This is a genomic window from Actinoplanes sp. NPDC026670, from assembly GCF_040638175.1.
Taxonomy (GTDB): domain Bacteria; phylum Actinomycetota; class Actinomycetes; order Mycobacteriales; family Micromonosporaceae; genus Actinoplanes.
The window spans coordinates 200,602-258,272 of record NZ_JBEZXU010000001.1; the positions used below are offsets into that span (position 1 = coordinate 200,602).

The following is a 57,671-nucleotide window of genomic DNA, read 5'->3' on the forward strand; positions in this document are numbered from 1 at the left end:
TTTTGGGGGTGCTTTTTCCGCGCTGAGCGACGGCTGGCGGGTTGTGGGTGTGCGCTGGGTGCTGCCTGGTGGGTGGGTGTCCGGTCCGGAGACCGCCAGCCGTCGCTGGCGGCGGTTTTCGGGGTGTCATTCCCGCGCTGAGCGACGGCTGGCGGTGTTTTCGGGCGTCTTGGACTGGTGGCGGGCTCGGGCCTCGGCGGCGGTGATCGCTTCGGCACGGCGGCCTCGGGCCTCGGCGGCGGTGATCGCTTCGGCGAGGCGGCGGCGGGAGCGGCGGCGGGCGAGCGCCCCTGCCGCTGTCAGGGCGGCGGCCAGGGTCAGGAGGGCCAGCTGTGACCAGGGGATCAGCCATACGGTCTGGCCGGCGGTGGCCGGCAGCGGGGCCGGGTCGATCGGGCGGCCGTCGGCGGTGGCTGGGGTGACGGTGGCGGTCAGCCTCTCGCGGAACAGGGGTGGCACGTCGGTGAGCTGGACCGCGGTTCGCACCGAACCGCCGGGGAGGATCTCGGGGACTGCGGTGGTGGTGGCGGTTCGGGCGCCGAGGCCGAACAGGCCACTGGCCCGGGCTGAGGACTGGGCGGACAGGCGCACGTTTCCGGTGTTGGCGACGGTGAAGGTCGCGGTCAGGCGGGGGAGCCGGAACGGGTTCCACGACGTGGACGCGGTGACGTGCATGTCGGTGACGGTCAACTCGGGGCGGAGCGGGCCGGTGACGCGCAGGTGGACCCGGCTGCCGACCCGGTGGTCGACGGTGACCTGGCGTCCGGTGGCGTCCTCGGCCAGGGACGCGACGACGCCCGCCGCGTGGTCACCCGGGGTCGCGTCGGCCGGCACGGTCAGGGTGAACGGGACGATCGTCCGGGACGTGGCCGGCAGGGTCACCGTGGTGCGGGCCGGGGTGATCCACGCGCCCGCGCCGGTGGGCTCGGCGGTCGCGGCGAGCAGGCCGAACCCACCGCCGGCGGTGGTCACGGCGTCCGTCGCGTACAGGCGCAGGGTCAGTGGCTGCCGCGAGTGGTTGGTGACGGCCACGTGATCGGTGAGGGTCGCGCCGGGGTCCAGTTTGTAGTCGAAGGCGGTCCGGCCGTTTGGCCCTTTCGGCCCGGAGGGCGCGACCGACCAGGTCAGAGCACCGGCGGCGGTCCCGGGCGATACGGCAGGGCCGGCGAGAAAGGCGGAAGAGGCCGGGGAGACGGGGGCGGCGGCGAAGGCGGGAGAAGCCGGGGCAACGGGGGTGGCGGCGAAGGCGGGAGAAGCCGGGGGAACGGGGGTGGCGGCGAAGGCGGGAGAAACGGGGGAGACGAGGGCGGCGGGAAAGGCGAGCAGGAAGGCGGCGGGAGGCAGCGCGCGTCCGGGCGTACACATGAAGGGTCTCCGTCTTGAGATGGACGGGCCGGGAAGCGGGACCCGCCGGGCGGCCGAGGGGCCGGACCGCCCGGCGGGGAATCAGATGGCGGTCAGGGTGAGGGTTCCGGTGTAGGTGCCGGCCGCCGTGTCGGTGGGGACGCTGAGCAGCAGCGCGGCGTCGAGCCGGGCCGTGCCGAGGCCCGCGCCGGACGGCGCCGAGGCGAGGACCGCGCTGCCGCCGAGGCCGGTGTGCGGCTGAACGGTGCCGTACGGGTATGCGACCGGCCCGGCCAGCGCGCCCTGCCGGACGCTCTGCTGGACGACGGCCGGTGTCCACCCGAGGTAGCCGCCCGCGAAGGTGTCCCCGCCGCTGGTCCGGAATCCGTCGGCGACCTGGCCGGACGCCGTCCAGCCGGGCTTGGCGGAGCGGGTGTCGGTGACGGTGACCGGCTGGAGGGCGCCGCTGCTCTCCCACCTGTCGCCGGACGCGGCCAGGACCGCGGCCGGCAGGTTCACCGTCCGGTCGCCGGGTTCGACGCTGATCACCAGGGCGCCTTCGGTCTCGCTGATGGTGGCGGTGACCGTCTTGGCGGCGCTGCCGCCTTCCGGCGGGAACGCCACCCACAGCCACACGGGTTCGGCGGCGGCCGCGACGGTGTCGCCGTCGTAGAGCTCGACCAGGTATTCGGTGCCGTTCAGGGCGCGGGTGGCGGTGAACGTGTAGGACGCCGCGGTCTCGCCCTCGATCGGCTGGTATCCGGCGTCGTCGGGGCGCTTGCTGAACCACTGGTACCTGGTCAGGGCGCCCTGCGGGGTCTGCACGGCCTGGAGGGTGACGGTGTCGCCGGCCTGGTGTTCGTCGCTCATGCCGGAGATCGACAGGCCCACCGCGGCCTGGTCGGCGCCGACGGTGAACCGGTAGTCGACGGGTCCGGTGCTGAGGGTGGTCCCGTCGGTGAGGGTGGCGTCGGCCTGGAACTTCAGGGTGTACGCGCCGGGTGCGGAGAACACCCACCCGGCGTGGGCGTGCGTGTGCACCGGCACGTCGAGCCGGTCGGGCAGGCCGTCGTTGCTGCGGAACTTGACGTTGGCCACGCCGAGCGAGCTGGTGTCGAAGAGGGTGACGTCGCCGGGCCCGTCGACGCCGACGAGGCTGATGGTGACCTTGTCGCCGGCGAACACGCCACGGCTCAGTTTCGTGGTGTTCCAGCCGGGCCAGAGCAACTCCGGGTCCTGGACCTGCGGGAGCATCCAGATCGGGGTGCCGGGTGCGCCGAGGAACGCGAAGCTCGGCAGGTCGGGGACGGTGGTCTCGGCGGCCGGCAGCACCTGGAAGGTGACGTCGGCCGGGTCGCGGACGACCGCCGGGCTGACGGTGTCGTCGTTGACCCGCAGCTGCAACCGGCCGTCGATGTGGTGCACGTCGACGGCGTCGGTGTGCCCCTTGGCGAGTGTCACCTGGTCCGCGGCGTACGCGGCGGCGGGGGTGAACAGGGTGGCCGTGGCCAGGGTCAGACCGGCCACGGTGGACGCGATCCGCACGGGATGCCTCCTGACATGAAAATGAAAACGATTGTCGTTTCGTGGCGAGACGCTAGCACGAGAGGACGTCGGATGTCGTCAGGGGAGCAGGCGCGAAGCGCGCAGCCAGGCCTCGGTCCGGGCCATCCCGTCGGCCAGGTCCACCATGGGCCGATAGCCGAGAAGCCGCTGCGCCTTCTCGATCGAATACGTTCCGGTACGCGCGAAGTAGCGCATCGAAACAGCGTTGACCTCGGTCTCCGCCCCGGTCAGCCGGATCAGCCGTCCCGCCGCCCGGGCCACCCCGACCGCCACCACGGTGGGCGCCACGAGCGGCCCACGCCGCCCCAGCATCCGGTAGTAGTGCCCGAAGAACTCCCGGCACGGCACACCCGTCCCGCCGGTGAGGGTGAAGACCTGCCCGGCCCCGACCCGGGACATGGCCGCCCGGACCAGGCCGTCGACCAGGTCGTCGACGTAGACCGGGCTGAAGATCCCGGCGCCCATGGCCGGCAACAGGAACTGGCGCCGCCTGATCAGCTGCAGGGGCAGGACCGTCCACGGACGGGACCCGGGTCCGTACACGTCACCCGGGCGCACCACGGTCACCTCGATCCGGCCCTCGGCGTGCGCCTGCAACACCACCTGCTCGCCGGCGATCTTCGTGTCGACATACGGGTTGCCGTCCGGCCGTACCGGATCGTCCTCGGTCACACCGTCCGGGAAACCCAGGTCGGAGAACGCACGGATCGACGACAACTGCACGAACCGCCGGGCGCCGGCCCGCTCCGCCGCGTCCAGGACCCGCCGGGTGCCCGCCACGTTGACCAGCCACTGGCCGTCCAGCCCGACCGCGTTCGACACCACTGCCGCCGTGTGGATCACCACATCGGCGCCGGTGATCACGTCCTGCCAGGGGCCGCTCCGGGTGATGTCACCGGCCACCACCCCGGCCTCCGGATCGGCGCGCAGATCCATCCCGTACACCTGATGGCCCAGCTCACGCAGTCGCGCGGCGGTGGCGCGGGCGATGAAACCGTTGGCGCCGGTGAGGAAGACCCGCATCCAAGGACGGTACCGCCTCTATCGAAAGGTAGAGGATCGTTCGGCTCGCGGGCGGATCCCGGCGTTGCGCCGTGATGGCAGGCTCTCAACGGCCCGGCGATCCCGGGCGCCATCTGTCGAATCGGGGGAGGCGACGTGGCGCGCAAGCGTGCCGTGAAGGAAGAGCGACAGCGATGGGACTGGCGCAGCCGGGTGCCCATGGCGTTCGGCATGCTCTACGCGGTCGTCGGGATCCTGGGCATCCTGGCCGCCGTGGGCACGGTCGGCAAACAGATCGCCGGCGACGCCTCACTGTGGACCGGCCTGCCCGCGATGACGTCGGCCGCGAGCGGCGTCCTCTACCTGATCGTGGCCCGTGGCCTGAGCCGCCGCGAGCACACCGCCTGGGTGTGGCTGGTGTCGCTGCTGACCCTGCAGGTCGTGCTGGCGGCGGCCGGCATCGTCACCGACACCGCGCACCCGATGCGGCACGGCGCCACCCTGCGCATCGGCATCAGCGCGCTGCTGCTGGCGGTGGCGGTGGCCGCCGGATCCGAGTTCACCACCGGCCGACGCCGGCCCCGCCGGTCGACGACGGTGCTGCTGGTGTCGCTGGTCGCGGTCGGCCCGCTGGCGAGCTGGCTGATGCTGACCGTGTTCAGCCCGCGCACCTCCACCGGTGGACTGCGCCGGGCGTGGTGCGGTGTCTGGTTCCTGGTGCGCTGGCTGGTCGGGATCCGGCAGCCGCACTTCGAGGCGGCGCCGCCCGCCTGGATCCCGTTCACCGTGGGCCTGGCCGGCGCGACCGCCGTCGTGCTCGCCGCGTGGCTGAGCCTGCGCCCCAGCCGCCGGGTCACCGGCGACGACGACGGCGACGCGGCGGCCCGGGTCCGGGAGTTGCTGGCGGCCCACGGCGACCAGGACTCCCTCGGCTACTTCGCGTTGCGCCCGGACAAGGCGGCGGTCTTCGCGCCCAGCGGCAAGGCGGCCGTCTGCTACCGCCTGGTCAACGGGGTGAGCCTGGCCGCCGGTGACCCGATCGGCGCCGCGTCCGAGTGGCCGGGCGCCATCGAGGCGTGGCAGGAGGAGGCGATCGCGCACGGCTGGACCCCGGCCGTCCTCGGCGCCGGGCCGGCCGGGGCACGCGCCTACGCCCGGGCCGGGCTGCGGGTGCTGGAGATCGGCGACGAGGCGATCCTGAACGCCGGCGAGTTCACCCTGGAGGGCCGGCCGATGCGGACCGTGCGGCAGGCCGTGCAGCGGGTCCGGCGGGCCGGCTACACGGTGCGTGTGCACCGGGTCGGTGACGTGGCTCCGAGCACCATGGCGGAGCTGGCCGGATATGCCGAGCGGTGGCGCGACGGCCGTACCGAACGGGGTTTCTCGATGGCCCTCGGCCGGTTCGCCCACCCCGACGACCTGGAGTACGTGGTGGTCGAGGCCCGCGACGCGCAGGACCGGCCGGTGGCGGTCCTCGGTTTCGTCCCGTGGGGCGCGGGCGGCCTCTCGCTCGACCTGATGCGCCGCGACCCGGACGGCCCGAACGGCCTGATCGAATTCATGATCGTCGAGCTGCTGGCGATGTCTGCCACCATGGGTGTGCAGCGCCTCTCGCTCAATTTCGCGATGTTCCGGTCCGTTTTCGCTCGCGGTGAGCGGCTCGGCGCCGGACCGCTTCTCCGATGGTGGTACGGCCTGCTGAAGGTGCTGTCCCGGTGGTGGCAACTGGAGTCGCTGTACCGGGCGAACCAGAAGTACCAGCCGACCTGGCAGCCCCGCTTCATCTGCTACCCGAGGGGCCGCTCGTTCCCGAAGGTGGCGGTGGCCGCCGCCGTCGCCGAGGGTTTCGTCACCGCCCCGAGCCTGCGCCGCACGATCCCGCCCGTGCCCCGCCGCCCGATGGCGAGCCTCGATCGCAAGCAGACCACCGTGGGGACGTCCCATTGAGCGGCATCGTCCTGACCAGCGGCTGGGTGATCGCCGCGCTGGCCGGCCTGACCGTGACCGCCGCCCTGGCCACCGCCGCGTTCTGGGACCGGGGCCGGTTCCGGGTCGTGCACCGGGCCGCCGGGCTGCTCCTCGTCCAGTTGCTGCTCCTGGTCAGCCTGGCCGCGGTGGTCAACAAGCAGGCCAACTTCTACGTCACGCTCGGCGAGTTGCTGGGGCAGGGCGGGGACACCTACGCCCAGACGCTCCCGGCCGACGCGCCGCGACTGTCCGCGGACGGCGGGCAGGACGAGCTCGCCGCCTGGATCGCCGGTCATCCGGCCGCTCCCGGCCGGGGCACGGTGATCCCGGCGACCCTGGCCGGCGCTGCGACCGGTTACGCGCTGCCGGCGCAGATCTACCTGCCCGCCGGGTACGCCGCGTCCACCGGTGACCTGCCGGTGGTGATGTTCCTGGCCGGCTATCCGGGCACCGTGTTCAGCTGGCTCGACAGCGTGGGGCTGGGCGCCGCCCTGGACGAGGCGATCAGCGCCGGGCGGCTGCCGCCGGTCATCGCCGTGATGGCCGAGCAGGATCCGGTCCGCGGGCGGGACAGCGAATGTGTCGACTCGGCGCTCGGCGTCAAGTCGGACACCTATCTCACCAGCGACCTCCCGGAGATCATCAACAAGCACTTCCGGGCTGCTCAGGGGCGGCAGAACTGGGCCGTCGCCGGCTACTCGACAGGTGGGTTCTGCGCGGTCAACCTGGCTCTGCGCCACCCGGACCGGTTCGCGTCGGCGGCTTCGCTGGCCGGCTACTTCCGTCCGCTGATCGACAGGTCGACGGGTGACCTATACCAGGGCGACCTCGACCTGCGCCGGGCCAACGACCCGCGCCTGACGATCGGGCAGCCACGTTCGGCGCCGCTCGACCTGTTCCTGACCGCGGGGGCCGCCGACCGCAACGCCCAGCGCGACCTGACGGCCTTCGCGCCGATGGTGCGCGCGCCGGACACCGCCCTGGTCATCGCCGACCGGCCGGGCGGCCACAACTTCACCACCTGGCGGGCGATCCTGCCCGACCTGTTCAGCTGGCTCAGCGAGCGTCTCGGCGGCAACCGCAACGCCGCCTGACCTCTCACCACGGCGTCTCCTGTCAACGACCGAGGGCGTACAGCTCGACGAGCAACTCCGACAAGGCGGCCGGATCGCAAGAGCCCAATCTGGTACGCCGTACCGACTGCCAATGATCCGACCAGAGGCTGTCCACCCAGATCTCGGTGATCCGCTGTGGACCGGCCGGGTTGAGGTAGGTCGACGTCGGCACCCCCGGATCCAGTTCGGCGAGCAGGGTCAGGTCGCCGGGCAGGCGGCGCCGCAGGTGCGTGTGTGTGCTGTCCCCGGTCTCGTAGCCGTTGCCGTGCCACCGGCCGCGCAGCATCTCCTCGATCGCGTCCGGTGACACCGGCCCGAACCCGGGCAGGCTCGTCGCCGCCCGCTGTTCCGCGGTGAGCACCACGGCCGGCCGGTTCACCTGCGGGAACGGTTGCAGGATCTCGTAGTCGGCCAGGAGCTGCGCCCACCCGGCCAGTTCCTCGCCCAGCTCGGCCGGGTGCACGATGCCGAGCGGGGTGTCGCCGTCCACCGTCACCGTCGAGTCGTGGACGTCGGCGAGACTGCCGTCCTCGGCCACCCGCAGCGCCCGGAACAGGCGGTTCCCCGGGCCGTACGCGCCCCACAGCAGCCGCCGCGCGATCGGCCCCAGAATCGGGTGCGGCAGCAGCACCCCGGCCAGGTCCCGGGCCGGGCGCAGCCGGTGCTGGTGCATCTCCCGTTCCAGCCGTGCCGTCTGGGCCGCCACGGTCGCCCGCAGATCCTTCTTGAACTGCAGGAACCACTGGTACGCGCCCGGCTCGGTGTCCTTCACGCCCGGTTTCGGCGGCCGGGCCAGGATCCGCCCGTCCGGGCCGGTCACATGCGGGGTCAGATGCTCGTCGACGACCACCGGGAACCGCCGTGACCCGTAGTCGACGACCAGCCCGGCCTCCAGCCCGTGAGTGATCGCCAGCCGGTCCGCCAGCTGGGTCGGCGACAGCCCGCGCCGGGCCGCCGCCTGCGTCAGATAGTCGAGGGCCCGGTCGTTCGTCGAACCGCCGGACATGTTCGCCTCGATCGCCAGCAGATGCCGCAACGCCACATCCGAACCCACCGTGGCCAGCACCGCGAACCCGTCGACCGCCCGCGCGTACCGGCTCTTCGCCGGCCACGACCGGACCAGCGGACCCAGCTGCTCCATCGTCGTGTCGTCACCGGTGTGCGCCTGCGCGACGAGCACCCACGCCTCCGCGGCCGGCATCCCGTCGGTCAGCCAGCCGTCCAGCAGCGCCCGCCCGAACCCGGCCAGACTCTCCTGGTCACAACCCTTCAACAACCGCGCGGCGGCCTCGTCGAGGTCGGCCACCAGCGGCTGCCGCGCCGCCGACGACTCGACCACCAGCGGCAGGCCGCCGGACCCGTCCGGATCGCCGGGCGGCGGCTCCGGCGGATCCGCCAGCCGCGACCCCATCAGCGCCCCGGCCACCGCGGCGACCTCATCCGCAGGCATCACCCCGCCATCGACCCGGCGCAACTCCGGCAGATCCTTCGGCAGACGACCTTTCTTCGGTACGCGGGGAAGCCGTCCCGCCACAGCCCCGGGGCCGCCGGTCGTCACGTCCGCAGTCGCGAACCCCGGCAGCGTCTCCGGCACGCCTGCGGGGGCCGGTGCCGGCGGGTTCGGTATCGCTGCGGAGTCCAGCCCCAGGAGGGTGACTACTGCGGCGAGGGCGCTCTGGCCGTACCCCATCGCGATCTTGTGAATTGACGCTGTGTGACCGGAAGCGGTGAGGAAGTGGAGTGCGTCCTCCGCGTTCTGTCGTGGCTTGCCGGGTCGCCCGGCGGCGGCCGGGATCAGGGCGCGCGCGGCGGCCTCGGGGTGGCGGGCCAGCCAGAGGCGCGCCCACCGGCGTGCCGAACCGAGATGCCGCAGCCAGCCGGCGGCCAGGGCAGCCGCCTCCGGGGCGCGGAACGGCAGAATCAGCAGGCCGAGGACGTCGGCGCTCTGGCTCGCCTCGCTGAGCACGAACGGCAGCGCGTCCAGTCCGAACCTGGCCACCGCCACCCGGCCCAGGTCGATCCGCTGCCGGTGGCGCAGCATCGGCGGGTCGGCCAGCAGTGCCCGGGCCGGGCCGTCCGGGCCCTTCGCGATCAGCCACGAGATCTGTGCGGGTGACAGGTCGGACATGCGGTTCGCGCTGGTCACCGCCATCGGCCAGTCGGGTTGCTCGCGGCCGTGGTCGAGTTCGGCGGCCCGGGCCGCCCACCGTTCCCGTTCGCCGTCGGCCCAGGCCAGCGCCGGTTCGTCGGTGCAGGCCGGCCCGTCGTCGTTCCTGTTTCCGCCGGCCGTCGTCATCGTCCCTCCCCGTCGATCCGCCAGACCGTATCGGAGCGGCGCCCGATCGCCCCAACCGCCAACGCATGATCACGTTGAGTGATATTCCACTTGCTATCGTCGTGAGGATGCGAAGGCGGGTTCTCGTCCTTGCGGCGCTCATCGTCCTCGGTGCGTCGGCGGCGGTCGTCCAGCGGTTCACCGTGCCTTCGTCAGCCCCGTCCTCCGCTCCCACTTCGGGTTCCGCTCCCGCTGCCGCTCCTTCTGTTTCGGCCTCCGCTACCGCTCCTTCTGTTTCGGCCTCCGCTACCGCTCCTTCTGCGTCGGCTTCCGCTTCTGCCTCCGCGCCCCGCGTGTCGGTCTCCCCTTCCTCGACCCGGCCGCCGCCGGTGTCCGCCATGGATCGTCTCGCCGGGCCCGGCGCGCCCGCCGACCTCGACGTCATGAGCTTCAATTTGCGCTACGCGAGCCTGTCCCGGCCCAACTCGTGGGCCGAACGGCGCCCGGTGACCCGCACCCTCCTCACCACCGAGCGCCCGGACCTGATCGGCACCCAGGAGGGCCTGGCCATCCAGTTACGTGACATCGAGAGCGACCTGGGCGCCGACTACGACCGCATCGGTGTCGGCCGCGACCCGGGTGGCCTCGGTGAGCACATGGAGATCTTCTACAACCGCACCAGGCTGCACCTGCTCCGCTACAGCCATTTCTGGCTCTCCGAAACCCCCGACGTGCCCGCTTCGACCAGCTGGAACTCACACCGCATCCGAATGGTCACCTGGGCGCTGTTCGAGGACCGGCAGACCGGCGGCCGTTTCTACGCGGTGAACACCCACCTGGACAACGTGAGCGAACCCGCCCGCCGCAACTCCGCCCACCTGATCATCAGCCGGCTGGCCGCCTTCACCCCGCTCCCGATCGTCCTGACCGGCGACTTCAACAGTCCCGCCACACCGTCCAGCGAGGTCTACCGCCTGCTGACGGTCTCCGCCGGCCTGCACGACACGTGGACCGCCCCGAAACGGGGCCCGGCCTGGGCGACCATCCACAACTACGACCCGCTGATCCCGGACGGCGAACGCGACGACTGGATCCTCACCACCCCCGGCATCACACCGGTGGCCACCTTGATGAACCCCTACCAGCAGTGGGGCCAGTTCCCAAGCGACCACCTCCCGATCCAGACCCGCCTGCGCCTCCCCACCTGACCGCCCGGCAGCCCCGCCCCGCCGACGTCCTGTCCGCCCCTCCCGGCGCCCGCGCTGGACATTGGTGACGACCAGCCCGGCAAGATCGACAGCAGCGCCGGCCGCCCGGGATCGAACGGTCCCTCCGAGACCGCGAGCCGTCGCTGAGCGCTGGAATGCGGGCGGTTTGACCGTGTGGAGCGACGGCTGAGACCGCCAGCCGTCGCTGAGCGCTGGAATGTGGGTGGTTTGAGCGTGTGGGGCGACGGCCGAGACCGCCAGCCGTCGCTGAGCGTTGGAATGCGGGCGGTTTGACCTGCTGGGCGACGGCCGGCAGGGGTCATCGGCCGGTTCCGCGGGCCCTGCTGCTGCCGGTTGCGGGCGGCGGCCGGCGACGTCGATCAGCGCACACATTGGCCTTGCGTGTGCGCTGGTCGTTGCCCGAGCAGAGACAGGAGCACACGCACGGCCGATCGTGAGCGTTCACCCACGCCGGGACGACTACCCGAGCACACGCAACGCCAACGTGTGCGCTCGTCACCGGCGCGGATGCCAATTGAGGAACCTGTACACCTGTAGAACGTGGTGACCGCCGATGGACAGAAGCCCTCCGGCCTCCGGGTCTTGATCGAGGTCCGGTTTCCGCTGCCGAGGCGCGGGGCCGGCGGCACGGCATGGCTGTTTCCGGCTCTCATCGACCGGCCGGCGGCACGGCATGGCTGTTTCCGGGGCCCGGCCGGGCGGCCGGCGGCACTGCACGGCTGCTTCCGCGGCGTTTTAGGGTTTCCCTCGCACCGCCGGGGCCACCTGCGCGGTGTTTTGGGGTTCCTGGCGCACCGCTGGGGTGGCGGATGTCTGGGTTCGCTGCTGCGACGCTGGTGAGGTTGCGCCGTCCGGAAGGGCTGTCCGATGCCCGGCGGCAGGGCCCGCCACGTTTCCGCAGGTAGGCGGGTTCCTCTATTGGTCAGCAGAGTCGTCACCGTTCCGGCGGCGCTCGGCAAGCCGGGAGACGAGATCCCGGCGGATGAACCGGACCCTGATCACGGAAGGTCTCCGGTTCGAGCCATCCCCGCGATCTTGTGGACTTCGGCGAGACAGGTGTGCCTGAAGTCAACAAGATCGCCGGAGAGTGGGGAGTGGGGAGTGGGGAGTGGGGAGCGGGGAGCGGGAGCGGGGAGCGGGAGCGGGGAGCGGGAGCGCGGGGTGGGAGTGCGGGGTGCGAGCGGGAGCGGAGCGCGGTGTGGGAGCGGGGGCGCGGTGCGGGAGCGGGGGCGCGGGGGTGGGTCAGGTTCGGAAGGTGAACCAGTTCAGGGCTGCGTAGTCGGCTGGCTGGGCGCTTGTGAACGTCAAGTAGACGGTGTGGGTGCCGGTGGGGGCGGAGACGTTTCCGGGTACGGAGCGCCAGGACTGCCAGCCGCCGGTGTTGTCCAGGGCGAAGTCGCCGATCGGGGTCGCCGATGGACTGTTCAGGCGGATCTGGATCAGGCCGCTGCCTCCGCCGGTCAGGCCGGATGCCACCCGGGCCACGAAGTCGATCGCCCGGGAGGTTCCGAAGTTGACGTTGTCGTAGCGGAGCCAGTCGCCGTTTCCGAGTGCGGTCACCGCCTTGCCGCCCTCGTCGCATGTCACCACTGTGCCGCCGCTTCTCGAGGTGAACGATTCGGCCTGCAGGACGGCGTAGGCGTCGAGGGTGGACTTGGCTGCCGGGGCCGGCGTGGTCGCCGTGCCGCCCGGGGTTCCGGTCCGGATCGGGGCGTCGCCGCCCTGACCCGGCGCCGGAGCAACCGCCGTGGACGAAGAACCCGGCGGATTGGCCGTGGACTGATAGCCCGGCGGGTAGCCCGTGGGCAGGTGACCCGGCGGGTAGGCCGTGGACTGATAGCCCGGGGGGAAGACCGTGGACGGGTAGCCCGGTGGGTAGGCCGAAGGTGGATAGCCCGATGGATGGTCCGAGGGCATGGCCCCGGCGTTGAGCCACGGTGACGGCATCGCGGGCGGGAACTGGGCGGCGCCGGGCCGGGACGAGTCACGGCTCAGGCCGGACCACAGGGTCAGCGCCAGCAGGACGACCAGCGCGATGATGCCGCTGAAGATGACGACCCATGGTGCCGCCGCCAGGGCCAGGCTGCCGGAGAAACGCCACGCCCGATGCCTGCTCGCCATCAATTCCCCGGAAACTTAAGAGATAACCGTCGATAACCCCGTGAACGTGCACACCCTAGACGAACCCGGCGGTCACCAGGCGACGACCCCCTGAGTGGCCGGCTGGAGGCTGCCGATCTGCAGGGATTTCATGGCGATGCCGCTCTTCTCGGCGGCCGGGAAGCCGTCCAGTTTCGCGGCCGGGCCGTTCGTCGTCTTGGTCAGGCTGTAGCGGATCGTGTTGCCGACGCCGCAGACCGGATCGCTCTTGGCGCAGACGGCCCACTTGATCCCGGCGAACGCGGTGGTGCCCGGCTTGAGGTCGATGGCCACCGCGGGGCCTGGTTCCTCGACCGTCTCCGAGGGCACGTTCGCCGGTTCGTCGGCTGCGTTCACCAGGGTGATCGACAGCCAGCCGTTCACTGTGCAGGTCTTCTTCGACGTGTTGGTGACGGCCACCAGCCCGCGCTGGGTGGTGGCGGTCCCGTTCGGCTGGAGGGTGATGGTGGCGCCGACGTCCTCGGTCTTGCACGTCGACTTCCCGCTGGTCGCGGAGCCGGTGGTGCTCTTGGTCGGTGCGGCGGCCGAGTCGGTGGCCGGCGTGGTCACGGTGGGGGAGGTGGCCGGCGGCGGCGTGGTCCCGGCAGGTGTGGGGGAGGACGACCCGCAGGCGGCCAGGGCGGTGAGCAGGGCCAGACCGGGAACGGCCGTCGTGAGGACTCGCATGTGTTTCCTGTCCGAGGAGAGGGGACTTCGATCAACAAGGGACAGCGTGCCCGATTCGGCCACCGGTTATCACGTCGCCGCCGGAGCTGGCACGAACGCGGTAGCCGTACAAAAAAATATGTTTGGCTAGGTTTTGTCAGCTTGGAGTCGGAGGCTGTGTGGTGCCGGCGGCGGGCACGCTGGGCGCGTGGATGACGAGCAGCGTGGTGGAGTGGCCCGTCGCCGGGTGCTGAGCCTGATGACGATGGCGGTGCCGGCCGCGGTCCTGACCACGGGTGTCGCGCAGCCGGCCGAGGCGGCCCGGGGATCGGGCGGGCCGGTCCCGTTCACGCCGGGCCGGGCGATGGCCGGCTCGTTCCTGCGGTTGCGCGGCCGGACCCTGACCGAGAGCCTGGCGCTGCGCCGCAAGCAGCTGGGCCGTGAGCAGCGGATCGTGCACCGCTACTACCCGTGGTCCGGGTATGCCCCGGTCAGCGAGCCGCAGGTGCCGTCGGACGCGGTGCTCATGGTGTCCTGGGACGGCACCTTCCACAAGCGCATCACCAGCGGCAAGGCGGACCGCAACATCGCCCTGATGGCGAACCGGCTGGCCGGCATGCAGCGCCCGATCATGCTGCGCTGGGGCTGGGAGATGAACGGCAACTGGTTCGACTGGGACGGCGTGCACAACGGGAAGAAGCCGGCCGGGTACATCAAGTCGTGGCAGCGGATGCACCGGATCTTCCGGGACGAGGGCGCGAGCAACGTGGCGTGGGTGTGGGCGCCGAACTGGAACTCCGGCCCGAACGTCGCCTGGAACAGGTTCCAGCACTACTACCCGGGTGACTCGTACGTCGACTGGGTCGGCGTCTCCGGCTACAACTTCTCGAAGGAGTCGCCGCGGACGCTGTTCAGCCCGATCGTCGCGGCCTACGGCAAGCGCAAGCCGATCGTGCTGGCCGAGACGGCGGCCATCGGCCACGGGCGGAACACCAAGGCGCCGTGGATCCGGAAGCTGTCCGCCTACGTGGAGGCGACCCCGTCGATCGGCGCGGTGGTCTGGTTCGACACCGACAACCAGAAGGGCACGTCCCGGAACTTCCGGCCGGACAGTGACGCCGAGGCGCTCGCCGCGTACCGGAAGATGGTCCGGAAGACCCGATTCTCCGGGTGACAGATCTTAACAATCGGAATATTTGCATGCACCGACTAAGACGGAGGGCATGCGTAAATTTCTGGTCGCCGCCGTGGCGACGAGCACGCTGCTGCTGGGAGTGCCGGCGCCCGCCTCGGCGGATCCGCCCGGGCCCGCGCCGGGCGCCCTCCCGTCCGGCTGGTCCTTCGACGAGCGAGCCCTGACCTGGACCAGCGAGAAACCGATCCCACCGGGCGATGCCGCGGTCGAGTTCTGGTCGGGTGACCGGCTGCTCGGCCGGGCCGCCGGGGCTGCCGACCTGCGGACGTTCGCGCTGCCGGCCGGGGCCACCGGCCGGCTGACCGACCTCCAGGTCCGGATCGGCGGCAAGCGGGTCGACGCCGCCGCCCCGAAGGCGGGACAGCGCCTGGCCGCCACCAAGCCGGCCACCGCCCCGGTGCTCCCGGCGAGCACCGTCGACCCCGGCGTCAAGGGCCGGTACGCGACGACGACCGGCGAATACACCCTGCCCGGCGTGCAGCTCTCGACCTACCCGTCCCGGGTCGAGATGCAGGCGGTCGTGGTGGCGCCGAAGGGTGCGCCAGGCAGACGTCCGCTCGCGGTGTTCCTGCACGGCCGGCACTGGACCTGTTTCGCCGGCGACGACCTGAACTCGATCAGTCTCGAATGGCCGTGCCCGGCCGGTTCGGCGGCGGTGCCCAGTCACCGCGGCTACCTCCAGGCGCAGCAGTTGCTCGCGTCGCAGGGCTACGTCACCGTGTCGATCTCGGCCAACGGCATCAACGCGCAGGACACCGCCGACTCCGACGGCGGCGCGCAGGCCCGTTCCGCGCTGGTCCGGATGCACCTGGCGCGCTGGGCCGACTGGTCCGGCGCCGGCCGGGCGAAGGCGCCCGCGATTGTCCGGGCGGCGCCCCGGGCCGACCTGTCCCGGGTGCTGCTGATGGGCCACTCACGCGGTGGCGAGGGGGTGAACCGGGCCGCGCTGGACAGCCTCAACCCGCCGGCGAACGACGACTACCGGGGCCGGACCCGCTGGACGATCCGCGGGATGCTGCTGGTCGGGCCGACGCTGTTCGGCCAGAACCCGCAACCCGACGTGCCGTCGGCGACGATCCTGCCCGGCTGCGACGGTGACGTCTCCGACCTGCAGGGGCAGATGTTCGTCGACGCGACCCGCGGGGTCAGCTCCGGGCGGGCGCTGCACAGCGCGCTCTACATGGTCGGCGCCAACCACAACTACTTCAACACCGAGTGGACCCCCGGGCAGGCGATCGGGCCGGCGTTCGACGACTTCCAGGGCGAGGACGACCCATTGTGTACGCCCGGCGCCGCCCCCGCCCGGCTCACCGCGCAACAGCAGCAGACGGCCGGGGCGACCTACATCGCGACCGCGGCCCGGCTCTTCGTCGGCGGGGACGACCGGGCGCGCCCGCTGCTGGACGGCACCGGGGTGCGTGCGCCGTCGGCCGGCCCGGCCCGGGTGCTGAGCCACGCGATCGGGGCGAACCGTAGCGCCGCCATCGTTCCGGACGAGACGCTGGCCGTACAGCATGCTCGCCTTTGTGACCAGGTGGCCGTCGAACCGGAAGCCGCCTGTATCGAGGGTGTCTCGCCGCATTTCGTGGGTTTTCAATGGCCTGAGCCGGGCCGGAAGGCGGTGGCGCTGGACGGCGCCCGCACCGCCACCCTGACGCCGGCCAAGGCGCTGCCGGTGGCCGGATCGCGGGCGCTGGCGCTGCGGCTGATCGTGCCGCCGAACGCGCCGGCGACCGGATTCACCGTCGCGGTCACCGACGAGCGCGGCCGCCGCACCGCACTGGGCACCGCGACCGTGGCCGGCGTGCCTGGTAGCGAGGGCACCTCGTCGTTCTGGGCGCAGGAGGTGCGGCTGCCGCTGCCGTCGCACGTCCGCACGGTGGCCGGTCTCGAGATCACCCCGCGCGGCGACGGCCCGGCCTGGCTGATCGACGCCTGGGGCTGGTCGCCCGGCACCCCCGCGCCGCGGGCGGCCGCGCTCGACCGGATCGACGTCGGCGAGATCACCGTCGACGAGGGCGACTCCGGCACGGCCGAGTACACCGTGCAGGTGCGGTCGAGCGGGCCGAAGGCGGCCCAGGTCCGGCTGTTCCTGACCGACGCGCGCACCTTCCTGACCACCAACTGGGTCGCCGACGTCAAGCCGGGGACCTCGCGGATCAAGGTGCCGGTCTCGGTTCCCGGCAACACCACCTACGGTGGTGACCGGCGGTACACGGTGTCGGCGAAGGCGATCCGCAATGCGGTGGTCGGCGACTACGACGGCGGAGTCGTGGTACGGGAGGACGAACCCGCCCCGGACATCACGATCACCCCGTCCAGCGAGGTGGCCGAGGGCTCGCCGCTGACGTGGACGGCGTCGCTGTCCGGGCCGGTCGACGAGTACACGTACCTGATCTTCCTGACCCAGCCGCCGGCGACCGGCCCGGAGCTGTCGTCGACCGACGTCGACCCGGCATGGTTCACCGAGAACAGCGGACAGGACCCGGAGCCGTCCCGGCCGCTGTCGTCGACGAACCTCCAGCCGTTCCTGGAGATCCCGCCCGGCGCCACCTCGGTGGACCTCACTGTGCCGACGGTCGCCGACGGGACGGCCGAGGGCGCCGAGCACGTCCGGTTCCAGGGGCTGTTCTTCCTGCCCGGCGCGTGGGAGCCGGTCGAGTTGCCGTTCGCCGACGGCACCCTGACCGACTGATCATGACCGACGGGTCGTGACGTGTGCCCGGGGCCGCGTGGTCCCGGGCACACCCCGTTGCCCATCGATCACCGTTCGTGATTGAGTGGGCACTCAGCGGCGCTTGGGGGTTCCTGTGACGGCTGGCATCCCGCGGCGAGACCACCCCTGGGCAGCGGGGACGTTCCTCGGCAGTCTGCGCCCCGAAGTCGCCGGGGCCCTGGTCAGGAGCAGTGTCCAGCGGACCCTCGAAGCCGGCCGTACCGTTCTGCGCGAGGGCTCCCGCGACACCCACGTGCTGCTGCTGATCGACGGATTCGTCAAGGTGACCACCTCGGTCGAGGGCGTCGAGACCCTGCTCGGCATCCGGCTGCCCGGTGAGGTGGTCGGCGAGATCGGGGCGCTCACCGGCGAGCCCCGCAACGCCACGGTGATCGCCTGCGGCCCGCTCACCGTCGGCCAGCTGAGCGGCGGCGACTTCAACGCGTTCCTGCGGCAGCGCTCGGACGCGGCCGCCCTGATCGCCGCCGCGATGACCCGGCAGCTGCGCTGGGCCAACCGCCGGCGGGTGGACTTCGCGGCGTTCCCGGCCCACGTCCGGCTGGCCCGCCTGCTCACCGAGATCGCCGAGGTCTGCGGGCGGCAGCGCCCGGACGGCAGCGTCGAACTCCTCGTGCACCTGAGCCAGACCGACCTCGCCGCGATGATCGCGATCGCGCCGGCCACCATCCAGAAAGCGTTGCAGCAACTGCGCGACCGTGGCCTGATCACCACCGGCTACCGGCGGCTGGTGATCACCGATCTCGCGAAGCTGAGGACGGCCGACTGAGTCGGAAATGCGAAACCTCCTACTTGTAGGCGGTCTCGATCCCGCGGCGACCCCACCATCGGGCGTATCGGCTCGACAGGGAGGCACGCCGTGCACGCATTGATCGGACGGGGCGACGAACTACGGCGGATCGCCATGCTCGCCGGCGCCGCCACCGTGGGCGCCCCCACCGTGCTGTTGATCGAGGGACCACCCGGCAGCGGCCGGACCCGGCTGCTGGAGGAGACCGCGCGACTGGCCCGGCGCCGAGGTGTCACGGTTCTCGCCGAGCCGGAGTGGGCCGGCGCGGCCGGGTCGCGGCGGCTCCTCGACACGGCCGGCGACGGGCCGCTGCTGTTCGCCGCCGACCATCCCGGCCGGGTCGACCCGCGCGCCTGGCCGGTGCTGGAACTGCTCGCCGAGAAGCGGGCGGTGCTGGTGGTGCTCGCCGGGGGCGGTGTGCCGTACCTGCCGACCGCTGTCGTGCACCGGATCCGGCTCGGCCCGCTCACCGCGGCGGCGCAGGCCGAGTTCGTCGCCCACCTCACCGGCGCCCGCCCCGATCCGCAGCTGACCGACCTGTGCCGGGTCGCCGCCGGACGGCCGGCGGCGCTGCGGGAGCTGCTGACCGGCCTCGGCGAGGACGGGCTGCTGCGCGTCGACGCGGGCCGGGCCACGATCCGGGTCACCCGGCTGCCCCGGCGGGCCGAGGAACACCTGCGCGGACTGGTCGCGTCGGTCTCCGTACCGGCCCGGCACCTGCTTCAGGCCGCGGCCACCATCGGGGTGTCGTTCCCGCTGGCCCGGCTGGCCCGGCTGATGGGCGTCGGCCCGATCACCCTGCTGCCCGCCATCGAGGAGGCGATCGAGTCGGGCCTGCTAGCCGGTGACGGTGAGCGGCTGGCCTTCGGGCACGAGCTGGTCCGGGCGGTGGTTGAGTCGACCTTGCCCCGGCCGGTGGCGGCCGCCCTGCGTGGTGAGCCGCCGCGACGTCCGAGCCGCCCGGTTCCGCCGCCCCGGCCGGGCCTCGCGCCGGGGCGGGTCGACTGGGCCGCGCTCAGCCCCCGCGAGCAGGAGATCGCCGACCTGGTCGGGCAGGCGCTGACCAACCGGCAGATCGCCCGCCGCACCGCGATCAGCCCGCACACCGTCAACTTCCACCTGCGGCAGATCTTCCAGAAACTGGGGCTGGTGTCGCGGGTGGAGCTGGTGGCGCTGTGGCATCAGCGGATGGCCTCCGCAGGCAGTCGAGAAGCTCCGCCGTCGTCATCGTGACCGCGCACCGGCGGGCCGTCCAGTCGAGCGCCAGCAGGTGGTCGGCCAGGCTGAAGTCGGCTGTCGCGTCGGCGATCAGGAACGCCTCGATGTCGTGGGCGAACGCGTCGGCGGCGGTCAGCAGACAGCCGATGTGCGCGAAGATCCCGCACACCACGAGCTGATCCCGGCCGGCGGCGGCCAGGCGGGACGCGAGGTCCGTACGGTGAAAGGCGCTGTATCGGTGTTTGACCACGACCTGATCGCCGTCGCCTGGGGCGAGCGCCGCCACGACGTCCCCGGCCGAGGTCCCGGCGTTCGTCATGCCCGGCCCCCACAGATCGTGCAGCAGTCCGCGCTCGGCCCGGGACACCCGGGACGGCTGGGCGCTGTAGAACACCGGCATCCCGGTCTGCCGGATCGCGGCGATGTTGGCGATCAGCTCGTTCGTGGGTGCGGCGCCGGCCGGCAGGAACCCGGTGAAGTACTCCTGCATGTCATGGATCAGCAGGGCCGCGCGACGCGGGTCGGGCCGCCACGGCGCGTGGCTAGGGGTGAGCTGCTCACGGCCCGGCATCGGGTAGGGGAGGATCGGCGGGATCGGCACGGTCGGAACCTTTCAGACATGCAGCGCAGCGCCACCGTCGACGTAGAGGTCGTGCATGGTGATGTGCCGGGCCCGGTCCGAGGCGAGGAACGCGACCGCCTCGGCCACGTCACCGGGATCGGCGATCCGGCCCAGCGGGATGCCGGTCTTGAACAGCTCCGGCCGGCCGTCGACGGTCCGCCGGGCGTCCTCCGGACCGTGCCACATGCCCCGTTGCATGGGGGTGTCGGTGGAGCCGGGGGAGACCACGTTGCAGCGCACCCCGTGCCCGGCCAGCTCCAGGCCCAGGCAGCGGGTCAGATGTGCGGACGCCGCCTTGGACGCAGCGTACGCGGCCATGCCCATCCGGGGTACCCCGGCCGCGTTGGAGGCGACCGTGATGATCGAACCGCCGCCACGCCCGGCCATCAGCGCGCCGACGCTGCGGCAGAGCCGGAACACCCCCGTGGTGTTGACCTCGAACACCTCCCGCCACTGCTCGTCGGTGGTGGTCACCAGGTCGCCCACGTGCAGCACCCCGGCCACGTTGACCAGCAGCGCGATCGGCCCGATCCGGTCCTCGACGTGCCGGACCACCCGTTCGACGGCGGTGGTGTCCCGGACGTCGAGCTCCAGCGACGACGGTTCCGCCGGCCGGACCCGGTCGGTGGCGGCCACCTGCCAGCCGTCGCGCCGCAGCACCCGCACGACAGCCGCCCCGATGCCCTGCGCGGCCCCGGTGACCAGGGCGACCCGCGCCGTCATGAGCGGGCCGCCGAGCCGTGGCCGTACAGCCAGTCGTGGCCGGGCAGTTCGGCCTTGCCGAGCTGATCGTCGCGTTCGGCCTGCTCGGGACCGTCGGCCAGGTGCAGGGTGCGTGCCCCGGCCAGGCTCGCCGCGGCGACCCGCGCACGCCGCGGCGCCCGCTGCTCCTCGTATCCGGTGAGGCCCGCCTCGGCCAGCGCCACCGCGTCCTCCAGGGCCTGGCACGCGCCCTGCGCCAGGAACGGCAGCAGCGGATGGGCGGCGTCGCCGAGCAGCACCACCCGGCCACGCCGCCAGGCCGGCCGCGACCTGTCGTACAGACCGTGCCGGTCGAACCGGTGGGCGGCGGCGAGCAGCGCCCGGACGGCCGGGTGCCATCCGGCGAACTGGCCGAGCACCTCGGCGGCCGGCACCTCCCGGGCGGCGCGGGCCGGGGTGGCGGCGGCCGCCACGGCGACCACGTTGATCGTGTGCCCGCCGTCGACCGGATAGCTCACACAGTGCCGTCCCGGGCCGAGCCGCACGATCACCCGGTCGCCGTGCCGGGGCAGCCGCCGGGCCGGGGCCAGGCCACGGTAGACGGTGTAGCCGCTGTACCGCAGCGGGTCGGCGACGACCGTCCGGCGGACCACCGAGCGCAGGCCGTCGGCGCCGATCACCAGGTCGGCGGTCAGCCGGGAACCGTCGGCGAGCAGCACGGCGGCCCGGTCACCGAGATCCTCGACGGCCGTGCAGGGGGTGTTCAGGCGTACCTCGGCGTGCCGGTGGGCCGCGCCCAGCAGCATCCGGCACAGCTCGGAGCGCCGCAGCGCGTAGTAGGGGCTGCCGTATCGCCGTTGCGCGTCCGCGCCGAGCGGAACCGTCCCCACCGGGGTGTCGTCACGCCACCGGCGCAGCTCCCGCGCGGCCGGCCGGACCGCGGACGCCAGGTCGCCGGCCAGGCCGAGCCGGTGCAGGACGGCGGCGCCGTTCGGGGCGATCTGGATGCCGCCGCCGGCCACCGCCGGAGCCGGCCCGCGTTCCAGGACCAGGCAGCGCATCCCGCGCCGGCCGAGCGCGGCGGCCACCGCCAGGCCACCGATCCCGCCGCCGACCACGACGATCCGGGTGGCCATCAGTAGTACTCCAGGGCCTTGTCCCAGTCCTCCCCGGCGTGGAACAGCCCACGGGGCTTGACCACCTCCGGCTCGGTGGTGAGCAGCCGTTCCGGGACCAGGCCGCCCGGCGGCAGCGACTCGATCCGGGCGTCCAGGCCGTACGCCCGGCCGGCCGCGTCGTGCAGCTCGCGTTCGGCGGCGTGCCGGTGGGCGGCGGCCACCTCGATCTGGATCCGCAGGCCGTCCGGCTCGGCGCGGGCTCGCCAGAACATCACCCCGTACTCCGCGGGCAGCCCGAACACCAGGTCCTCGACGTCGCCCTGGGTCAGCTCGGCGGCGCCGTCGCGTACCGTCCAGGCGCTGCGGCCCAGCACCCGCACCACCGGCAGCCCCCAGCCGCAGGCACAGTCCGGATCGGACACCTCGACGCTGTCCTCCAGGTTGTAACGCAGCAGCGGCATCGCCTCCCGCTGGAACGGGGTGACGACGAGCTGGCCCCGGCCGGTCGCCGAGCACCGGCCGGTGCCCGGGTCGTACACCTCGAACAGCGCCCGGTCGGCCCACAGATGCAGCCTCCCGGACGGGCACTCGCCGGCCAGGCTGCCGGTCTCGGTGGCGCCGTACTCCTCGACCACCGGCGCGTTCCAGATCTCGGCGATCCGTTTCTTCTTGGCCGGGCCGAGCGGGTCGCCGCCGACGAACAGCGCGCGCAGCGCCGGGAAGTCCCGCTCCGGCGCCCGCCCGGCCAGCCGGGCGGCGGCCGCCCAGAGCAGCGTGTCGGTCGCCAGCGACCAGGTCAGCGTCACGTCCAGGTCGTGCAGGATCCGGACCACCTTGGCGTACGGCATGGCCAGCGACCGGTTGTCGGCGGGCACCACGGTCGCCCCCCGGGACCGCGCGGCGGCGTGCGCCAGATGGCCGGTGATCATCAGGGCGTACGGGGTGCGGACCAGGAACATGTCGTCGGCGCGGATCCCGACGTGCTTGCGGGCGTACCGCTCGGTGAGATCCCGCCAGTCGCCGGGTGTGTAGTACGACGACGTCGGCGTCCCGCTGCTGCCACTCGACTCGTGGTAGGTGGCCAGCTCGGCCCGGTCCACCGCGAGCAGCCCGAACGGATACCCGGCCCGCAGGTCGGCCTTGGTGGTGAGCGGGTAGCCGGCGAACTCGGCCCGGCTGCCCGGCACGCCCCGCCCGGCGTAGAACGGCGACCGTTTCGCCGCCGCGAGGGCGGTCGCGAGCCGGTCGTCCTGCAGCCGGGCCAGTTCGGCCCGGCCGGCCCAGGTGACGTCCAGGGTGTCCATCAGATCTCCTCTCCCAGCACGCGGCACGCGTTCCCGCCGAGGACCGCCGAACGGCCGGCCGGATCGAGCCCGAGCGCGTCGACCTTGCAGAGCTCCACGGCCGGCGCCTGGAGCGGATACTCGGTGCCGAACAGCACCCGGCCCACCCCGAGCCGGGTCACCGCCCGGCGCGCGGTGACGGTCAGGCAGCCGGAGATCTCGGCCAGCACGTTGGGGTGGCCGGCGAGCAGGTCCAACCCGGCCAGGCCGAGCCCGTGGTGCCCGCAGTGCCCCCACACGAACGTCACCCGGGGGAACCGTCCGGCGAGGCGGCCCAGGTCGGCCGGTCCGGCGCCGGGCCGGGCCACCGTCACCAGGTAGACCGGATGCCCGGCCGCCTCGGCCACGGTGACCAGGTCGTGCACGGCCGGATCGTCGAGACGTCCGCCGTGTACCGCGGGAGAGATCTCCAGACCTTTGAAATCAACTGCATCGCTTCGGTACGAGGAGAGGTCGCGCATCGGGTCGGCGAAGAAGAACGGCAGCAGCCGCCCGCCGGAACTCCGGGCGGCCCGCCGCACCCCGTCGTTGTCCGCCGCGGCCTCGGCCCGGCCGCCCTCGTCGATCTGTGCGGCGAGCCGGTCCAGTGGGATCAGTCCGCCGGCGCTGACCGCGGCCCGGTCGATGCCGGCCGCGTCCATCACGGCCAGCAGGCGCTCCGGTTCGGCGCCGCCGGGCACGAGCCGGGCGTGGAAGTCGACGACCGTCATCGTTCATGGCACAGTTCGTCGATCGGGTAGCCGACGTGCCGCTCCCGGCCCGGCAGATGTCCGAGGACCTCGTCACCGGCGCGCAGCTCGGTGCTGTTGAGCACCGTGCCGCCCGGCCCGAGCACCCGTACGTGCCAGTCGTCCTGCACGATCAGGCTGACCGGCTCGCCGCCGGGCGCGGTGGCGTCGATCGCCAGCAGCGGCCGCGTCTCGATCTTGACCCGGCCCACGGTGACCGGCCGGGTCCGCCCGTCCGCCCCGACCGCCAGCACGGTGTCGCCCGCACCCAGCTCGCTGAGGTACCGGGTCCGGCCGCCGCCGGCCATCGTGTAGGACATGATCGCCCCGGCGTTGACCCGGAACGGCCGGGTCGGCATGTACGGCAGCGGATGGGTCTCGCTGACGCAGAGCAGCAGCGCCCGCGCCCACGAGCCGACCAGGATCCCCTCGTCCGGCCGCAGGAGGGCGCACGTGTCCACGCAGGCCCGCTCGCCGGTCCCGACGTGCCGGACCCCGGTGACGGTCATGGTGACCAGCTCCAGGCCGGCGGAGGCGGTGCGGGCCCGCCCGGCCAGCCGGGTCGCGTCCCCGGGCGCCGGACTGGTCAGCATCACCCCGTCCGGCCCGTGTTCGAGCACGCTGAGGTGCACGATCGCGTCGTCGACCCGGCCCGCGGTGGTGATGATGACGCCGGGGCTACGGTCGGCCGCGGCGAGCACGATCTCCATCGGGATGTTCGTCGGGTCCACGAAGGTCAGCACGGTCAGGCCGTCACCGCGGACCGCCTCGCAGGCCTGCTCCAGCACGTCCGGGCCGTCCACGGTGTACCAGCGCCCGAACCGTACGTCCGGATGGTCCTCGGCCAGCCGGCCCGGGTCGCCGTGCGCCGCCGGGTCGAGCAGCACCACGTCGGCTGTCCCGAAGCCGGTGGGCAGCCGGCCGCCGGCCGGGGCCAGCACCCGGGTCACGGTCGGCGGCAGCGCCGCCAGGTCCGCCGGGTCGTCCGCGACGATCGCGTCGAACCGCTGGTGGACCGCCTCCTCGCTGATCGCCCGCCGGGTGTCGCCGGCCGAGCGGACGTCGAGCCACAGTCTCGCGGTCCTGGGGCTCGCGGTCATCGGGCGCCGGCCAGGGCCCGGTGGTGCACGAGGCCGGCCAGCCGTGCGGTGACCGCGCCCGGGTCGGCGGCGGTGAACACCGTCCGCCCGGCCGCCACCCCGCCCGCTCCGGCCCGCAGCGCGGTGGCCAGCCGGGCGACCGCGGTCTCGCCGTCACCGGCCGGGCCGCCCGCGGCCAGCACCGGCACCGGGCAGCTCGCGGTGATCCGGGTGATCGCCGCCGGGTCGTCCGGCAGCATGGTCTTGACCAGGTCGGCGCCGAGCTCGGTGGCGACCGTCAGCGCGTGCGAGATCTGCGCCGGGTCGCGGTCGTCCACCAGCGGGCCGCGCAGGTACATCATGGCCAGCAGCGGCATGCCCCAGCGGTCGCACTGCCCGGCCGTGGCGGCCAGGTGCGCGACCTGCCGGTCCTCGGTGGCCGAGCCGATGTTGACGTGCACGCTCACCGCGTCGGCGCCCAGCCGTACCGCCTCGGCGACCGTGGCCACCGGGTACTTGGCGTCCGGGTCGGCGGCCAGGCCGGTGCTCGCGTTCAGGTGCAGCACCAGCGACATGGTGCGGAACCGCTCCGGGCGGATGCGGGACACCGCGCCCTTGTGCAGCACCACCGCATCCGCGCCGCCGTCGGCCAGCCGGGCGGCCAGCCCGTCGAGCGTCCCCTGGCAGGCCGGTGGACCGGCCCCGATCGCGTGGTCCAGCGGCACCACCAGCAGGCCCGGCGCGTCCGGCCGGTAGAGCCGGCCCATCCGCAGGCGCCTGGCGAAGGATCCGTTGCCGTACACCGGAGTCACCCCTGATTTCCGCCTCGTGATTTCCGTCTCGGCTGAGGCCCGATTCGATGCGCCGACGCTATGCAGCGCGGCGGTGGCCGGCCCACTGCTCGAATGGGTAGGTGCCCGGCGCTGGCGACGAAGGCGCAGGTCAGCGCGGTGACAGGCGGGTGGCCCGGGTAGACGGGTAGTTGTCCCGGGCGGCGCCGCGGGCGTGGGATCGACTGATGACATTCGACGATCTCGCGGGGTTCGGCCTGCCGCCCGGCCCGGCGTTCGCTCTGCTGTACCGGCCCGAGACGGACCCGGGCCGGGTGGACCTGCTGACCGGCGCGGCGGAGACGGTGGCGAGCCTGGCCGACGTGCCGCTGACCCGCGACGGGACCCTGATCGTGGTGCCGTACCGGCAGATCCGGGAGCGCGGGCTGGAGGCGGTCGACGACGGCACGCCGCTGATCGCGATCCGCCCGGCGGCCCGGGTCTCGCTGCCGCTCGGCGAGGTGATGCGCCGGCTGCCGCGCACACCGGACGGCTCGTTGGCAGGAGAGTGCGCCTTCGATCGGTCCGACGACGACTATGCGGCGGTCGTCCGTACCGTCCTGGAAGAGAACATCGCCCAGGGTGACGGCTCGAACTTCGTCCTGCGCCGCACTCGTCGCGGATGTCTCGCCGGCTGGTCGCCGCGGCGGGCGCTGGCGGTGTTCCGCCGGCTGCTCGCCGCCGAGCGGGGCGCGTACTGGACGTTCCTGGTGCACTGGAACGGCCGGACGCTGCTCGGCGCCACCCCGGAGAGCCAGGTGCGGGTGGCCGCCGGCACGGCCCGGATGACCCCGATCAGCGGCACCTACCGCTATCCGGCGGGCGGCCCGACCAGTGCCGGGCTGCGCGGGTTCCTGGCCGACCCCAAGGAGAACGGCGAGCTGCTCATGGTGGTGGACGAGGAGCTCAAGATGATGGCCGGGATCTGCGCCGGCGGCGGCCGGGTGCGCGACCCGAGCCTGCGGCTGATGTCCCGGCTCGCGCACACCGAGTACGTGATCGAGGGACCGACCGATCTGGACGTCCGCGACGTCCTGCGGCTCACCATGCCCGCGCCGACGGTGACCGGCAGCCCGGTGCGCAACGCCTGCCGGGTCGTCGCCGGTCACGAGGGCGCCGGGCGCGGCTACTACGGTGGGGTGCTCGCCCTGGCCGGCCCGGACGATCTGGACGCGGCCCTGCTGATCCGCACCGCGGACGTCGACGCGGACGGCCGGTTCACCATCGGCGCCGGGGCCACCCTGGTCCGCGGTTCGGATCCGGTGGCCGAGGCGATGGAGACCCGGGCCAAGACGTCGGCGCTGCTCGGCGCGCTGACCGGGGAGGGCGGCGAGAACCTGTCACCGGGTCCGGTGGTCCGGGTGCCGGTCCCCGCCGACGATCATCTGTCCGTCTTCTGGCGCCGCCCGGCCACCGCACCGCCCGCTCCGAACGGGCGACGGCTGATGATCGTGTCGGCCGAGGACGACTTCACCGGCATGCTCGCCCGGATGGCCGAATCGCTCGGCGACGACGTCCGGGTGGTGCCGTGGCAGCACGCCGCCGGCACGGACGCCGACATCGTCCTGATCGGACCCGGGCCGGGTGATCCGCGGGATCGTTCCGACCCGCGCGTCGACGCCCTCCACCGGCTCGCCCGGGACCTGCTCGCCCGCCGGAAGCCGTTGCTCGCGGTCTGCCTGGGGCACCAGGTGGTGGCGGCCCAGCTGGGTCTGGAGATCACTCGTTTGAGTGAACCTGCGCAGGGCGTACGGCGCCGGATCACCCTGGACGGCCGGCCCCGGCTGGTCGGTCTCTACCACTCGTTCACCGCCGTGAGCAGTGCCGACTCGATGACATCGGACCTGGTGGACGGTCCCGTGCAGGTGACCCGTGACCAGGTCGGCGGCGCGGTTCACGCGTTGGCCGCCCGGGGTCTGCGATCAATACAGTTCCATGCAGAGTCACTGCTGACCGAGGACGGGGCGGCCATTCTGGACTCCATGCTCGCGGCGGTGGCGAAGTCAACCATTGATCGATTGGCTTCGAAAGGTCTCATCCGGCAAGGTGCGCAGCGACACGCCCGATGCTGATCGGTCACACGGACAGAAACCATGCCGTATCGGCCGGTCGGTCGAGCCGCCCGCGAGCACTAAATTTCGGCGGACGGGGACTGTCGATGTAACAGCGATCTTGTGAGGGAGACGGGTCGCTAAGTGAACGACCACATCATCGGGCGCGCCCGCGAGCTGGCCATCATCCGTCAGGCTCTGGACGAGACCAGGGCCGGCATCGGTGGCTGCCACGTGATACTCGGCCCACCGGGCATCGGCAAGTCGCGGATCCTGCGCGCCGCCGGCGACTACGCCGACGGCCGGGACATCGCGGTGGCCGCCCGCGAGGCGTTCCGCCACGACCTCGCGGCCCCACTCGTCTCGCTGGCCGGCGCGCTGCTCCAGTGCAGCCCACCGACCGGGGAGTTCGCGTGGCTGGCCGGCTCGGCCGAGGCGGACCCCGGCAACCACGCCCGGATCCACCGGCTGCGCACGTCGCTGGAACGGTACGCGGCCGACAACCCGCTGCTGATCGTGCTCGACGACGCGCACTGGCTGGACGAGCTGAGCGCGCTCGCCGTCCGCGAGCTGGTGCCCGCCCTGGCCTCCTCGCCGGTGCGCTGGCTGCTCGCCGGCCGCCCCGGCCCGGAGGGCACGCCAGGCGCCGAGACCCTGAACTGGCTGGCCCAGTACGGCTCGTCGATCACCCTCGGCGTCTTCGGCGAGACCGAGACGAAGCAGCTGTGCGAGTCGGTGATCGGCGCGACCGTCGACAAGACCGTCGAAGCGCTTGTCCCCGGCTGCGGCGGCAACCCGCTGCTGATCGAGGAGCTGCTCTCCGCCCTGCGCGACTCCGGCCAGCTCGTCGTCGCCGACGGCATCGCCACGGTGACCGGCGAGGACCTGCCCGGCAGCTTCGTGTCGATAATCAATGGGCGGCTGGAGCGGCTGTCCCCGGACGCCCGATGGCTGCTGCGGGCCACCTCGGTGTTGGGCCGCCCGTTCGACCTGGAGGCGGCCGGCCGGTTGATGGATCGCCGGCCGACCGGGCTGTTCGACCTGGTCGACGAGGTCAACGAGGCCGGGATGCTGGTCGAGGACCAGGACGGCCTGACCTTCCGGCACGACCAGGTACGCCTGGCCGTGCAGAGCAGCCTCGGCGCGGTGAAGGCCCGCCAGCTGCACCGGGAGGCCGCCGCGATGGCCAGCGAACTGGGCCGGCCGACCGCCGAGATCGCCGCGCACCTGCTGCGCAGCGGCCCGGCCGGCACCCGCGAGGCGGTCGACCTGCTGCGGGACACCGCCGCCCGGGTCGCCCCGGACTCACCGGCCGACGCCGCCGAGCTGATGCAGCAGGCGCTGAACGCGATCGGCCGGCACGACCCGGAACGGCCGGAGATGGTCGCCGCGACCGTACGGCTGCTCGCCTCGGCCGCCAAGGTGGCCCGCGCGCAGGAACTGGGCGAGGCCGCGCTGCGGGCCGGACTGGACCCGCCGACCCGGGCCTACCTGCACCTCGGGCTGGCCGAGGCGTTCAAGCACGCCGGGCACAACGCCCGCGCCGCCGAGTACGCCGAGGACGGGCTGGCCGGCCCGGCGGCCACCCCACCGACCCGGGCCCGGCTGCACGCGATCCACGCGCACGCCACGTTCTACCTCGACGACTTCGCCGCCGCCGACCGGGCCGGAGCGGCCGCCGACGAGATAGGGCGCGAACACGAACCGGGCGCGGCGGTCTTCGGGCTGACCGCGCGCAGCCTGGTCGCGCAGGCCCAGGGCCGGCTCGCCGACTCGCTGGAACACGCGAGCGCGGCCACCGAACTGGCCGACCGGTCCGGCGGGACAGCCCTGCACCGGCATCCCCGGATCTGGCTCGCCAACGCGCTGACCTCGCTGGACCGTTTCGACGAGGCCCAGCGGGAACTGCGCGCGGCCCGCCGGGAGGCGGAACGTCTCGGCACCCGCTGGGCCCAGCCGTTGCTGCACTACTACCTGTCCGCGCTGCTGACCGCCCGCGGCCGGCTCGACGACGCGGCCGCCGAGGCCGACGCCGGCGTGACCGTGGCCGAGCAGGAGACCGCCCACCAGCTGATCGTGCCGCTGCTCGGCACCCTCATCCGGCTCGCCGTGCTGCGCCGCGACCTGGACCAGGCCCGCGCCCACATCGAGCGGGTCGCCGCCCTGATCGCCACCGGCATCAACGCGCCGCCGGAGGACGTCGAGTGGCCCCGGGCGATGCTGTTCGTCGCCGAGGGGGCGACCGGGGCGGCGGTGCACGAAGCGGCCCGGATCTACGACACGCTCCCGGCCCGCCCGACGCTGATCGTGCAGCGGCCGACCGCGGCCGGCGCCCTGGTCCGGATGGCGCTGACCGCCGGCCGGCGGGACCGGGCCGCGATCGTCGTCGACTCGGCCGCCCGCCTGGCCGCGGGCAACCCGGATTCCCGGGCGGCGGCCGGCTCGGCCGCGCACGCCGCCGGCCTGTTCGACGAGGACGCCGAACAGTTGACCTTCGCGGTGAAACAGTTCCGCGGCGCGGGCCGGTCGCTGGCGCTGGCGTCCGCGCTGGCCGACCTGGCCGTGCTCACCCGCAAGCGGGACGAGCACTACGACGAGGCGATGGAGCTGTCCGCCGAGTTCGGCGCCTACAGCATCCGGGCCCGGCTGGACGCCGGCTTCGGGACCGCGGCCGGTTCGGGGATCGCGAAGACGCCGGTCCTGCCGCTGCTGACCAGGGTGGAACGGGAGGTGGCGCTGCTGGTGGCGGACGGGCTGACCAACACCCAGGTGGCCGACCGGCTGTGGAAGTCACCGCACACGGTGGACACCCATCTGCGGAAGATTTTCAAGAAGCAGGACATCCGCAGCCGGGTGGAACTGGCCAAACTGGTCGCGGAGGAACGTGCCCGCAATCCCGGGGACACGTGATACCGGCATCGGCCCGGCTGACCCAGCATGACGGTAGGTGAGGTCCACCTGCCCCGACGCTGGAGCCGATTGTCATGCCTGATCTGCGTACCCCCGTGCTGGTGATCGGCGCCGGTCTGACCGGTTGTGTGCTGGCCCTGGAGCTGGCCCACCACGGGGTGCCGAGCATGGTGGTGGAGCGAGCCGCCCGAATACCCCAGCAACACGAGCTCAACCTGGTCAGCGGGCGCAGCATGGAGCTGCTGCGCCGGCTCGGGCTGGCCGAACGGATCCGTGAGCACGGCGTCGACCCGGACAGCCAGGCCGCGGTCGTCTGGAGCCGGTCGATCGGCCGGCCGCCGGTGCTGGTCACCGAGGTGCCGTCGGCCAACGAGCTGCGCCGCCGGTACGCGGGCACCACCGACGGCAGCACCCCGGTCGAGCCGTACACGCTGGTGACCGGCACCGGCCTGACCACCAGGCTGCGCGGGGTGGTCCGCGAGCATCCGCTGATCGACCTGCGCGAGGGCTGGACCTTCACCGACCTGCGGGTCGAGCCGCACCGGACGGTCGCGACCGTGCTCGACGGCGGCAGCCGCACCAGGCATCTGATCGAGGCCGGGTACCTGGCCGGATGTGACGGGGCGCAGAGCACCGTACGCCGATGTCTCGGGGTCGCCCTGGAGACGGCGGCCGCCCCGGCCGGCCACTGCACGATCTACTTCCGTACCGGCGCGCTCGGCCACCCGTACCCCGGGCAGTCCACGATCATCACGTCCGGGGTGGCGCTGACCAGACAGTCCGGCTCCGACCTGTGGATCGGGCAGTTCCCCCTGGACCCCGGGGACAGCACGGTCACCGACCCGGCCGCGCTGCTGCTCCAGCGGCTCGGCATCCGGCTCGACGCGTCCCAGATCCTCGGCGTCACCCAGTGGCAGGAGGCGCTCGGCATCGCGGCCGCCTACCGGCGCGGTCCCGCTTTCCTGGCCGGGCAGTCGGCCCACCCGTTCCATCCACCGAGCCATTCGGTGGACACCTGTCTGGGTGACGCCGTCGATCTGGGGTGGAAACTGGCCGCCACGATCGGCGGGTGGGCCGGGCCCGCGCTGCTGGGCAGCTACCAGACGGAACGCCGGCAACGGGCGGTCCTGGTCCGGGAGCTGCTGGCCCGGTCACTGGAGGCACGGCAGCGGTTCCGGCGGCTGGCGGCGGCCGGCGCCTCCACCGCGTATCTGGCCGGCGTGCTGCGTACCGAGCCGCCGCAGATCGACCCGTCCGGCACGCTCCCCGGCAGCGGGCCCGCCACGTCCGCGGTCGTCTGGCGCGACGCGGGCGATCCGTCGCCCGTCGCGCGGCCCGGCAGCCGGTTGCCCGCCTTGCGGACAAGCGACGGGCGGCAGCTGTACGACCTGCTCGGCCCACAATTCACACTGCTCGATCTGACCGACGGTGAGGACGGCCACACGCTCGTGGACATCGCGTGTGCACGTGGCATCCCCATGGTCCACCTGGGACTGCGTGACGCGCCGACGCTCGCCCGGGCCGGGTCCGGGCTGCTCCTGGTGCGTCCCGACCATCACGTCGCGTGGCGAGGAGCCGGTCGTCCGTCCGAATGGGACGCCGTCCTCGACGTGGTGACCGGACACCGCGCGCAGGACCCCGCGATTACGTGATGGTGCCGCCCCGGTGATCCCGCCAGGCTCGTTGGCACGCAGGCACGACCAGCGAGAAGGACTGATGGCGATGACGACGGCACCAATCGATCCGGTCACCTTCCAGGAGTTCGGCCCCACCGTCGTGGCGCGGTGGGTGGAGCGGCTCTCCAGCAAGACGTCGTCCCGCCGGAACCACTGGCAGACCAAACTGGTCTACTACCGGGCCGCGGTCCGGCTGCTCGAAACCGTCCCGGCCCCGAAACCGACCTGGCGCAACATCCTGAAGGCGGCCGACGGCCGGGGCTGCCGCAGCACGTTCTACGAGGTGGCCGGCTCACGGGCCCGGCACAGCATGGTCGACGAGCTGATCAGTGACGGCAGCACCGACTCGATCCAGATCGCGCTGCGGTACCTGCGGTCCGACCCGGTCGAGCAGCTCATCGACGAGACCAAGGTGTGGTCGTTCTGGCCGTACCGTCAAGGGCTCGCCAGGCGGCTGGCCGCCGCAACCGGCCCGGAGGCCGCCGCACAGGAACTGGCCGCCGCCCTGCTCACCTGGGCCGGCCGCAACCCGGCGCTGGCCGCGGCGGTCGGCCACGCCCCGCCGGCCTGCGCGGTCGAGGACCTCAGCCTCATCCACGGTGGACGGGTCTCCGGCACGCAGGCCGAGTACCGGCTACGGGAGCTGCTCGCCGGCGCCCTGCCGAGGCCGTGACGGCGCTGCGCCGTCCGGCGCCGGATGCGGCGCGGCGGCGCCGGTCCACAGCCAGGCCCGCCCGGTGAAGGTCTTCACGGTGAAGTCGGCCGGCTCGAAGTCGCCGCTGTCCAGGCCCGGGTATCCCTCGGCGACCACGTCCTGGTGGAGCCGGTCGGTGATGCCGGCGACCACGTCCGCTTCGGGGTGGCCGGTGACCGCCCGGCGCAGCACGTCACTGTCCAGCAGCCGGCCGATCTCGATGACGGCCCGGCCGACGAACCCGGTCGCGCCCTCGGTGAACGGCCCGGCGCCGACCGACAGCCGCAGCCGGATCCGCTCCTCCGGATGCCCGGCGTTGTCCACGGCCAGGTGCCGCCGCCAGCCGTGCAGCAGCGCCGGCAGCGCCGTATGGGACGGCACCGATGCCGGCAGCACGACCAGGATGCCGTCACCGCTCTGCTGCCGGTCGGTGTCGTGCAGTTTCAGGCCGAGGCCGGCGAGCACCTGCCCGGCCAGGCCGGAGAGGCGTCGCTGCACCTCGGTCTGGGCCGGTGACGTGCGGGCGCTGTAGTTCACCACGTCGACGTTGAAGGCGACCCGGTGCTCGACTCCCGGCGTGACGGGCCGGTGCGGAAGGACCGGGAGCTCCGGTTCGGGCCGGCCGGGGATCGCGGCGCCGATGATCAGGCGGATGCGTTCGGCCTGCTCGCGGGTGGCCTCCATCAGTTCGGTCTCGACGGCGATCTGCGCGGTCAGCCACGCGCCGAGCTCGGCGTCGGCTGGCAGCGGCCCGGGCAGCGCACGGTCCATGTTGGCCCGCGCGATCGCCACGCTCTGCGCCATCGTCCGCAGCGCGCCGACCGCGCCGACGACCTCGCTCTCGTCGGCGGCGAGCGCCCCGGACCGGCGGGCCGCCTCGGCCCGGGACCGCGGCTCGCCCAGCAGGCGGGAAATCTCCTCCCGGTGCCCGTCAGTGCGTTTGCGCAGCCGGGCGAGGCGCCCGCCGTCGCCGAGGACCCGGGCCGCGTAGCGCAGTTTCGCCGCGTGCAGCAGGTACCGGCCGAGCGGCGGCAGCGCCGTGCTGCCGTCGCCCCAGGCCAGCTCGCTGAGCTGGCGATCCTGTTCCGGCCCGGCGAGCAGAGCCAGCCGCCGGAACGCGTGGACCCCGGCCGCGGACACCTCCCACGCCGCGAACCCGCCGAGCGGGTATCCACCGGTCCACCAGGAGTCGGCGTCGTCGTCCTGCCGGGGCACCTCGGCGCGGATGTCGACCGCGCCGGCATCGGGTGTCTTGGCCAGGTAGACGACGGCGCCGCCGAGCGCGGCAGTCCCGCCCCGGAGGCCGTTCCACCAGCGGGTGTACTCGTGCCAGCCGGGCGGGGTCGCCGACGCGTACCGGGAGTGCGCCGCGGCCTCCGCCGCCGCGAAGGCGAACGACACGTTCAGCACGTCGTGCTCGCGCCGGGCGACGACCTGGTAGCGGACGGCCGGATCCTGCAACCCGGCCAGTGCGCCCTCCGGGCCGGCCGCGGGGTCGTCCGGCAGCTCGCCGGGCAGGCCGGCCTCCACGATCGGCTGGGTCATCCCGAGCTGCCCGCGGCAGTTCGCCCAGAGCTCCCAGGCACCGGCCAGCGCGGCTGCCGCCTCCGGCCCGTCCAGCGGCAGGAAGAGATGGGCGACGAGTTCCGGTTCAACGAGCCTGTCGGTCGGCACTGTCGTCCTCCGGCGTGGGCGCGGTGGGTGAGTCCGGCGTGAGCCGGTGGACCAGGGCGTTGCGCAGCTCGAGGATCGGCTGGGACACCCCGGTCACCGGCCGGGCGCCGATCAGGGTGAGCCGGACCGGGCCGGCGATCTCCAGGTCGGTGACCGCCTCGCGAAGGGCCACCGGGTCGCCGGCGGTCAGCGCCGAGTCCAGCCGGTCCAGGATGCGGGCGACGTTCGCCCAGCGTGGCGGGGCCATCTCCCACAGCGCCAGGTCGCCCAGAACGGCCATGGCGTCCCGGGCGAGCCTGTCGTCCCAGCCGTGCTGACGGTCCATATCGGTCACTTTTCCACGGTTTCCGGGGCGTCACCTCAGCCGAATCCACGATCCGTTCCGGCTGCCGGCGGCGCCCGCCATCGGAGGCGACCTTCCCGGCGCGTCACCGGCTGTGCGCCACGATGTCGCCGTAGTCGCTGGTCGCGTGGATCTCGAGCGCCGCGGCGCCGTCGTTCTTCAGGCGGTTGTCGACCCGGCCGTACGAGACGCCCGCGTTCAGCACCGCCGACACCCCAGCCGCCGCGCCGACCTCGATCGCCCCGGCCCGCACCCGCAGCACCACCGAGCCCCGCACCGCCTCGGCGATCCGGATGTCGCCCTTGCTGACGGTGATCTCCGCCGGGCCGGTGAGCCGCCCCACCGACACGTCGCCGGCGGCCACCTCGATTCGCGCGCTCGCCGCCTCCTCGACGACGACCGGGCCCTGGGCGGTGTCGAAGGCGAGCTCCCCGAGCCGTCCGGCGGCGCGGAACTCGGCGGCGGCCGCCCGGCCCTCGACCCGCGATCCGGCGGGCACGTGGACCGTCACGTCGACCGAGCCGGAGTTGCCGAAGATCTGGTTCTTCGCGGTGGCCGCCTCGATCCGCAGCACCCCGTCGGCGTACCCGACGACGGTCTGCCCGGCCGCCCGCACGTCCCGTCCCTTGGTGGGGTCGGCCGGCCGTACCTCCACCGTCGTCGTGCTGTGGTCGCCGGCGGCGACCGCGATCCGCCCGGCCGGGATGTCGAGGACGACGGTGATCGGCGCGGCGGTGTCGAACGTCTGCATCATGGTCTCCCTGTGGTGTGCCGTGTTGACCCACAGACCATGACCGCCGCCGCTGACACCGCCCTAACACCGCACTGACAGCGCCGGTCCGGCGCTGTCACCCGATGACGGTCAGCGGGCGCAGGTCAGCTGGTACGGCAGTTCGGGGATCTCGCGTTCCCACTCCTCCGGGGTGAGCCCGCGGCTGGTGATGGTGCAGCCGAGCGCGGCCGGATCAGTACGCAACGCGGTGAGGTCAGTGAGATCCCAGAGGGTGAGCCGCCCCTCCCAGCCGTAGTCGGTGCCCACGGCCAGGGTGTTGCCGTCGCCGCTGAACCGCATGTCGACCGGGCTGTGGTACTGGTCGAGCCGCATCCGGGCCAGCTGCACCGGCTTGGCCGGCTGCGACACGTCCCACAGGATCGCCCACGAGCCGTCCTCGGCGGTCGCCACGGTCTTGCCGTCCTGGCTGAACGCGACCGCGCTGACCTTGTACTCATGCCCGGTGAGCGTGGTCAGCCGGCGCGGCGCGGCCGGGTCGGTGACGTCCCAGAGCATCGCCGTGTGGTCGTAGCTGCCGGTCAGCACGGTGCCGCCGTCCGGGCTGAACCTGACCGCGAGGACGGTGTTGCCGTGCCCGTTGAGCACCGACAGCTGCCGGGGCGCGGCCCGGTCGGTGATGTCCCACAGACTGACCGTGGAGATGGCGGTGACCGCCATCGTCTTCCCGTCCGGGCTGAACGCCACGTCACCGACCGAGGAGAGGGCGAACGTCAGCGTGGTGATCCGGGAGGCGGTCCCGCCGGCCAGGTCCCACAGCTCCAGCTTGCCGGAGCCGCCGATGGTGAAGGTGCGCCCGTCCGGGCTGAACGACAGCGAGCCGGGCCACGAGACCGCGGTCCGGATGGTGGCCACCTCCGCCGGGTTCGCCGGGTCGCTCACGTCGGTCAGGACCACCACGTCGTCCTCGGCGCCGGAGCCGGCGATCACGGTTCCGGACGGGCTGATCGCCGCCGGCCCCCAGCCGCCGAGCCCGGGCACCTCGAGGGTGTGCCGCCGGGTGGGCCGCTGCCGGTCGGTCACGTCCCAGAACACCGCGGCACCGTCGGCGCCGACCGTGGTCATCGTCCGGCCGTCGGCGCCGTACGACATGGCCAGCAGCATGTCGGTGTGCGCCGCCGACTCGGAGAGCTTGCGCGGGGCGGCGAACTCGGTGGTGTTCCACAGCACCGCGGTGTCCGCGCTGTCGGCGGTCACCAGCGTCCGCCCGTCCCCGCTGAACGTCAGCGAGTCGATCCCGCCGGTGCCGGCCATGTCGGCGATCTGCCGCGGGTAGAGGCCCATCTGCCAGAGGATGGCCCGCCCGTCGCTGTCACCCGACGCGAGCATCGTGCCGTCGGCACTGAACGCCAGCGACAGCATCAGGGTGGTCGGGTCGTACTCCAGCTGCGCCTCCCGTACCGGCCTGGCCGGGTCGGTCAGGTCGTAGAGGTCCAGGTCGCCGAGGCTGTTGCCGATCGCCAGCAGCGGCGCCGACGGGCTGAACGCCAGCGCGAAGACGGAGGTGGCGCTGCCGGTCGGGATGGTCGCCCGCGCGACCGGATCGGCCGGGTCGCTGATGTCCCAGATGTGGGTGCCGTTGACGCTGTCCACGAGGGTCCGGCCGTCGGCGCTGAACACGAAGTCGTCACCGGACGAGATGCTGCCCTCCAGGGTGGACAGCTGCGTGGGGTCGGTGCGGTCGGTGATGTCCCAGAGCGTGGCGTAGCCGTCCGGGCCGGTGCGGTCGCCGGTGACCAGGATGCGCCCGTCCGGGCTGAGCGCCACCGAGTGGAAGTACCTGTCCTCGGGCAGCGCGGAGATCAGCGCCGGGCGCGCCGGGACGCTGATGTCCCAGAGTTCGGCGGCGCCGTCGCGGGCCAGCGCCAGGACCGTCCCGTCCCGGCTGAGCGACATGACGTTGTTGAGCGGCCCGGCGGCGCCGATGGTGGCGAGCAGCACGGCGTCGGCCCGATTGCTGGTGTCCCACAGCGACACCACACCCGAGTCGCTGAGGGTGATCAGGAGACTGCCCGGCCCGTGTACGGCCGACGCCACTCCGGCGATGTCCCCGGCGTACCGGGTCGACGCGATCAGGTTGGCCACCGCCCGCCGGGTCTCCGCCTCGGGGTAGATCTGCTGGGCCGCGATGCCACGCCGCAGAGCCGTCTGCGGCTCGTCCGCCAGGGTGGCCTTCGCCTCGTTGATCAACCGGCGGCTGATGGCGATCCGCTGCTGCTGCTCGGCGTTCGCCTTCTCCCGCTCGGCGTTGGCCTTCTCGCGTTCGGCGTTCGCCTTCTCCCGTTCCGCGTTGGCCTTCTCCCGCTCGGCGTCGGCTTTCGCGGCCTCGGCCCGTGCCTCCTGCTCCCGGGCGATCTTCTCCTGCCGGCGGGCTTCGGCGGCCGCCTCGGTGGCGAGTTTCTCCTGCTCCGCGGCGATCTTCTCCTGCCGGCGGGCCTCCGCGCCGGCCGCTTTGGCGAGCCGCTCCTGTTCCACGGCGATCTCCTGCTGCCGGCGGGCCTCCGCGCCCGCCGCGGTCGCCAGCTTCTGCTGCTGCCGGGCGATCCGGGCCTGTTCCTCGGCACGTTCCTGTTGGCGGCGCATCTCCCGCGCGGACTCGCGGGCCAGCTCGTTCTGCCTCTCGGCGAGCCGCTGCTGCTCGACGGCACGGGCCGCGGCGCTGTCGGCCCGGGTCAGCTGTTCCTGTGCCTCGTCCGCGGCGTCACGAGCCCGGGCCTCCTGACGTTCGGCCATCTCCTGCTGCCGTTTCGCCTCGTCGGCGAACTTCGCCGCGCTGCCGCGCTGCACGGTCGCCTCCTGCTGCTGGCGGACCGCCTCCAGCGCCGACGCGTTGGCCTGCGCCGCGTTACGGACCGCGACCATGCCGGCGGCCGAGGCCAGCAGGGCGAGCAGCGCCAGCGACGTCAACGCGGCCAGCCGCAGCCGCCCGGCCCGGCGGTGCTGCCGGACGTCCTCACCCTCCAGATCGTCCTTGGTCACCCCGTGCATCGGGGCCGCGAGCTGGGCGATCGCATCCCGGAACCGGGAGTGCCGCAAACTCAGATGCTTGTCGTCGCGCGCCCAGCGCAGGTCCAGGTGCAGCGGTTCCTCATCGAAGACACCCCGCAGAGCCGGCGGTACGGCAGTCGACGACTCATCGAAGTCGCGGGTACGGCGGTCCCACTTCCATTCACCGTCGGTGACCACCGGCAGGATCCGGTCCGCCGACTTGGTCGCCACCCAGTGCTCGATCTCGCGGTTCACCCACGGCGACTGGGCCGCCTCCGGGGAGGCCATCAGCACGAAGTAGTCGGAACTGTCGATCGCGCGCTGAATGGACGTCCACAGTGCGGGGGTCACCGACAGGCCGGTCTGATCCCGGAAGATCCACAGCGCCCGGCGGCGGTTCCATGGTTTCGCCAGGTGATGAAGCCCCCGTTGGACGGCGGGAGCGAGCCGCCCGTCCGCCGCATGGCTGTACGAGATGAACCCGTTGTACGACACGATCATCGATTGTGCACGATGTCTCGTGCGACTTCCGGCCCGCGTCGCCCCTTTCTACAGGCCGCCCTTCTCCTGCTTCTCCTCCAGATAGCGGCGCACCGATCCGCCGCCGAGCTCGTGCACCTCCTGCGCCACCTGCGGCAGCTCGCGGACCAGGGAACGCAGATACGCCAGGATCTGTGTGGTGTCCACCCGCTGGTCGATCTTGTACCACCGGCCGCCGTTGTCCTCGGCCCACTTGCGATAGCCCGGCAGATCCGGCGAGGCGACGAAGCAGATCGCCTCCCGGATCGTGATCTGCTCGCCCACCTCCGCCACGCTCAGATCCTCGGTGAGCGGCGGCTCGTCGGTCAGCACCACCAGAACCGGCACGGCGAACGGCCGGAACGGCTTGTCCAACGCCGCGACCACCGCCTCCAGGGTGGACTCGCCGTAGTTGCCGCCACCGCTGAACCGGGGCATCGCGTTCAGTTGCTGAACCGCGTCGTGATAGCTCCGGACGAACGGCAGATCCGCGACGACCTTGTCGCCGCTGACCGTCAGATCGCCGTACGGCACGGTCGTGATCCGCCAGTTGAGCTGCAACTCGGAGAGCTCACCGACGAAGTCGACCATGCAGGCGATGAGCCCGGAGATCTTGCTCGACATGGAGCCGGTGGTGTCGAAGACGAAACACACGTCGACCGCGCCGCGGTCCTCGTCGTCGGGATTGTGATCGGGCCGGATGACTCTCGGGCTCGGCTCGGCGGGTGCGGAACGCCGCCTGCGAAACCATGAACGCTTGCCTGTGTCCATCTGCGGATCCTTGTCGGTCCTGGTCAGCACACGCTTGTTCGGTTCCTCCACGAGGCTAGCCGGTGCATGCTCGTGACAGCCGTCGATGTGTCTCCACTGCCCGTTGCCCGGCCGGGCATCTGGGAGAGTTGACGATGATCCGCGCGACCGCGGGAGCGACCATGAGGGGCGGCGGCACGATGAGCATCAGCAACGAGATCGCGGCGAGCAAACAGGTGAGTCTGACCACCTACCGCAAGGACGGCACCGCGGTCTCCACTCCCGTCTGGCACATCGTCGACCAGGAGACCCTGCTGATCGTCTCGGAGGCGGAGGCCTGGAAGGTCAAGCGCATCCGCAACAACCCGCAGGTCCAGGTGACGGTGTGCGACATCCGGGGCCGTGTGGCGCCCGGTGCCCAGCCGGTCCCCGGCACCGCCCGCCTGCTCGACGAGCCCGGCACCGAACGGGCCCGCGACCTGCTGGCCCGCCGCTACGTCACCTCACGCGTGGGCAACTGGTTCGCCAAGACCTTCGGCATCAAGCGCAACCCGATGATCGCCATCGCCATCACCTTCTAGCCACACGGGTCGTGCTAGCCGCAGGGGTCGTGGGGCGGCAGGTCCGGGGCGAGGGCCGCCCATTCGTCGGTGGTCATGCCGTCGCCGCCGGGCGTGCAGATCGTCCGGACCGCCTCGTCGAGGTCCAGCGGCCAGAAACGGGCGTCGTATCCGGCCGCCGTGACCAGGTGCCGGCCGTCCGGCAGGAACGCCACACCGTTGACCGGCCAGCGTGCGTCGATCACCGCGGTGAGCTCGGGCGCGGCCGACAGGTTCCAGGTTCGCAGGGTGTTGTCCTCGGCGCCGCTGGCCAGGACGGTTCCGTCGGCGGAGAAGGCCAGGGCGCTGACCGCGCCGGTGTGCCCGTGCAACGTTCCGGCCTCGCGGGGATGCGCCCGGTCGGTCAGATCCCAGAGCCGGATGGTGTTGTCGGCTGATCCGGTGGCCAGCAGGTTCCCGTCGGGGGCGAAAGCCGCCGTGCGTACGCCCGCGGTGTGCCCGTTCAGCACCGACAGCTCGACCGGGCGCGCGCCGGCGGTGGCCCAGACCTCGGCCGTGCCGTCCTCCGAGGTGATGACCGTGGTGCCGTCCGGTGCGACGGCCAGCCCATGCAGCCGGTCCTGCTGGCCGCCGAACGTCGCGGCGAGGGTGTTCCCGCCGGTCCACAGCTGGGCGGTGCGGCCGAACGAGGCGGTGACCACCCGGCTGCCGTCGGCCGTGAACGCCGCCGCGGACAGCGCCTGCCGGTCCGGGCCGTCGGCGATGGACAGCAGCCGGGGCACGGCCGGGTCGACGACGTCCCACAGCCGGGCGTGGCTGTCCTGGGAGACGGTGACCATGCGCCGGCCGTCCGGGCTGAACGCGACGGAACGGATCTTGTCGGTGTGCCCGGCCGCCACCGACAGCAGCCGGGGCACGGCCGGGTCGCGCACGTCCCACAGGCGTGCCGAGTTGTCACCAGCGCCGGCGGTGGCGAGCAGCCCGCGCGGCGCGTTGACGGCCACCGCGCTGAGGAAACCGGTGTGCCCGACCAGCATGGACCGCGCCGACGGGGAGTCCAGGCGCCAGAACCGGACGGTACGGTCGCTGGACCCGGCGGCCACGGTTCGCCCGTCGGGGCTGAACGCGACCCGCAGCACGGTGTCACTGGGGCCTTCCAGCCACGCGGTCACCACCGGCCGGTCGAGGCGGCTGACGTCCCAGACCCGTACCGCCTGATCGTCGAATGAAGTGGTCGCCACCAGGCGACCGTCCGGGCTGAACGCGGCGCTGTACACGAAGCCGGTGCGGTTGTTCAGGGAGGCGAGCTGGCGCGGCCGGCGCGGGTCGGTGATGTCCAGGATGCGGGTGGTGCCCTCGACACACGCCGCCGCGATGCGCGTGCCGGCCGCATCGAACGACACCTGGCCGATGGTCAGATCACGCCGCCCCGCGACGACGCCGATCGTGGTGGCGCGGGCCGGATCACGCACGTCCCACAGCCGGATGGTGCCGTCCCGGGACGCCGTCGCCAGCAGCTCCGCGGTCGGGCTGAACGCGACCGCCCGTACCTCATGGGTGTGCCCGTGCAGTGTTGCGACCCGGACCGGATGGGCCGGATCGGACACGTCCCACAGCAAGGCAAGGTTGTCCGGCCGCCCGGCGGCGGTCGCCAGCAGACGCCCGTCGCGGCTGAACGCGGTGTCCGCGGCGTACGGAATGTCCTTGGCCGGCGGCAACGCCTTGCCGGCCGGATCCAGAACGCTCAACGGCCGGGGCCGGGCCGGGTCGCTGACGTCCCACAGCCGTGCCTGCGCGCCGCCGGAGGCCGTCGCCAGGACCCGGCCGTCGGGCCGGAACGCGGGATTGCCGATCCCGGCGCCGGTCATCTCGCCGAGCGGCACCGGGCCGGCGCCGGTGACGTCCCACAGCCGGGTGGTGCCGTCCGCGGCGTTGGTGGCCAGCAGTTTCCCGGAGTTGTCGTAGGTCAGCCGGGTCACGTAGTTGCGGTGCGCGATCAGCCGGGCCGACTGCGGGCGGGTCGCCGCGGCGAGCACCGCGCCACGCGACTCCGGGTTGGCCGAGAGCCGGTACGCGGCCAGGCTCAGCCGCCCGGCCACGGTGGAATCCTGCACGTCGGTCGTGGACGCCCCGGCCAGACCGCGGGCGATCGCATCGTCGCGCTGCTGCTCGGCGGCCCGCTGCTGGACCAGCGCGGCCGTGCCCGCCCCGGCGGTGACCAGCAGCAGGGTGGCCAGCGCGGCGATCACCTGGCGGCTGCGCCGGGCCCGCCGCCGGTCCCGGCGCCGGCTCTGCGCGAGGAACTCGGCGCCGGTCGGGCCCAACTCGGCCGCCGTGCCGCCGCTGCCGAGCGCGTCGGTCGCGGCGGCGAGACGCCCCGCTGTGTACAGATAGGACGGATCGCGGTCGTGTTCGGCCCAGACCCCGGCGTCGAGGGCCAGCTGCTGCCGAGTCAGCAACGCGGTCCGGTCCTCGTCGATCCACGCCCGCAGCCGTGGCCACGCCCTGATCAGCGCCTCGTGGGTGATCGCGATCCGATCCTGCCCGGCGGTGAGCAGCCGGGCCGCCACGAACCGGTCCACCACCCGCGCCGCAGCGTCCGCCCGCGGCTGGTCGCCCGGATCCGGCAGAACCTCGGCGGGTGCGGCGGCCCGCCTGGTGTCACCCGTCTCGCCACCGAGATGGACCAGCCGCAACAGAAGATCACGAGCGATTTCCTTCTGGTACGGGGTGAGCGCCCCCAGAGTCGCCTCGGCGGTGTTGGTCAGCGCGCGGGTGACACCACCGGCCGCCCGGTATCCGGCGATCGTCATCGTGTCGTTCTCCCGCCGCTGCCAGGTGGCCAGCAGCGCGTGCGACAGCAGTGGCAGCGCGCCCGCCGCGTCGGTGGCGCCCTCGCTCAGATCGTGCAGCAGCAGGTCGGCCAGCCCCGGCTCCAGGCCGATCCCGGCGTCGGCGGCCGGGCGTTCGATGACCGCACGCAGGCCGGCGGCCGTCATCGGGCCGACCACCACCGGTGTACGCAACGCGGGCAGCAGAACGGGATGGGCGGTGCAGTGGCCGAAGAAGTCGGCCCGCACCCCGAGGACCACGCGCGGGCCGGGACAGGCCAGGGCCGCGATGAACGCGTCCCGTTCCCGCGGGTCACCGGCCTCGGTGAAGACCTCCTCGAACTGGTCGACGACGATCGTCACGGCACCGAGCCCACCGAGCCCACGGGCGAACGCCGCCGGGTCGGCGAGCCAGCGGTCCCGCAGATCCGGCGCCGCGACACCGGACGATCCGGCCACCCGCCGGGCCAGCTCCAGCAACGGCTCGGCGCCCGGCGTCAGCACCCAGTGCACGCCCACGTCACCGGCCTTGCGCAGCCCCGGCAGCAGCCCGGCCCGCAGCAGACTGGACTTGCCGGCCCCGGACGGCCCGGTGACGATCAACGGCCCGTCACCGCCGCGCACCCGGGCGACGAGTTCGGCGGTGAGCGCCTCCCGGCCGAAGAACAGAGCGGCGTCCTCCGGCTCGAACGCCGACAGACCCCGGTAGGGACTCGGCCGGTCACCGCCGGCCAGACCCGGCGGCCCGGCGACGACGGCCGGCCGGTAGGCGGGATTCGGCGCGAGCGGAGCACCGGGCGTCAGATCAGACGACAGCCGTACGGGCGCCGGCAGCCCCCGCGCAGGCAGCCGCCGGGACAGGTGCCGGTAGAGGTCATCGAGCCCGATCTCGCGCGGCCCGGCCGGATCACCCTCGTCCAGCAGGGTGATCATCTCCCCGGTGAACGCGGTGAACTCCCGGTCCGGCGGCGCCCACGCCAGCTGGTCACCCCGGGCCGCCGCGAGCAGGTGCACACCGTGCCGGCGGGTCGCCTCGAAGTCGTCCTCGGGCCGCCGGTTCGTCAGGTTCGGCGCCCGCCCGGCATAGCAGCAGTCCAGCACGATCACGGCGAGCCGGGCCCGCGAACGTTCCAGGACACCCCGCAGCTCGGCGTACGGCAACGCCTGATACGTGGCGATGTCGTCGTCCAGATCACGTGACGCCTGCGTGGCCAGGTGCAGCTCACCGTCGTCGGCGAGCAGCCCGTGCCCGACATAGTGGACGTACAGCACGTCGGTGGCCGCACGGGCCGCGACGGTCAGCTCCCGGCCCAGTTCACGGGGATCCGCCGGATCGAGCAGCACCCGGAGATTCGCCGGTTCGAGCCCGCACACCCGGACCAGCCGGTCGGCGATCGCCGCGACGGTGGCCGGAACCGTGGGCAGCCCCGGATAGATCGACCCGGCCACGTGCCGCGCCGTGCCGACGACCACCGCCCGCACACCCGATCCGGACAGCAGGCCACCGATCATCGGCGCGTGTCTCCACGAGGATCACGGTCCTCCAGCTGCGCGAGCAGGTCGCCCGCCAGTGCCTGGAGCTGCGGCCCGTCCAGTTGCCGCAGACGGTTCGCGGTGATCTCCACCCGCCGTTCGGCGCCTTTGCGGGTCAGCGTGACCTTCACATCCCCGGTGCGATACCGCAGCCAGCTGACCAGCGCGGTCACCATCGCGGCCCCGGCGCCGGCGGGTGCGAGCGCCACCTGGACCACATCGGCCAGTGTCCCCATGGCGCCTGACGGCACTTCGCCACGCCGTACGGTGACCAGCCCTTGAAGTTCTGGATCCGCCCGCAGCCACTTCACCAGATTCTCCAGATGACGACCGCTGTCGTCTCCGGTCACCGCTGCTTCGACCAGCATCGACACCCTCCGGATGTCCGTGATCCGCCATGAAGGGCCAAAAGGTATCCCGAGCGCAACCAGACTGGGACCACCACAAAGCCCCACTCAAATGCCCGATTCGGCACGCCGCCGACGATGATCGGCTGGCCCCGCCAGCAGCGCAAGATCGCTGCCAAGGTGGCGAACCGTGCAAGATCTAGGGCTGGTCGCGCCGAAACCGGCGGGACACTGTGGTCGCCCTGGCTCAGCCGGCCTGCTGGCGGGTGATCAGGGCCTGGACCCCGTCGAGCAGCCGGGCCAGACCGAAACCGAGCGGGTCGCCGGCCGGTTCGAAGGCGCCGCCGACGATTGCGCGGGTGAGGGCCGGGAAGCGGTGGGCGTGCCGGGCGAGCAGTTCGCCGTTGAGCCGGTTCCACTCCTGGTCGTGCTCCTCGTCGTAGTCGAGGCGCTGCTGGGCCAGGTTGCGGACCAGTCCGGCGACCAGCAGGAAGATCTGGTGCTGATCGGCCGGCGGCAGCCCGGTCTGCTCCAGCGACGCGAGCGCGGCGTCCATCCAGCCGAGCTGGTGCGGCCCCATCGCCTGCCGGCGCATCGCGGTCGCCGTGACCAGCCACGGGTGCGCCTGGTGGACGTCCCAGGACCGCCGGGCCCACTCGGTGATCTGGGACTGCCAGTCGTCGCCGGCGACCGAGAGGTCGGGCCGCTCGGCGAGGATCGCCTCGATCATCAGCTCGACGAGCTCGGCCTTGCCCGGCACATACCGGTACAACGCCATCGCGGACAGCTTGAACAGTCCGGCGACCTTGGTCATCGTCACCGCGTCGAGCCCGTCGCTGTCGGCCAGGCTCACGGCGGCCTCGGCGATTCGGCGGGGCGTCAGGCTGGGCTTCGGGCCGCGGGTCGGCGCCTCGGTCTCGTCCCAGAGCAGCGCGAGCGCCGTACCCAAGTCGCGGTTGTCCTTGCTGTTGCCGCTCCTGGCCACGGCGGCCCTCCTCGATGTTGCTCGATGGAAACGGGTTGACGCCCGCCGGAACTGTTTATACCGTATAGAAATCGAGTACATAATAAACAGTTTAGGAGCAACACCATGTTGGGTACGATCATCGCCGCGTCCGCAGCCACCCTCCTCACCGCCCCGGCGGCCGGCCTCCTCGGCTACCGCCAGGTCAAACGCACCGCCAACGCCCGCCGGATCCGCATCACCGGCCCGCACGGCATCGACGAGTCCGGCTTCGTCCGCATCGGCGGCATCGACCAGTGGATCTCGGTCCGCGGCGACGACCGCCGCAACCCGGTGCTGCTGGAGGTGCACGGCGGCCCCGGCGCCACCAACCTCGCCTACGTTCCGCGCACCCGGGCCTGGGAGCGCCATTTCACCGTCGTGCGCTGGGACATGCGTGGCGCCGGCCGCACCTTCCAGCACGGCGACCAGGGCGAGATGAGCCTGGACCGCTTGCAGCGTGACGCCGTCGAGGTGACCCGCCACGTCCTGGACCGGCTCGGCGCCGACAAGGTCCTGCTGGTCGCCAACTCGTTCGGATCGTTCATCGGCCTGCGCCTGGCCCGCAGCCATCCCGAGCTGTACTCCGCCTACGTGGGCACGGACCAGAACATCAACGCCGGCGGCCGCGACCACACCGCCCACGAGGCGCTGCTGGACCGGCTCACCCGCGCCGGCAAACACAAGCAGCTCGCCGAGATCACCACGATCGGGCCGGACCGGACAACGTGGACCACCGAGCAGTGGTCGCAGTACCACAGGCTGCTGACGGTCTCCGACCCGCTGACCCTGGACACACTCAAGACCGTGGTGCTCGGCTCCCTGCTGACGTCACCACTGCACACCCTGGGTGACGTGGCCGCCAACAGCAAGGCGATGAAGTTCTCCGAGCAGGTGGCCCTGGAGTCGGCGACGATCGACGAATGGGCCGAGGGCACCACCTTCGACATCCCGATCTTCATCTTCCAGGGCGAACACGACGTGATCACCCCGCCCGCCCCGGCCCGCCGCTTCTACGACGCCATCACCGCGCCGGCCAAGGACTTCGCCCTGATCCCCGACGCCAGCCACTTCGCGTCGTTCCGCCACCCCGACCGATTCCTGGACCTGCTGCTGACCAGGGTCCGCCCGGTGATCGACGGCCACCGGTGCGATTCCTCGATGTGACAGGCTGTCGGCCAGGAAAAACAAAAACGGTGCGGGCAGATGTAAATCTCGCCCCGCACCGTTGGAATCAGGTTGTGTCCGAGGGGGGACTTGAACCCCCACGCCCGATAAAGGGCACTAGCACCTCAAGCTAGCGCGTCTGCCATTCCGCCACCCGGACCTGCTGCGTACAGCTTAGCGGGGCCTTCTCCCTGGCTTTCACCTGGGTTTTGGCTGCCCTCTCAGCGGCACGGACAGAACTATATACGGCCCTGACGCAGGGTCGAAGCGGGGGCCGGTGGTTGTCGGGGGTGTGGCGCCGGGCGGGGGAAACGGGCAGCATGGCGGGCGTGTCTCGGTCGCCCCTCACCCCCGCCATTGAACGTGCGCGTGCCCTGATCGCATCAGGTGATCTCGGGTCGGCTCAGGTTCTGCTGGAGCGGGCCGTGGAGCTGGGGCGGGAGAACCTGGGGGAGGACGAGCCGGACGTTCTGACCGCTCAGCGGGAGCTGGCCGGGGTGTTCCTGCAATCGGACGACCCGATGGCGGCCCGGCGCCTGCTCGAGGACGCCTATGCGGCGGGGCAGTGGCGGCTCGGCGACGGCGATCCGCTCATGCTGCACATCTCCTATGACCTCGGCGTCGTCGCGCAGGAGCTCGGCAACCGGCACGAGGCCCGCAAGGCGTTCGGCCGGGTGGCGGCCAACGGGCCTTCGGCCCTCGGCGACGGTCACCGGTTCGTGGTTCAGGCACGGTCCTACCTGGGTGAGGATCCTTCAGGCGCGACGGTACGGCCGGACGCCCCGCCCACCCAGCCGGACGCGACGTCGCCCGGCCCCGCGGTTCCGGTGAACAACGTGACCGCGGCGCTGAACCCGGCAACCGATGTGCCGCCGGCCCCGCTGACGGTGACCCAGGCCCCGGCGCCGCTCGTGCCGCAGGCCCGCAGTGGGGAGGCGGATGCCCGGGCGGCTCTGGAGCGGCCGACCGATGTGCTTCCGGTCACCCGCCCGGTTCCGCAGCCGGACGAGCGCTCGGGGAACCCGTGGAACGCCGCCCCACCGGTCCCGGAGCAGCGGCGGCCCGCCACGAAGATCCACCAGCACGTCACGCCACCGGCCTGGGCCGGCCCAGCCCCGGTCCAGCACGTGGCGCCCCAGCCTGTCCACCAGGGGCAATACGGTTCTGTGGATAACCCGCAAGCCGTCTACCAGCCACAACAGCACGGGTTCCCGCAGAGCACCGGGTGGCCGACGACACCTCAGCATGATTCGGGGGCGGGTCGTCCGTACCAGAGGAATGCCGTTGGTCTGACCGTTGTCGCGACGCTGGTCGCGCTGGTCGCGGTGGCCGCCCTCGTGGTCGTCCTGATCGGCCGGGAGGGAAAGAAGGACGAACCGGTCATACCGGTGGCCACCGCCTCGGCCGGGCCGCAGCTCGGTGGCGCGCCGCCGACCAGGGTCAAACTGACCGATCGCGGCACCTCGATCGACGTGACCTGGCGTGATCCGAGTGGTGGGAAGGCACCGTTCATGGTCACCATGGCCCGGGAGGGGCAGCAGCTCAAGCCGATCGCGCAGGTCGGACTGGGCAAGACGAAGTCGACGGTGGCGGGCCTGAATCCGAAGCTCCAGTACTGCTTTGCAGTGGTTGTCGTCTATACCTCTGACCTGTACGCCAGTTCGACTCAGGTGTGCACCGAACGTGGCTGAGTTGTCCACAGGCGCGGGACACGGGTATCGACGCGGACCGTCGTTTCGCTAAGGTGGCCCACGTCGTTCAGGCGGCGACACGGGGAGGGCAGCCGCAGTGACCAGCACTGACGCCACCACACCGGGGCGTGGAAGCCGGATGTTCAGCCGGGGCCGGCTGGTCACGATGGCGACCGTCGCCGTTCTGGTGGCCGGCCTCGGGCTCACTGTGCGCGGGCTCGGCGCCGCCGATGACGCGCTGGCCAGCTTCGATGCCGCGTCGTGGGTGTGGAGCAAGGGGGCCGGTGAGCTGGCCCGCCTCAACGGGGTGAGCGCCCGCATCGACACCCGCGCCGACGTGCCACAGGCGCTTCGGCACCAGGTGCAGGTCAGCCAGAGTGACAGGTTCGTGCTGCTCCGTGACGTCAACACCGGCGCGATCGCCTCGATGGACCTCACCGACCTCCAGGTCTACTGGAACCAGCAGCTCCAGCCGGGCATCGGCGTGAGCGTGGCGCTGCACGGTGACGACGCGTTCGTCGTCGACGCGGTGCAGGGCAAGGTGCAGCAGGTCGACCCGTCGAGCGTGCAGCCGGTGGGGGAGCCGTTGCAGTTCCCGCCGGGCATCAGCGGCGGTGTCTTCGACGGCGCCGGCCGGCTGTGGGTGGCCGTGCCCAGCGAGGGCACGGTGACCTCGATCGCCTCCGGTGACGCGGGGGCCACCCGGGTGCGCACCGATCCGGTCGCCGCGCCCAGCCACGACCTCGCCGTCACCGCGCTGGACCAGGGCGTCGCCGTTCTCGACCGGACCACTAACGCGCTGGTCCGGGTGGATGAGAAAGGCGCCGGCCAGCCGACCACGCTGCCGCTGAACTCGCCCGGCGAGCTGCCGCCGCGTTCCGAGGGCGACATGATCGCGATCACCCTGCCGGACGAGCGGCGGGTCTTCACCGTCACTCCCGCTGGTGTGCGTGACGTCACCATCCCGGATTCGGGCGGCGAGCTGCGGCCGGCGGTCACCTACCAGGGTTATCTGTATGTGCCGGAGGACGACGGCACCGTCCACGTCTTCGACAGCACCGGAAAGCAGCAGGCCCCGATCGACATCGACCGGCCCGGCGGCGACCTGGAGCTGGAGGTCCGGGAGAACCGGCTGTTCATCAACGCGCCCGGCTCCTCGACGGCCCGGGTGGTCGACGACAACCACGAGGTCCACAGCGTCGACAAGTATGACGACAACGTCCTCGGCGGTGACCCGCCGCCGGTGAAGGCGCCGCCCGCCCCGCCGAAGCAGGAGAAGCCGAAGAAGCCGCAGGCCGCCAAGCCGGGCGCCCCGCGCAGTGTGCGGGCCGCAGCCGGCAACGCCGAGGTGCGGGTCTCCTGGCAGGCCGCCCCGGACAACGGCGCCGCGATCAGCAAGTATGTGGTGGCCGGCGCGGGCCGCACCTTCCAGGTCGGCGCCGATCAGCGGTCGCTGGTGGTCGACCAGCTGATCAACGGCCAGAAGTACAAGTTCGAGGTGCATGCGGTCAACCGCAAGGGTGACGGGCCGGGGCGCAGCAGCAACGAGGTCATGCCGACCGCTGAGGTTCCGGACGCGCCGGGCGCCCCGGTGGCCGAGGCCAAACCGGACGGCACGGTCGCGGTCACCTGGCCGGCCGCGAACGGGCAGGGTCACGACATCGTGCGGTACGCGGTGACGGCCGTCACCGAGGGCGGCACCGCCCCGATCGGTGAGGCGACCGGCACCGAGCTGTCGGTCGCCGCCAACCAGGTCGAGTTCGGCAAGTCGTACGCGTTCACCGTCGTCGCGATCAACGACATCGGCGCCGGGTCGAAGGCTTCCGCGGTCAGTAACAGCGTCGTCCCGTTCGCCGCTCCGGGGGCTCCGGGCGACCTGGCCGCCGCCACCGTCGCCGGGCAGGCCGGCGCCGTGTCGGTGACGTGGACCGCGCCGGCCGACAACGGGCGGCCGATCACCAAGTACGTGGTGAAGGCCGGCGGCAAGGAGACCGAGGTCACCGGCACCTCCACCACCCTCACCGAGCTGGGCAACGGCACCAACGTGCAGGTCGAGGTGACGGCGGTCAACGAGGCCGGGCCCGGCACGGCGGCGACCGCGTCAGCGCGTACCGTGGCGGCGCCCACGGTTACCGTCACCGGGGTCGACCCCACCTACAACACGGCGAAGGTGACGTTCTCGGTGAACAACGGCGGCGGCACGACCACGTGCACGCTCACCGTGACCGGCGGCGGCAAGGGCTCCACCGGCAGTTGCTCGTCGTTGAGCGCCACCGGGCTCAAGCCGAGCACCGCCTACACGTTCACGGTCACCGCCAAGAACGCCGCCGGCAACCAGGCCAAGGGCATGGCGAAGACCACCGACGCCCTCTACGGCACCGCCACCTGCATCAACGGTGACGACGGTGACCAGAAGACGTACTGCGACAAGGACGTCTCCGGCCGCAACGGCAACGAGATCTTCAAGGTCACCCGGCAGGACGACGACCAGCAGGCAGGCTGGGTCAAGAACGGCACGAAACTCAAGACGTACTGCAAGAAGACCGGTGAAGAGGTCTACGCCTACGTCTACAACGACAACAAGAAGAGCACGTGGTGGATTCAGGTGGACTACGAGGGCAAGACCTACATCCCGTGGGCGTGGCTGAACCTCGACGGCGGGGACGACCTGGGGGACCTGTCGACGTGCTGACCCCCGCCCACATCCAGGGCTTCGCCGACGTCGCGAACGAGCTGGCCAACCGCATCGGCACCGTCGTCCTCGGCAAGCCCGAGGTGGTCCGGCTGGCGCTCACCGCGATGTTCGCCCAGGGCCACGTGCTGCTCGAGGACGTCCCCGGCGTCGGCAAGACCACCCTGGCCCGGGCGATGGCGGCGTCCATCCGCGGGCAGTGGCGGCGCATCCAGTTCACCCCCGACCTGCTGCCCTCCGACGTGTCCGGCGTGACCGTCTTCAACCAGGCCAACCGTGGGTTCGAGTTCCATCCGGGGCCGGTCTTCGCCAACCTGGTGATCGCCGACGAGATCAACCGGGCGTCGCCGAAGACCCAGTCGGCGCTGCTCGAGGTCATGGAGGAACGCCGGGTCACCGTCGACGGCGTGCCGCACCCGGTGCCGCAGCCGTTCCTGGTCGTCGCCACCCAGAACCCGGTCGAGATGGACGGCACCTACCGGCTGCCCGAGGCGCAACTCGACCGGTTCCTGGTCAAACTCTCCGTCGGTTACCCGTCCGAGGAGGTCGAGATCGAGGTGCTGCGTGGCGCGGCGGTCCGGTCCCCGGACGCCCTCGAGCCGGTCACCGACACCAACATGATCGGCGAGATGACCCGGATGGTCGCGGCGGTGCACATCGCCGACACCCTTTATGCGTACGCCGTGCGCCTGGCCGCCGCCACCCGCAACCATCCACAGGTCCGCGTCGGCGTCAGCCCCCGTGGAGTGATCGCCCTGACCCGTGCCGCCTCGGCGTACGCGCTGATCAACGGCCGTGGCTACGTCCTCCCGGAGGACTTCAAGGAACTGGTCGAGCCGGTCTTCGCGCACCGGGTGCTGCTCTCCGCCGACGCCCAGCTCCGTGGGGTGACCCCGGCCGAGGTGCTCGCCGACGCGCTGCGCTCGGTGCCCGTCCCGCTGCCCGATCAGCACGTCCCGGCCTGATCCGTTGCGCCGTCGTACCCCCTCCTCCCGCTCCCGGGTCACGGCCCGTTTCCGGCTTACGGCCCGTCGCAGCGGCGTTTCCCGCTCCCGGTTCACGGCCCGTTTCCGGGCTACGACCCGTCGCGGCGGCGTTTCCCGCTCCCGGGTCACGGCTCGTGGCATCGGGCTGATCGTCGCGGCGGCCGGGCTGCTCACGGCCGGGTTCCGCTACGGGTATCCGGATCTGGCCCTGCTCGGGGCGGCCGCCGGACTGGCCGTGGCCGCGGCGGTGGTGTTCGCGTTCTGGCGGCCCCGGCTCGGTGTCAGCCGGGTGGCCGACCCGGACCGGGTCGCGCGTGGGGAGCCGGCCAACGTGACGCTCACCATCAGCAACACCAGCCGGATGCGGTCGGCCACCCTGATCGCCACCGATCGCTGCGGGACCACGTCGGTCGAGGTGCCGTTGCTGCGGTTGCGGGCCGGCCACGACACCGTCGAGAGCTATCCGGTGCCCACCCACCGGCGCGGGCTCGTGCCGATCGGGCCGTTGCAGGTCACCCGCCGTGACCCGCTCGGGCTGATCACCCTGGCCCGGGGTTACGGCGAGACGATCGTGGTGCGGGTCTATCCGAAGGTGCATCCGCTGCGTGCGGTTCCGGCCGGGCTCACCCGGAGCCTGGACGGCAGCGTCGACAAGGTGCCGCACGGCAGCATCACGTTCGACACGCTGCGTGAATACGTGCCGGGGGATGAGCTGCGGCGGGTGCATTGGCGCAGCAGCGCCAAAGTGGGTGAGCTGATGGTCCGGGAGCAGCTCGACACGGCCGAGCCGACGATCGTGGTGCTGCTCGACGACCGGGCCTCGGCACATCATGCGGACAGTTTCGAGGACGCCTGTGAGGCCGCGGCCTCGATCGTGGTGGCCGCCGTGCGGGAGGACCTGCCGGTCAGCCTGCACCTCGTCGGCGGCCCGGCCAGTGGGCCGCATCTCGACGTGCTGACCGAGGCCACGCTCCGGGACGGGGATCTCGCGGCCACTCTTCGCCGGCTGCGGGCCCAGAAGATCGGGGACACCCTGATCTTCCTCACCGGGCCGGGTGGGCGTGACGACCTGGGGGCGGTCAGTGGGCTGCGGGGGGCGTACCCCATCGCGCTCGCCGGAATCCTTGGCGACCGTGACTCGTCGCCTGCCGTGGCCACCGACCGCCTGTTGGTGATCGAGGCCGCCGACGGCGCCGAGTTCGCCGCCGCCTGGGACGGGATGCGCGGATGGTGACCCGCGGGCCCGCCCGGGTTGCGCGGACGGTGACCCGCGGGCCCGCCCGGGATGCGCGGATGGTGACGCGTGGGGTCGCCCGGGTTGGGCGGATGGTGACCCGCGGGGTCGCCCGGGTTGCGCGGATGGTGACGCGTGGGGTCGCCCGGGTTGCGCGGACGGTGACGCGGCCCGACGTCGGGGGTGGGTCGTGGGGGTAGCGGGAATCGTGCGTCGGGCCGTCGTCCCGGTGGCTCTCGCCGGGATGCTGGTGCTGGCCGGAGCCGTTCTGGGGCGGATCTTCGCCGACGACCTGATGTTCCGGCTGGCGGCCGGGGCCGCGGCCGGATCGGTCGGCGCCGGGGTCGCCATGCGGCGGCTGCCGTCGTGGGCGGTCGCGCCGATCTCGACCGTGCTGCTCGGCGGCTATCTGGCGCTGGCGCTGCATCTGGCCGCCGGCGCCGCCGGGCTGACCGTCGAGGCGGCCCGCGACGCGCTCGGCAACGGGATCCCACGCCTGCTGACCGCGATGATCCCGGTCGAGACCGCGCCGGACACCGTGGTCGTCGCGGTCGCCGCGATCTGGATCGCCGGGCTCGCCGCGACCGAGGTCGCGGTGCGCAGCGGGCGGGTGCTGCTCGGCTGTGTGCCGCCGGTCGCGGTGTACGCGGCCGCGCTCTACGTGGTCGGGCCGAACGCCTCGGCGGCCACCGGGTTCACGCTCGCGCTCGCTGGCCTGGTGGTGTCGGCTCTCGCCGCGGCGTCCGGAACCGGTTCGGGCACACCCGCGGCCGTGCGGGTGCGCGCGGTCGGCGGGGCGGTCGCCGGACTGGCGGTGCTGCTCGGCGTGATCGCGGCAGCTGGTCCGTGGGTCGGCGGTCACGTCACCGCGACGCCCGTCGACCCCCGGCGGTACGTCCAGCCGCCCCGCGTGGACAGCCTGGACGAGAGCCCGCTGAACCGGATCTCCGGCTGGGCCCTCGACCCTGCGCAGCCGCTTCTCGAATTTCTTCCCGGCGATGCCACGGCGACGCCCGCGCCGGGTCCTTCCGCGTCGGGTCCTTCCGCGCCAGGTCCTTCCGCGTCGGCGGCCGCACCGGCGAAGGGCGCGACGGGCAAGGTCGCGCCAGGGAAGAACGCGCCGGCGCAGGCCGGGCCAAGCGTGCGAATCCGGCTCGCCGTCCTCTCCGACTACGACGGCGTCACCTGGAAGGTCGGCGGCGTCTACCGCAACGCCGGCCGGGTGCTGCCATCACCCGACGTGCCTCGCGGAACCGCGGTCACCGAGACCCAGCAGCAGATCACCATCACCGGGCTGACCGGCCGCCTGCTCCCGGCCGTGCCGACGCCGACCCGGATCACCGGGGCGCGGGTCGCCTACGACGCGGCCAGTGGCACCCTGATCCGCCCCGAAGGACTCACCGAAGGCCTGCGTTACACGGCGGTCTCCGAGGTGCAGAACCCGGACCTCAACCAGCTCCCGATCGCGAACGTGCCGTCCGGTGACGCGGTCTCCCGCTATCTGGCGATCAGCGCCGGCGCGCCCCAGCAGGTGCAGAAACTCGCCGATTTCCTGGCCGAGGGTAACGGCGCTCCGTACGACCGGGCGGTAGCGATCGAGACCTTTCTCGCCGAGCACTACCAGCACGTCGCCGACGCCCCCAGCGGGCACGCGTTTCCCAACCTGCGGCACTTCCTGTTCGGCCGGCGGGACATCGGCGGGCAGAAGGGCACGTCGGAGCAGTTCGCCGCCGCGTACGCGGTGCTGGCCCGCCTGACCGGACTGCCCAGCCGGGTCGTCGTCGGGTTCACCGCGCCCGCCGCCGGTGGCGCGGTCACCGCCGGGGACGCGATCGCCTGGCCGGAGGTCTACTTCGACGGGCTGGGCTGGGTGGCGTTCGACCCGATGCCCAAGACCGATGAGGTACGCCCGGTCGAGGAGGACTTCACCCCGCCCACTCCGAGCCCGCCGCCGTCACAGTCGGAACCGCCGCCGCCCACCGCCACCGACTCGGCCTCGGCCGGGCCGGAGATCGCCGCGCCGCCCGTCCCGGCCGGGCCGTCAGCGGTGCTCGTCGCATCCGGGACGTCCGGGGGAGTGCTGCTGCTGATCTTCGGGGCGGCCGGGGCGGTCGCCGGGATGCGGAGTTCCCAGCGCAGACGCAGGTTGACCGGCGGCAGTCCCGGGCAGCGGATCGCGGGCGCCTGGCTGGAGTTCACCGACGCGTTGCGTCTGGCGGGACGGCCGGTTCCGGCGCACCTGTCGGCCACCGAGGCGGTGCGGCACGCGGCCGTCGTGCCACGGCCGGTGCAGCGGACCGGGCTGTTGCGGCGGGCTGTTCCTGATCAGCCCGACGTCGACGAGCCGCCACTGCCGGTCCTGGACGGGCTGGTGGACGCGGTCAACACCGCCGGGTTCGCTCCGGAGGCCGCCGACGCCGGGCAGGCGCAACGGGCCGGGGAGCAGGTGGTCGCCTACGCGGCGGCGCTGCGTGACCGTCGCTCCTGGTGGCGGCGGTTCTGGTGGTCCGTACACCCGGGGCCGTTGCGCTGGAACCGCAAACCCGCCGCCGACCCGCCGCGCTGAACCGCCAGCCGTCGCTCACGACGGGAATGCGCTGGCGATAACCGTCGTAGGCGACGGCTGAGGCTGTGGATGTGGTGCGGCCCGCCGGGGCAGCCGGGAGGTAACTGGGGGACCGTCTGCCCCGGCGGGAGTCTCACGGACCGGTCACATTGCTCGCGATGCAGCTCGTGCCGTCCGGCCCGGAACCGATCTTGGTCGGCTCGTCGCCGGTGTCGTTGCCCTCGAACCTGTCGCACAGTTCGATGTCGTCGCCGACCAGGGTCACGCCGTCGATCGTCAGCCGGTCACCGAGATTCGAATTGATGCCGGCGAGCACGTCACCCGGTGCGGTCGCGACGATGTTCTCCAGCCGTACGGTCCGCGCCGCCTGCGTCGAGCAGTTGCCGCACGACCGGTAGAGCTTGCCGAAGTCGGACACCTCGAAGTCGCGGATCGTCACCGAACCGCCGGCGCCCCGGTTGTCCTGGAACACCTTGTCGTCGGCCTTCGCCGCGCTGCCACCCTCGATCACCACGGTGGCGTTCGTGCCCCGGAACGTCGCCGCGTCCTCGCCGACGTCCTCCCAGTGCACACCGGACAGCGTGCAACTGCCGGAACAGTGCACACCATCAGCGGCCGGGCTGCCCAGGATCACGTTGCGCAACGTCGCGCCGTCGGCCAGCTCGAACAGCGCGTCCTGGCCCTCGTCCTGGCCACCGTCACCGAGCGCGCCACCACCGATGAACCGCTTGTTCTCGCCGTCGAAGACCCCGGTGACCTCGATCGTCTCGGTCACCACCTGCTCGCCGCTGGCCTCGGGCACCGCCGCCGACGCGAAGTTCGTGAACACGACCGCCGCGCCCAGTCCGAGAGCGATCACTGCCGCTCCGATCGCTCTGCCTCTGATACGCCGGGAATCAGCCATCATGTGCCTTTCGCTAGGAGGGGCGGCTTTCTCTCCTTAAGCACGGATCCTGGGAGAAAGCGGTTTCCTCTTCCGAGCAGACTTAAGGCTCCCTTAAGG

The 57,671-nt window shown here is 72.6% G+C and carries 38 protein-coding genes, 1 tRNA gene and 2 pseudogenes; 18 read left to right on the forward strand and 23 right to left on the reverse strand.

Annotation, left to right across the window (positions count from 1 at the left end):
* Positions 1-126: 126 nt before the first annotated feature.
* The 3 genes from AB0E94_RS00845 to AB0E94_RS00855 all read right to left on the reverse strand — a co-directional run bounded on the left by AB0E94_RS00845 (position 127) and on the right by AB0E94_RS00855 (position 3,933).
* A complete protein-coding gene (locus AB0E94_RS00845; protein ID WP_360320350.1) occupies positions 127-1,365 on the reverse strand; it encodes a DUF916 domain-containing protein in 1,239 nt (412 codons plus the stop codon).
* Positions 1,366-1,446: 81 nt separating this feature from the next.
* A complete protein-coding gene (locus AB0E94_RS00850) occupies positions 1,447-2,889 on the reverse strand; it encodes a choice-of-anchor M domain-containing protein (RefSeq protein WP_360320353.1) in 1,443 nt (480 codons plus the stop codon).
* Positions 2,890-2,967: 78 nt separating this feature from the next.
* Positions 2,968-3,933 carry an NAD(P)-dependent oxidoreductase gene (locus AB0E94_RS00855; RefSeq protein ID WP_360320356.1) on the reverse strand — a complete coding sequence of 322 codons (966 nt, stop codon included), beginning with the start codon at positions 3,931-3,933 and terminating at the stop codon, positions 2,968-2,970.
* Positions 3,934-4,068: 135 nt separating this feature from the next.
* Between AB0E94_RS00855 and AB0E94_RS00860 the strand changes: the two genes are divergently transcribed.
* Both AB0E94_RS00860 and AB0E94_RS00865 read left to right on the forward strand, forming a co-directional pair.
* Positions 4,069-5,859, forward strand: a complete 1,791-nt coding sequence (locus tag AB0E94_RS00860; protein ID WP_360320359.1) for a phosphatidylglycerol lysyltransferase domain-containing protein — start codon at positions 4,069-4,071, stop codon at positions 5,857-5,859.
* On the forward strand, positions 5,856-6,974 hold the full coding sequence (locus AB0E94_RS00865) for an alpha/beta fold hydrolase (protein WP_360320362.1): 1,119 nt from the start codon (positions 5,856-5,858) through the stop codon (positions 6,972-6,974). The genes AB0E94_RS00860 and AB0E94_RS00865 overlap by 4 nt, the downstream gene beginning before the upstream one ends.
* Before the next feature lie 22 nt (positions 6,975-6,996).
* Here AB0E94_RS00865 and AB0E94_RS00870 read toward each other — a convergent pair whose 3' ends face one another.
* Positions 6,997-9,291: a DUF4132 domain-containing protein gene (locus tag AB0E94_RS00870; RefSeq protein WP_360320365.1), complete on the reverse strand. Its 2,295-nt coding sequence runs from the start codon at positions 9,289-9,291 to the stop codon at positions 6,997-6,999.
* A 377-nt stretch (positions 9,292-9,668) separates the two neighbouring features.
* Between AB0E94_RS00870 and AB0E94_RS00875 the strand changes: the two genes are divergently transcribed.
* Positions 9,669-10,478 carry an endonuclease/exonuclease/phosphatase family protein gene (locus AB0E94_RS00875; RefSeq protein WP_360320368.1) on the forward strand — a complete coding sequence of 270 codons (810 nt, stop codon included), beginning with the start codon at positions 9,669-9,671 and terminating at the stop codon, positions 10,476-10,478.
* A 1,263-nt stretch (positions 10,479-11,741) separates the two neighbouring features.
* Here AB0E94_RS00875 and AB0E94_RS00880 read toward each other — a convergent pair.
* A pseudogene (locus AB0E94_RS00880) lies at positions 11,742-12,143 on the reverse strand (carbohydrate-binding protein); the annotation flags it as partial.
* Positions 12,144-12,692: 549 nt separating this feature from the next.
* Complete coding sequence (locus tag AB0E94_RS00885; RefSeq protein WP_360320371.1) at positions 12,693-13,325, reverse strand: DUF4232 domain-containing protein; 633 nt, start codon at positions 13,323-13,325, stop codon at positions 12,693-12,695.
* Positions 13,326-13,512: 187 nt separating this feature from the next.
* Here AB0E94_RS00885 and AB0E94_RS00890 point away from each other — a divergent pair, with 187 nt between their 5' ends.
* The 4 genes from AB0E94_RS00890 (at position 13,513) to AB0E94_RS00905 (ending at position 19,256) form a co-directional block, all read left to right on the forward strand.
* The gene (locus tag AB0E94_RS00890) at positions 13,513-14,478 is read left to right on the forward strand and encodes a glycosyl hydrolase (RefSeq protein WP_360320374.1); all 966 of its coding nucleotides are present in this window, start codon (positions 13,513-13,515) and stop codon (positions 14,476-14,478) included.
* A gap of 49 nt (positions 14,479-14,527) precedes the next feature.
* Complete coding sequence (locus tag AB0E94_RS00895; RefSeq protein WP_360320377.1) at positions 14,528-17,194, forward strand: hypothetical protein; 2,667 nt, start codon at positions 14,528-14,530, stop codon at positions 17,192-17,194.
* Between the two features lie 115 nt (positions 17,195-17,309).
* Complete coding sequence (locus tag AB0E94_RS00900; RefSeq protein ID WP_360320380.1) at positions 17,310-18,002, forward strand: Crp/Fnr family transcriptional regulator; 693 nt, start codon at positions 17,310-17,312, stop codon at positions 18,000-18,002.
* A 90-nt stretch (positions 18,003-18,092) separates the two neighbouring features.
* Positions 18,093-19,256, forward strand: a complete 1,164-nt coding sequence (locus tag AB0E94_RS00905) for a LuxR C-terminal-related transcriptional regulator (RefSeq protein WP_360320383.1) — start codon at positions 18,093-18,095, stop codon at positions 19,254-19,256.
* 40 nt (positions 19,257-19,296) lie between these two features.
* Here the strand turns inward: AB0E94_RS00905 and AB0E94_RS00910 are convergent.
* The 7 genes and pseudogenes from AB0E94_RS00910 to AB0E94_RS00940 all read right to left on the reverse strand — a co-directional run.
* Positions 19,297-19,812: pseudogene (locus AB0E94_RS00910) on the reverse strand (isochorismatase family protein); the annotation flags it as partial.
* Positions 19,813-19,854: 42 nt separating this feature from the next.
* Positions 19,855-20,586 (reverse strand): 2,3-dihydro-2,3-dihydroxybenzoate dehydrogenase, encoded by a 732-nt coding sequence (gene dhbA, locus AB0E94_RS00915; protein ID WP_360320386.1) that lies wholly within the window; start codon positions 20,584-20,586, stop codon positions 19,855-19,857.
* Positions 20,583-21,701 carry an FAD-dependent monooxygenase gene (locus AB0E94_RS00920; RefSeq protein WP_360320389.1) on the reverse strand — a complete coding sequence of 373 codons (1,119 nt, stop codon included), beginning with the start codon at positions 21,699-21,701 and terminating at the stop codon, positions 20,583-20,585. Before AB0E94_RS00920 ends, dhbA begins: the two co-directional genes overlap by 4 nt.
* Complete coding sequence (locus AB0E94_RS00925; protein WP_360320392.1) at positions 21,701-22,987, reverse strand: AMP-binding protein; 1,287 nt, start codon at positions 22,985-22,987, stop codon at positions 21,701-21,703. Before AB0E94_RS00925 ends, AB0E94_RS00920 begins: the two co-directional genes overlap by 1 nt.
* Entirely contained in the window at positions 22,987-23,736 is a 750-nt protein-coding gene (locus AB0E94_RS00930; RefSeq protein ID WP_360320395.1) for an amidohydrolase family protein, read from the reverse strand. The genes AB0E94_RS00925 and AB0E94_RS00930 overlap by 1 nt, the downstream gene beginning before the upstream one ends.
* Positions 23,733-24,854 carry a 3-dehydroquinate synthase II family protein gene (locus AB0E94_RS00935; protein WP_360320398.1) on the reverse strand — a complete coding sequence of 374 codons (1,122 nt, stop codon included), beginning with the start codon at positions 24,852-24,854 and terminating at the stop codon, positions 23,733-23,735. The genes AB0E94_RS00930 and AB0E94_RS00935 overlap by 4 nt, the downstream gene beginning before the upstream one ends.
* Positions 24,851-25,636 carry a 2-amino-3,7-dideoxy-D-threo-hept-6-ulosonate synthase gene (locus AB0E94_RS00940; protein WP_360320401.1) on the reverse strand — a complete coding sequence of 262 codons (786 nt, stop codon included), beginning with the start codon at positions 25,634-25,636 and terminating at the stop codon, positions 24,851-24,853. Before AB0E94_RS00940 ends, AB0E94_RS00935 begins: the two co-directional genes overlap by 4 nt.
* A 215-nt stretch (positions 25,637-25,851) precedes the next feature.
* Here AB0E94_RS00940 and AB0E94_RS00945 point away from each other — a divergent pair, with 215 nt between their 5' ends.
* The 4 genes from AB0E94_RS00945 to AB0E94_RS00960 all read left to right on the forward strand — a co-directional run bounded on the left by AB0E94_RS00945 (position 25,852) and on the right by AB0E94_RS00960 (position 32,973).
* Positions 25,852-27,735, forward strand: a complete 1,884-nt coding sequence (locus AB0E94_RS00945) for an anthranilate synthase family protein (RefSeq protein WP_360320404.1) — start codon at positions 25,852-25,854, stop codon at positions 27,733-27,735.
* Between the two features lie 123 nt (positions 27,736-27,858).
* Entirely contained in the window at positions 27,859-30,624 is a 2,766-nt protein-coding gene (locus tag AB0E94_RS00950) for an AAA family ATPase (RefSeq protein WP_360320407.1), read from the forward strand.
* A gap of 74 nt (positions 30,625-30,698) precedes the next feature.
* Positions 30,699-32,276 carry an FAD-dependent monooxygenase gene (locus tag AB0E94_RS00955; protein WP_360320410.1) on the forward strand — a complete coding sequence of 526 codons (1,578 nt, stop codon included), beginning with the start codon at positions 30,699-30,701 and terminating at the stop codon, positions 32,274-32,276.
* Between the two features lie 70 nt (positions 32,277-32,346).
* Positions 32,347-32,973 (forward strand): hypothetical protein, encoded by a 627-nt coding sequence (locus tag AB0E94_RS00960; protein ID WP_360320413.1) that lies wholly within the window; start codon positions 32,347-32,349, stop codon positions 32,971-32,973.
* Here AB0E94_RS00960 and AB0E94_RS00965 read toward each other — a convergent pair.
* The 5 genes from AB0E94_RS00965 to AB0E94_RS00985 all read right to left on the reverse strand — a co-directional run bounded on the left by AB0E94_RS00965 (position 32,935) and on the right by AB0E94_RS00985 (position 40,079).
* Positions 32,935-34,668 carry a CATRA conflict system CASPASE/TPR repeat-associated protein gene (locus AB0E94_RS00965; protein WP_360320416.1) on the reverse strand — a complete coding sequence of 578 codons (1,734 nt, stop codon included), beginning with the start codon at positions 34,666-34,668 and terminating at the stop codon, positions 32,935-32,937. The two genes, AB0E94_RS00960 and AB0E94_RS00965, sit on opposite strands and share 39 nt — an antisense overlap.
* Positions 34,646-34,993, reverse strand: coding sequence for a CATRA system-associated protein (locus tag AB0E94_RS00970; RefSeq protein ID WP_360320419.1), 348 nt, complete (start codon positions 34,991-34,993; stop codon positions 34,646-34,648). Before AB0E94_RS00970 ends, AB0E94_RS00965 begins: the two co-directional genes overlap by 23 nt.
* A gap of 103 nt (positions 34,994-35,096) precedes the next feature.
* Positions 35,097-35,762 carry a DUF4097 family beta strand repeat-containing protein gene (locus tag AB0E94_RS00975; protein WP_360320422.1) on the reverse strand — a complete coding sequence of 222 codons (666 nt, stop codon included), beginning with the start codon at positions 35,760-35,762 and terminating at the stop codon, positions 35,097-35,099.
* 111 nt (positions 35,763-35,873) lie between these two features.
* Positions 35,874-39,284, reverse strand: a complete 3,411-nt coding sequence (locus AB0E94_RS00980; RefSeq protein ID WP_360320425.1) for a TIR domain-containing protein — start codon at positions 39,282-39,284, stop codon at positions 35,874-35,876.
* A 54-nt stretch (positions 39,285-39,338) separates the two neighbouring features.
* Positions 39,339-40,079 (reverse strand): vWA domain-containing protein, encoded by a 741-nt coding sequence (locus tag AB0E94_RS00985; protein ID WP_360320428.1) that lies wholly within the window; start codon positions 40,077-40,079, stop codon positions 39,339-39,341.
* A 179-nt stretch (positions 40,080-40,258) separates the two neighbouring features.
* On the opposite strand from AB0E94_RS00985, the gene AB0E94_RS00990 reads away from it, so the two are divergent.
* The gene (locus AB0E94_RS00990; protein WP_360320431.1) at positions 40,259-40,639 is read left to right on the forward strand and encodes a PPOX class F420-dependent oxidoreductase; all 381 of its coding nucleotides are present in this window, start codon (positions 40,259-40,261) and stop codon (positions 40,637-40,639) included.
* A gap of 14 nt (positions 40,640-40,653) precedes the next feature.
* On the opposite strand, the gene AB0E94_RS00995 is transcribed toward AB0E94_RS00990, so the two are convergent.
* From AB0E94_RS00995 to AB0E94_RS01005, 3 genes are all read right to left on the reverse strand, one after another.
* A complete protein-coding gene (locus AB0E94_RS00995; protein WP_360320434.1) occupies positions 40,654-44,961 on the reverse strand; it encodes a hypothetical protein in 4,308 nt (1,435 codons plus the stop codon).
* Positions 44,958-45,350, reverse strand: a complete 393-nt coding sequence (locus AB0E94_RS01000) for a hypothetical protein (protein WP_360320437.1) — start codon at positions 45,348-45,350, stop codon at positions 44,958-44,960. Before AB0E94_RS01000 ends, AB0E94_RS00995 begins: the two co-directional genes overlap by 4 nt.
* A 226-nt stretch (positions 45,351-45,576) precedes the next feature.
* Positions 45,577-46,314: a TetR/AcrR family transcriptional regulator C-terminal domain-containing protein gene (locus AB0E94_RS01005; protein WP_360320440.1), complete on the reverse strand. Its 738-nt coding sequence runs from the start codon at positions 46,312-46,314 to the stop codon at positions 45,577-45,579.
* A gap of 105 nt (positions 46,315-46,419) precedes the next feature.
* Here AB0E94_RS01005 and AB0E94_RS01010 point away from each other — a divergent pair, with 105 nt between their 5' ends.
* Positions 46,420-47,499 (forward strand): alpha/beta hydrolase, encoded by a 1,080-nt coding sequence (locus AB0E94_RS01010; RefSeq protein WP_360320443.1) that lies wholly within the window; start codon positions 46,420-46,422, stop codon positions 47,497-47,499.
* Positions 47,500-47,574: 75 nt separating this feature from the next.
* Here the strand turns inward: AB0E94_RS01010 and AB0E94_RS01015 are convergent.
* Positions 47,575-47,659, reverse strand: a tRNA-Leu gene (locus AB0E94_RS01015).
* A gap of 169 nt (positions 47,660-47,828) precedes the next feature.
* Here AB0E94_RS01015 and AB0E94_RS01020 point away from each other — a divergent pair.
* The 5 genes from AB0E94_RS01020 (at position 47,829) to AB0E94_RS01040 (ending at position 56,668) form a co-directional block, all read left to right on the forward strand.
* Complete coding sequence (locus AB0E94_RS01020; protein WP_360320446.1) at positions 47,829-49,190, forward strand: tetratricopeptide repeat protein; 1,362 nt, start codon at positions 47,829-47,831, stop codon at positions 49,188-49,190.
* 139 nt (positions 49,191-49,329) lie between these two features.
* Entirely contained in the window at positions 49,330-51,882 is a 2,553-nt protein-coding gene (locus AB0E94_RS01025; RefSeq protein WP_360320827.1) for a fibronectin type III domain-containing protein, read from the forward strand.
* Positions 51,876-52,847, forward strand: coding sequence for a MoxR family ATPase (locus tag AB0E94_RS01030; RefSeq protein WP_360320449.1), 972 nt, complete (start codon positions 51,876-51,878; stop codon positions 52,845-52,847). Before AB0E94_RS01025 ends, AB0E94_RS01030 begins: the two co-directional genes overlap by 7 nt.
* A 160-nt stretch (positions 52,848-53,007) precedes the next feature.
* Positions 53,008-54,102: a DUF58 domain-containing protein gene (locus AB0E94_RS01035; RefSeq protein ID WP_360320830.1), complete on the forward strand. Its 1,095-nt coding sequence runs from the start codon at positions 53,008-53,010 to the stop codon at positions 54,100-54,102.
* Positions 54,103-54,310: 208 nt separating this feature from the next.
* The gene (locus tag AB0E94_RS01040) at positions 54,311-56,668 is read left to right on the forward strand and encodes a transglutaminaseTgpA domain-containing protein (protein WP_360320452.1); all 2,358 of its coding nucleotides are present in this window, start codon (positions 54,311-54,313) and stop codon (positions 56,666-56,668) included.
* A gap of 133 nt (positions 56,669-56,801) precedes the next feature.
* Here the strand turns inward: AB0E94_RS01040 and AB0E94_RS01045 are convergent, their stop codons facing one another.
* Entirely contained in the window at positions 56,802-57,527 is a 726-nt protein-coding gene (locus AB0E94_RS01045) for a pectate lyase (protein ID WP_360320455.1), read from the reverse strand.
* Positions 57,528-57,671: the final 144 nt, after the last annotated feature.

Coding starts and splice junctions, on each gene's coding strand:
- AB0E94_RS00960 (WP_360320413.1), top strand. CDS start 32,347: ATGACGACGGCACCAATCGATCCGGTCACCTTCCAGGAGTTCGGCCCC.
- AB0E94_RS00925 (WP_360320392.1), bottom strand. CDS start 22,987: ATGGACACCCTGGACGTCACCTGGGCCGGCCGGGCCGAACTGGCCCGG.
- AB0E94_RS01025 (WP_360320827.1), top strand. CDS start 49,330: ATGTTCAGCCGGGGCCGGCTGGTCACGATGGCGACCGTCGCCGTTCTG.
- AB0E94_RS00885 (WP_360320371.1), bottom strand. CDS start 13,325: ATGCGAGTCCTCACGACGGCCGTTCCCGGTCTGGCCCTGCTCACCGCC.
- AB0E94_RS00930 (WP_360320395.1), bottom strand. CDS start 23,736: ATGACGGTCGTCGACTTCCACGCCCGGCTCGTGCCCGGCGGCGCCGAA.
- AB0E94_RS00955 (WP_360320410.1), top strand. CDS start 30,699: ATGCCTGATCTGCGTACCCCCGTGCTGGTGATCGGCGCCGGTCTGACC.
- AB0E94_RS00995 (WP_360320434.1), bottom strand. CDS start 44,961: ATGATCGGTGGCCTGCTGTCCGGATCGGGTGTGCGGGCGGTGGTCGTC.
- AB0E94_RS00895 (WP_360320377.1), top strand. CDS start 14,528: ATGCGTAAATTTCTGGTCGCCGCCGTGGCGACGAGCACGCTGCTGCTG.
- AB0E94_RS00845 (WP_360320350.1), bottom strand. CDS start 1,365: ATGTGTACGCCCGGACGCGCGCTGCCTCCCGCCGCCTTCCTGCTCGCC.
- AB0E94_RS00975 (WP_360320422.1), bottom strand. CDS start 35,762: ATGCAGACGTTCGACACCGCCGCGCCGATCACCGTCGTCCTCGACATC.
- AB0E94_RS00875 (WP_360320368.1), top strand. CDS start 9,669: ATGGATCGTCTCGCCGGGCCCGGCGCGCCCGCCGACCTCGACGTCATG.
- AB0E94_RS00855 (WP_360320356.1), bottom strand. CDS start 3,933: ATGCGGGTCTTCCTCACCGGCGCCAACGGTTTCATCGCCCGCGCCACC.
- AB0E94_RS00870 (WP_360320365.1), bottom strand. CDS start 9,291: ATGACGACGGCCGGCGGAAACAGGAACGACGACGGGCCGGCCTGCACC.
- AB0E94_RS00990 (WP_360320431.1), top strand. CDS start 40,259: ATGAGCATCAGCAACGAGATCGCGGCGAGCAAACAGGTGAGTCTGACC.
- dhbA (WP_360320386.1), bottom strand. CDS start 20,586: ATGACGGCGCGGGTCGCCCTGGTCACCGGGGCCGCGCAGGGCATCGGG.
- AB0E94_RS00985 (WP_360320428.1), bottom strand. CDS start 40,079: ATGGACACAGGCAAGCGTTCATGGTTTCGCAGGCGGCGTTCCGCACCC.
- AB0E94_RS01000 (WP_360320437.1), bottom strand. CDS start 45,350: ATGCTGGTCGAAGCAGCGGTGACCGGAGACGACAGCGGTCGTCATCTG.
- AB0E94_RS00970 (WP_360320419.1), bottom strand. CDS start 34,993: ATGGACCGTCAGCACGGCTGGGACGACAGGCTCGCCCGGGACGCCATG.
- AB0E94_RS00920 (WP_360320389.1), bottom strand. CDS start 21,701: ATGGCCACCCGGATCGTCGTGGTCGGCGGCGGGATCGGTGGCCTGGCG.
- AB0E94_RS01010 (WP_360320443.1), top strand. CDS start 46,420: ATGTTGGGTACGATCATCGCCGCGTCCGCAGCCACCCTCCTCACCGCC.
- AB0E94_RS00935 (WP_360320398.1), bottom strand. CDS start 24,854: ATGACCGCGAGCCCCAGGACCGCGAGACTGTGGCTCGACGTCCGCTCG.
- AB0E94_RS00945 (WP_360320404.1), top strand. CDS start 25,852: ATGACATTCGACGATCTCGCGGGGTTCGGCCTGCCGCCCGGCCCGGCG.